Raw genomic sequence first — 55604 nt, 5'->3', positions numbered from 1 at the left:
GACATCATCCACCGGTTGCAGGCGACACAGACCCCGGATCTGGCGGTGCGATGGAACTGCAAGGCGGGCAAGTGCGGCTCGTGTTCCGCGGAGATCAACGGCCAGCCCCGGCTGCTCTGCATGACGCGGATGTCGACGTTCGCGGAAGACGAGGTGGTGACGGTGACGCCGCTGCGGGCGTTCCCCGTCATCCGGGACCTCGTCACCGACGTGTCGTTCAACTACGCGAAGGCTCGGGAGATCCCCTCGTTCACCCCGCCGCCGGGGCTCGGGCCGGGTGAGTACCGAATGCAGCAGGTCGATGTCGAACGGTCACAGGAGTTCCGCAAGTGCATCGAGTGCTTCCTGTGCCAGAACACCTGTCACGTCGTCCGTGATCACGACGACAACAAGCCGGCGTTCTCCGGCCCACGCTTCTTTATCCGCGTAGCCGAATTGGAGATGCACCCGCTCGACACCGCGGATCGTCGTGACGCGGCACAGGAGGAGTTCGGTCTCGGACTCTGCAACATCACCAAGTGCTGCACCGAGGTGTGCCCCGAAAACATCAAGATCACCGACAACGCCATCATTCCGATGAAGGAGCGGGTGGTCGACCGCCGGTACGACCCGGTTGTCTGGTTGGGCAACAAGCTCTTTCGTCGCGGTTAGCGCCTCCGGCACCCGTGAGTACTTATTAACCGCCCGACGTTAACATGTACTCACGGGCGCGTCAGCGCACGGCGTGGAGGTTGCGGGCGGTGGGCGACTTCTCGACCGATTCGGGGTCGGGGTCGGTGCCCAGGATCCGGTCGGCGGTTCCCGCGGTGGTGACGGTGAACCAGTAGTGCTCGTTCTTGTAGTGGTGATGGCGGTGGTTGCGCCAGACCGCGCGGTACAGCTGGGAGTTCGGCTTGTAGTCGCTGTGGATGAGGTAGTGCGTCCATTCGTAAAGGACGCCCAGGACACTCAGCACCACCAGGAAGGTCAGTCCGAGTCCGGTGCGCGGGAACGCGAGCAGCGAGACGGCTACGAGAATCGGAATCAGCCACATCAGCGTCTGCCACGGGATGAAGACCAGCGGGACGTCCCGGGGGTCGACGTGGTGCTCGCGGTGCTTCCGGGCGAGCAGCGAATCGACGGTGAGGCCCAGGACCTTTCGGGGTTTCCAGTGCAGGATGCAGACGTGGATGACCCATTCGGCGAACGGGAACACGGCCAGCATCACCAGCGGAAGCACGGCATCGGTCAGCTGCCAGTCGCCGACGATCAGGCGGGCGGCCACCGCGGCGACCAGCATGCCGCCGATCATCCACGGGGACGGGTGGCGGCGGAACTGGTCTGCGGCGTCGCGCAGGGTGATCGACCTGCGTTGGCGGCGATCTGCGGAAGGTTTCGTGGTCATGTGTCCTTCTCCGAATCGTGGTGGTGGAGCGCGTCGATCACGGCCGTGACGGCTGCCGTTCCGAGGTCGAGGAGTGTGGTGGCGGTCTGTGCCGCGGCGACTTCGTCGTGTACGGAGATCGCGTCTGCCAGCTCGTAATACAGGTCGGTGCGTCCGACTTCCGCGACCATGACGGCGGCCATCGCCGTCATGGTCGGTTCGTACGCGTTGCGGAGGCTGTTGAAGATGAGCCGGAATGCGATGGAATCGGCCGTGTCGACGACACGCTCCCAGAAGGCCAGGGCGCCGACCTGCTGCGCGACCGCGTCGCTGTCGGAGGCGAGGTGATCCACGGCTTCGCGGAGAGCGGCACCCGACTCGTCGGTCGCCCGGCCCGCAGCGAGCCGCGCGACCTGCACGCCGATCATCCGCCGGGCCTCGAGAACGCTCCGGACCACCGCCCAATCGGGTACGCCGTCGCGGACCAGCAGCTGGGACAGCAGCTCGGGCCCGCCGTGCTGCCGGAAGTCGCGGACCGAGGTGGCGTCGCCCTGCCGGACCTCGACGAGTCCGGCCTGGGCCAGCTTCTGGATCGCCTCCCGGACCGCGGGCCGGGACACCCCGAAGGCTTCGGCCAGGCGTCGCTCGCTCGGCAGGGCGTCGCCGGCGGCGAGGTCGCCGCCCAGCACACGCGCGGTGATCTGATCGAAGACTTCGGTGGAGGCGGATTTCCGCGCGATCGGCTCGAACATCATGACCACGACATTAGGTCGGCAACAGGTAAGAGGTCAAGTGGTCTTACCAGTGGATACTACTAGCTGAACAGGCTCCGGACGAACGCACTGGTATCGGGCAGGGACGCGGGCATGGTGTAGAGATGCCCCGTCGGATACGTCCGGAACACGAACTGCTGCCCGTTCGCGGCGAGGTCGGCGGTGAGTTTCCAGGTGAGGGGGATGGGGACGACGTCGTCGAACAGTCCCTGTCCGATGAACAGCGGCCGGTCGTAGCCCCGCACGGAAACTCCCAGTGTGGTGCGCAGCGCCGCCAGGACCGCCGGGTCGTCGAGGGGGCGGGACATCAACTGTCCGATCGAGATCCCGCCGAGTTGCGGGGCCGCCTCCTCGTAGCAGAGCGATTCGACGCGATTCAGAACGTCGACGCCGAGCGGTGTGAGGTAGCTGTCGACGTCGAGGTCGGGCCGCGACGCGCGTAGTCCGGCGAGCGCGTACGCCACGAACACCGTGCTTCCGGTGAGGGGGAGCTGCGGGAAACCCGGGCCGACGAGTGGTGCGAGGTTCTCGAGATTGGACGGGGCGCCGGTGGCGACGGTGCCCCGGAAGTCGAGGTCGGGTGCGTACGTCGTGGCCATCGAGGCGGCGACGAGAGCGGCGTGGCCACCCTGCGATTGGCCGATCGCGACCCAACGGTTCGACAGTGACGGCGTGATGGTCCGCGCGGCGCGCACCATGTCGATCACGCTGTGCGCCTCCGTCGGGCCGTCCAGGTACGGGTGCACACCGGGTGTGCCGAGGCCGACGTAGTCCGTTGCGACGACGGCGTAGCCCTGGTCGAGCCAGTGCTGGACGTACGGTCCGACGAGTTTTCCCGTCACCGTCGGTGCGCACTTGTCAGCGATGCCGACCGTTCCGTGGGCCCAGGACACGACGGGCCACCCGCCGGGCGGCGCCTCACCGGGGGGCAGTAGTACCGCGCCGGTGCTGAGCGCCGGTTCGTTCATCGGCCCCGTCGTCCAGTAGGTGACGTACGTGGCGTCGGCGACGCCCGGCGGCTGCGCGTCCGGCGCCACCGGCGTCACGACGACGACGACACCCGGATCGCCGCCAGTCTGTGCTGCCGCCGGGGTGGGCGCGCCGAGGAGCGACAGTGTGAGTGCCGCCGCGAGAACCGTTCCGGTGCGGCGGCCGAGTGAAGACGTCATCGCGTCCGTCCCTTGGCCGTCGGAGGCGCCGCGCGGTCCTCGAGTGGACGACGCGACGTCGACTCAATTGTGCGCGCTCAGGGGCGGTGGGCGGAGTCTTTCAAGCGTGCGCGAATCCCGTCGACGAACAGCGACAGGCCGAAGTCGAACCGGACCGCCGGATCGCCGTCGAGGAGATCCTCGTCGTACGCCGCGATCGGGGACTGCGGCGCGTCGGGTGAGAGGGCCGCCCGGGTGAGGGCGCCTGCCGACTCCATCTGCGCCCGCGACTGCTCGTCGACCGTGTGGCCGAGAACGTAGTACAGCAGCGAGTAGGACGACAGTTCCGCGTGTTCGCGGGACAGTCCGGATCGCAGGCCGACTGCTGCGAAGCTTTCCCGGACCCGGGAGTTGGTCATCCGGGACGCGTAGGTGGCGGAGACCAGTTCGGCGCCGTCGCGGTGGGCGAGCAGCGCGGTGCGGAGCCGGTGGGCCAGTTCGGTGAACTCCGCGTCCCAGCCGGGGGCCGTGACCGGGGCGTCGACGTCTTCGAGGATCTTGTCGGCGAGGGCCCCGAGCAGTGTCTGCTTGTTGGGGAAATGCCAGTACAGGGCGCCCGGCTGCACGCCGAGGGCCGTCGCGAGTCTGCGCATCGTGAGGTCGGCGAGGCCGAACTCGTCGAGGATGGCCATTGCGCCGTCGAGTACGTCGCCGCGTCGCAATTGCACTGTGTGATCTCCCAATCTCGTCGAAAAGCCCGCTTCGGCTTTGACAGTATTCCACCACGGATCTAACGTGAACACCGTTCAACTTGTACGGTGTTCAATTTTTCGGTTCAGTCGATCCACGGCACGTGATCGGCCCATTTTCCAGGAGATACGTGTGACATCGGCCCCGGTACAGACAGACATCCTCGCCCTCGCGCGTGAGCAGGTTCTCGAGCGCGGTGAGGCGCTCGACGAGAGCCAGGTGCTCGAGGTCCTGCAACTTCCCGACGACCGCCTCGAGGAACTCCTCGCCCTCGCACACGACGTGCGCATGAAGTGGTGCGGTCCCGAGGTCGAGGTCGAGGGCATCATCAGCCTCAAGACCGGCGGCTGCCCCGAGGACTGCCACTTCTGCTCGCAGTCCGGCCTGTTCCAGTCGCCGGTGCGCGCGGCGTGGCTCGACATCCCGTCGCTCGTGGAGGCCGCCAAGCAGACCGCCAAATCCGGCGCCAGCGAATTCTGCATCGTCGCCGCCGTCCGCGGCCCCGACGAGCGGTTGCTCGCCCAGGTCGCTGCCGGCATCGAGGCGATCCGCAACGAGGTCGACATCCAGATCGCCTGCTCACTGGGCATGCTCACCCAGGAGCAGGTCGACCAGCTCGCCGCGATGGGTGTGCACCGCTACAACCACAACCTGGAGACGTCGAAGTCCCACTTCCCGAACGTCGTCACCACCCACACGTGGGATGAGCGGTGGAACACCCTCCGCATGGTGCGCGAGGCGGGCATGGAGGTGTGCTGCGGCGGCATCCTCGGCATGGGCGAGAGCCTCGAGCAGCGCGCCGAGTTCGCGGCCAACCTTGCCGAACTCGAACCCGACGAGGTGCCGCTGAACTTCCTCAATCCGCGCCCCGGAACCCCGTTCGGCGACCTCGAGGTCCTGCCGGCGAGCGAGGCCCTCAAGTCGGTGGCCGCGTTCCGCCTCGCGCTGCCCCGCACCATCCTCCGGTTCGCGGGCGGCCGCGAGATCACGCTCGGCGACCTCGGGGCCAGGCAGGGCATCCTCGGCGGCATCAACGCCGTCATCGTCGGCAATTACCTCACGACCCTCGGCCGGCCGGCCGAACAGGATCTCGACCTGCTCGTCGATTTGCAGATGCCGATCAAGGCACTGAACGACACCCTGTGACGATCATGGTAGAGGCGATCATGGGCGACCGCCCCGAGGATCGGGTCGACCGCCCCGAGGAGCGGGTCGACCGCCCCGAGGAGCGCTACAACCCGTACACCGGCCGGCGCGTGGTGCCCGGTGTGGACGACGCCGTCCCCACCGCCGCGCAGCTGGGGCTCGAACCGCCCCGCTTCTGCGAGGCGTGCGGCCGCCGGATGGTGGTGCAGATCAGCCCGGACGGCTGGTGGGCGAAATGTTCCCGCCACGGTGTGTTCGACTCGATCTGCGGCGGACGGCGGTAGCGTCGGACGGGTGACCACGCTCCCGCGCTTCAGGCTTCGCTCTGCCGCCGGAATCTTCTGCGGGACGGTGGTGGCGAGTGCGCTCGCCGGTGTGCTGTGGGGAGTCCTCGCACCGCCCGAGCACCTGCTGGTGGTCGCCCCCGACCGCGGGGTGTCGCTGACGGGGGAGAGTGTGCACCGGTTCGACGCGATCGGGATGTTCGCGTGTGCGGGCCTGGTGGTCGGCATCCTCACCGCGGTCGCGGCGTGGACGGCGCGGAGAAGTCGCGGCCCGGTCGCGCTGGGCGCCGTCCTCGCGGGCAGTGTGGTCGGGGCCGGTGTGATGGCGCTCGGTGGAATCGGTGTGGCCGCGCTGCGGTTCCCCGACCCCGACACCTCGACCGCCGGCACGGTCGTGGCGGTCGCGCCGGGGATCGGGACCCTCCTGGTGCTGATCTTCCAGCCGCTCGTCGCCTGCGTCGTGACGTTGGTGCTCGCCGCGCTCAACCCGTACGACGATCTCGGCGTCGGCGATCCTCCGGTCGAACTCGACGAGCCGGAAGAGCGCGACGCGACCCTTACTTCGTGATCGAGGTCCGCATCCGCACGTCCCCGAGGAGGCGCCCGCTGGCGAGAGCGCCGATGCGGCGAGTCGCGAATCGGGTGCTGATCGACGACACCCAGTTCATCAGCCCGGAGACGACGCTCGGCGGGGTGCTGCGCCGGTCCAGGGCGCGCAACGCTGTCGTCACCACCTGATCCGCGGTCTGCATGCGACCGACGGCGGCGTCCTCGGAGCCGACGACGTCGAAGAACTCGGTGCGCGTGGGGCCCGGGCAGACGGCGAGCACGGTGAGGCCCGTCCCTCGCGCCTCGGCCCACAACGCCTCCGTGAAGCTGAGGACGAACGCCTTCGTCGCCCCGTACACGGCCATGCCGGGAGTCGGCTGGAACGCGGCGGTGCTCGCCACATTCACGAGTGCGCCGCGTCCCCGGAGCAGGTCGGGCAGGAACGTGTGCGACAGCTCGACGAGGGTGGTGACGTTGAGCTGGATCTCGGAGGTGAGGCGCTCCAGGTCGGCGGACGCGAAATCTCCGTGCGTCCCGAATCCCGCGTTGTTGATCAGTGAGTCGACGCGGATGTCGCGGGCGGTCAGTTCGCTGCGCAATCGCTCCCCGGCGCCTTGTGTCGCGAGGTCGAACGGGAGCACGGTGACCGACACGTGGTGCGCGGCGCGGAGTTCGGTGGCGAGTTGCTCGAGCCGGTCGGCGCGGCGGGCGACGAGGACGAGATCTGCACCCCGGCCGGCGAACCGGCGGGCGAATTCGACTCCGAGGCCCGCGCTCGCGCCGGTGATGAGGACGGTGGTTCCGGATGCGTCGAAGGACATGTCTGCTCCTAGCGGTGGGGTGTCCTCGAATGTAGTCAGTGCCATCTATGTAGTCAATGACAACATCTTGTTAGGCTAGCGGTATGTCCGTCGCCGAACAGCCCTACCACCATGGGAGTCTTCGCCAGGTGCTGCTCGCGCGCGCCGAGAGCACGCTCGAGAAGGACGGCGTCGACGGACTCTCCCTGCGGCAGCTCGCCCGCGAGGCCGGGGTCAGCCACGCCGCACCCAGCAAGCACTTCCGGGACCGTCAGGCGCTGCTCGACGCACTCGCGGAGTCCGGTTTCCTGCGCCTCACCGCCGCCCTCGAACGCGCCGTCGAGCAGGCGGAACCCCACGCCCGGGCCCGCTTCGCCGCGCTCGCCGGCGCCTACGTGAGCTTCGCGCTCGCACACCGGGAGTTGCTGGCCCTCATGTACGGCAACAAGCACGCGCCCGGAGCCGCCTCCCAGGTCGTGGAGGCCGGCCACGCCTCGATGGACCTGACGGTCCGGATCGTGACCGAAGCCCAGGCCGCGGGCGACATCGGACCCGGGGACGCATCGCGCATCGCCCTCGTCGCGTTCGCGACGTTCCACGGGATCGCGACCCTCGCCGCAGGCGGAATGCTCGACGGCGCGCCGGTGGACGAAGTCGTCACCGCCGCATCGGACACGTTCTGGCGGGGGCTCGCCCAGGCGTGAGACCGGCTCCCGGCGAACTCACAGCGTGCCCTCATCGCGCACTCGAGTACCCGCGCTTTCCTGGAATCGGAAGTGTCGATCCCTCAGGAGGCGAAGATGATGCGTACGAACGAAGCCCGCCCGATCCGCGGAGTCGTGCTGGTGACCGCTGCGGGTAGTGAGCAGGGCACGCGCACCGCGCAGGAGTTGCTCGAGTCCGGCTGGTGCGTCGCGGTGACCGCCCGCACCGTCGCGGAACTGGTCCGGATCATGCCGGGCATGTCCAGTCACCGGCTGCTCGCCGTCGCCGCCGATCCGGCCGACCCCCGGCAGGTCGAGCGGCTCCTCGACCGCGTCGTCGGCCGCTTCGGCCGCATCGATTCGGTGCTCGGCGCGGAGCCGGCGATCGCATCGGCGTGGCGGCGCCGAACTCCGTCGCCCGGACGTGTGGAGGCGGCCTGACGTGCGCGGTCAGCTCGGCGGTCGAAGTGCCGCGAACTCGTCGGTCACCCGCAGGGTGGAGTCGGTGAACCGGTAGAGCGCGGCCGGGCGCCCGCCGGTGCGGCCCGACGGCGCTGTGTTCCCGGTGGGAGTCAGCACCCCACGTCGTCCGAGGACGCGCTGGAGGTTGGTCGCATCCACCTGGTACCCGAGTGCGGCGCAGTAGATCTCACGCAGTGTCGACATGGAGAACTCGTCGGGGGCCAAACCGAACGCGATGTTGGTGTAGGAGAGCTTGGCCGCGAGGCGGGTCCGCGCGTGCCGCACGACGGTGCCGTGGTCGAACGCCGTCTCGGGGAGCGCGGACACCGGATGCCACGCGGTGTCCGGAGGCAGCTGCGGGTCGGCGGGGAGGGGGACGAGCCCGAGGAAGGTCGACGCGATGGTGCGCGGGCCGGGCACTCGATGCGGATCGCTGAACACCGACAGCTGCTCGAGGTGGGAGACCTCCTGCACGTCCACCTTCTCGGCCAGCTGGCGTCGCGCGGAGGTCGTGAGGTCCTCGTCCGCGTGGAGCAGTCCGCCGGGCAGGGACCAGGCGCCTGCCTGGGGATCGAGGGCCCGTTGCCACAGCAGCACAGCGAGCTCGCCCGTGCCCGCCGCGTGACGCACATCACCGCTCTGACCTGCGGTGATGTGGTCGGGGAAGTGGCGAACCTGGAACACCGCGGTAAGCACTTCATGCGTGGTGTTACTATTGGGCATGTTTTCGATCCTAAGTCGAAAACCTCGATTGCGGAAATTCGGGCCAGCCCGCCCGAGTTCACGGTGAAGGAGCAAGCCATGACGACCACGACGTTGTGGGCGGGTACCAACCCGCAGATTCAGGACGGTCCCGGCGGTTACGCGGGCGTCGAGGCGAGCGAAGAGTGGGCTGCCGAGATCAAACGGCTGGCGCGTGAGCGGGGAGCGACCCTCCTTGCACACAACTACCAGTTGCCCGCCATCCAGGACGTAGCCGACCACGTCGGCGACTCCCTGGCACTCTCGCGCATCGCGGCCGAAGCCCCCGAGGACACCATCGTGTTCTGCGGTGTGCACTTCATGGCCGAGACCGCGAAGATCCTCAGCCCCGCCAAGACCGTGCTGATCCCCGACGAGCGCGCGGGCTGCTCGCTGGCCGACTCGATCAACGCCGATCAGCTGCGTGAGTGGAAGGCGGAGTTCCCCGACGCCGTCGTCGTGTCGTACGTCAACACCACCGCCGAGGTGAAGGGTCTGACGGACATCTGCTGCACGTCGTCCAACGCCGTCGACGTGGTCGCGTCGATCGACCCCGACCGTGAGGTCTTGTTCCTGCCCGACCAGTTCCTCGGCGCTCACGTCAAGCGTGTTACCGGCCGCAAGAACATGCAGATCTGGGCGGGTGAGTGCCACGTCCACGCCGGCATCAACGGCGACGAGCTCACCGCGCAGGCCAAGGCGCACCCCGGTGCCGAACTGTTCGTGCACCCCGAATGCGGCTGCGCCACCTCGGCTCTCTACCTGGCCGGCGAAGGGTTCGTGCCCGCGGACAAGGTGAAGATCCTGTCGACGGGCGGCATGCTCGACGCCGCCCGCGCGACCGGGGCGAAGCAGGTTCTCGTGGCCACCGAGGTCGGAATGCTGCACCAGCTCCGCAAGGCCGCGCCGGAGGTCGACTTCCAGGCCGTCAACGACCGCGCGTCCTGCCCGTACATGAAGATGATCACCCCCGCGGCCCTGCTCCGCTGCCTGCTCGAGGGCAAGGACGAGGTTCACGTCGATCTCGCGACCGCGGAGCGTGCCCGCAAGTCGGTGCAGCGCATGATCGAGATCGGAAACCCGGGCGGCGGCGAGTGAGCAGCCCGGCCCGGGGGATTTCCTGGGAAGAGCACGCCGACCTCGTGGTCGTGGGCGGTGGTGTGGCCGGACTGACGGCCGCACGCACCGCCTCGCTGCGCGGGCTGACCGTGCTCACCGTCAGCAAGGGTGGGGCGACGGACACCGCCACGCAGTACGCGCAAGGCGGTATCGCGGTGGTGGGTGACGCCGTCACCGATTCGGTCGAGTCGCACGTCGCCGACACGTGCGAGGCCGGGGTGGGCCTGTGCGACGAGGACGGCGTGCGGTCGATCGTGGCGGGCGGCCGTGATGCCGTGGCCGCGCTGACCGATCTGGGCGCGGTGTTCGACCGAGGCCGTGACGGCGCCGTCTCGCGCACCCGCGAGGGCGGGCACAGTACCCGGCGGATCATTCACGCAGGCGGGGACGCCACGGGCGCCGAGGTGCAGCGCGCCCTGGGTGCCGCCGGTCTTCCGGTCCTGTTCGACAGTTGCGCCGTACGCGTGCTCACGGATGCGCGCGGAGTCACCGGCGTGCTCGTGGATTCGCCGCGCGGACTCGGCGTCGTCCACACACCGGCCGTCCTCCTGGCGACCGGCGGGCTCGGGCAGCTGTACGCCTGCAGTACCAACCCGCCCGGAGCCACTGCGGACGGCATCGCTCTCGCGCTGGACGCAGGGGCGGCCGTCGCCGATCTCGAGTTCGTGCAGTTCCACCCGACCGTCCTGTTCACCCCCGGCGGTCTCGGACGGCGTCCGCTGATCAGCGAGGCCGTCCGCGGCGAGGGCGCGATCCTCGTCGACGCGAACGGCGATTCGGTGACCACGGGTGTGCATCCGCGCGGCGACCTCGCCCCCCGCGACGTCGTGTCGCGGGCGATCGCGTCGAGGCTTCGGAAACTGGGTCACGACCACGTCTACCTCGACGCGCGTCACCTGTCCGGGTTCGCGCAGCGGTTCCCGACCGTGACGGCATCCTGCCTGGAAGCCGGGATCGATCCGCGCGAACATCTGATCCCGGTCGCGCCCGCCGCGCACTACTCGTGCGGCGGAGTGGTCACCGACGTCGACGGACGCACCGCCGTCCCCGGCCTCTACGCAGCGGGGGAGGTGGCCCGCACCGGGCTGCACGGAGCGAACCGGCTGGCCTCCAACAGTCTCCTCGAAGGCCTGGTGGTCGGCGAGCGGGTCGGCGCCGCGGCCGTCGAACGCGCCGGCGTCCGCGTCGAGGCAACCGACCCCGAGCAGCGTGCCCTGCCGTCCGCACCGCGGGAACTGGTGCAGCAGTTGATGACCGGCAACGTGTCCGTCGTCCGGGACGGTGCCGGCCTCGAAGCGGTGGCCGCCGCCCTCACCGGCGCGCCGCGCACGGTGCCCGAGGGTGAGACCGCGCTCGAAGACGCAGTGCTGACCCTGACGGCGTCAGCACTGGTACTCGCCGCCGCTGCGCGGACCGAAAGTCGTGGATGCCACACCCGCAGCGACTACCCGCAGACGTCCGACGAGTGGCGCCGCAGCACGCACGTCCGCCTGCGCGACGGCGAACTCGAGCTTCTCGAACCCCAACTGACAGGAGTGCTGTGATGTCCGACCATGCCCTTCCCGACGGTCTGGACGCGGACGAGGTGCGTGCGCTCGTGCGTCTCGCCCTGGACGAGGACTTGCGGTACGGACCGGACGTGACGTCGTCGTCCACGGTCCCCGCCGACGCGGTGGCCAAGGCGTCCGTGGTCTCCCGTGCACACGGCACCGTCGCCGGCCTCGACGTGGGACTGCTGGTGCTCGACGAGGTGATCGGGGCGGGCCGCTACGAGGTTCTCGACCGGGTCGCCGACGGCACCCGGGTCGTGCCCGGTCAGGCCGTGCTGACGGTCAGCGCGCCCACGCAGGGGCTGCTCACCGCGGAGCGGACGATGCTCAACCTGGTGTGCCACCTGTCCGGCATCGCCACCGCGACGTCCGCCTGGGTGGACGCGGTCGAGGGCACCGGGGCGAAGATTCGGGACAGTCGCAAGACGCTGCCGGGACTGCGCGCGCTGCAGAAGTACGCCGTCCGGGTGGGCGGCGGCGTCAATCACCGCATGGGCCTCGGCGACGCGGCACTGATCAAGGACAACCACGTCGCGGCCGCCGGTTCGGTGGTGGCGGCGCTCCGGGCCGTGCGCGCCGCCGCACCGGACATCGAGTGCGAGGTAGAGGTCGACAGCCTCGAGCAACTCGACGAGGTGCTGGCCGAGAACGTCGAACTGGTGCTGCTCGACAATTTCCCGCTGTGGCAGACGCAGATCGCCGTGCAACGCCGCGACGCGAACGCGCCCGGCACCAAGCTGGAGTCGTCGGGCGGTCTCACGCTGGACGTCGCGGCCGAGTACGCCGGCACGGGAGTCGACTACCTCGCGGTCGGTGCGCTCACCCATTCCGTCACCGTGCTGGATCTCGGCCTCGACATGTGACCCCACCCGTGAGTACTTCTTAACCGCCCGCGGTTAAGAAGTACTCACGGATCAGACGGCGCGGCGAATCGTCGCCAGGAACGTGGCCGCGACGAAGAACAATCCGGAGAACGTCCGGTTGGTGGTGCGCTGCTGCCGTGGTGACCGCATCAGCCGCAGGACCTTCGACGCCAGCCCGGTGTAGCCGGTCATGACGACGACGTCGACCGCGACCATGGTGGCGGCGATGATCAGGTACTGGGGGAGCAGCGGCGCCGACGGGGTGATGAACTGCGGGAGCACCGCGAGCATGAAGACGACGGCCTTCGGGTTGCTGGCATTGACCAGGAACCCGCGCAGGGTCATCGCCGGACCGCTGGTCTCGGCGACCTCGCCGTCGACGCCGGACACATCGGTCGCACTCGCCCGCCACTGCCGGATGCCGAGATACACCAGGTATGCGACGCCGAACCACTTGATCACCGTGAACGCGAGTGTCGAGTTCGCGAGCAGCGCCCCGAGTCCGGCGGCGACCACCGCGATCTGCAGCAGCAACCCCAGCTGGAGACCCGCGATGTTCCAGTAGCCGCGACGCAACCCGAACCGCATCCCCGCGGCCATCGACGCGATCGCGCCCGCCCCCGGGGACAAACTGATCACGCACGAGGCCCCGAGCACTGCACACCACATCTGCCACGACACCAGGCGATGGTACGTCGCGCCCCGGCGGCAACCGTTCTACGGGGGATCGATGCAGCTGAGCGGCGGATTCACGAGGGAACAGACACCGGCACGGCGTTCGGGTTCATAGCCGGGCGGGAGCCCGTTCGCAACGAGCTCCCGGTAGGTCGTCACCGCATCGGTCGGTCGCCGGGTGAGGGTGGGATCGGTCAGCGCGTCGACGGTGAACAGACCGAACCGGGGACGGTACGTGCCCCACTCGTAGTTGTCGGTGATCGACCAGTAGCTGTATCCGATCACCGGGGCGCCGTCCGCCCGCGCGCGCTCCAGCCAGTAGACGTGATCGCGGAGATGATCGGACCGCGTGTAGCCGTCCGGTCGCGGTTTCCCGTCGTCGGTGGGCATGCCGTTCTCCACGACGTACAGCGGTAGTCCCGGAAACTTGCGGGTGTACCGCATCAGGGCGTGGTAGATGCCGTCCGGTTGGGGGCTGATGTCGTAGAAGGCGTCGGTGACCGCGTTTACCGCGGTGAGGTTGTCGAGGGACAGTCCGTAGTAATAGTCGACGCCGAGGAAGTCGAGCTTGTCGCGGACCCGGTCGACGAAGGTGGCGTCGACCGCGTCCATGGCGGCCGGGATGTACGCGAGGTTGCTGCTCACCCGGGCGCCCGGGTCGTTCTCGTGGATCAGATCGTAGGCGCGGCGGTGGACCTCGACGAGCCGGTCGAGCATCTGCGGCGCCCGGTCGGGGCCGATGCCGCCGAACATCAGCTCCTTCTGCACGTACACCGTCGGTTCGTTGATCGTGATCCAGAGCGCGCCGACACCGGAATAGCGCTCGATCACTTTCTGCGCGTTCGCGAGCCAGTAGTCGACAGTGTCCGGGTCGGCCCAGCCACCCCGATCGGCGACCCACCCCGGATACACCCAGTGGTCGAGCGTGATCATCGGGGTCATTCCGCGGCTGGTGATCTCGTGAACGACGTCGTCGTAGTACCGCAGTTCGGTCTCGTCCCACACGCCCGGGACCGGCTGCAGGCGGGCCCATTCGACGCCGAACCGGAAGACGTCGACACCCAGGTCCGCGGCTCGGGTGATGTCCTCGGTGTAGCGGTGCCGGAAGTCGACGGAGTTGCCGATCGCGTCGTGGGTCCGCCCGGAGTCGGAATACCGCCGCCAGTTGCTGTCGGGTGAGGAACCCTCCGATTGGAACCCGGACGTCGCCACGCCCCACAGGAAGTCGTCGGGGAGCGGGGCCGCGTGCGCCGCGGTGGCGGGCGCCAGCAAGCAGAGGAGGACCACGCCGGCGCCCAGGAGTCGGGAGGGAGTCCGCATCGGCCGAAGAGTAGCGGAAACGCTGTCCCGAGTGCGCCGATTGGGGGATACTGGTGAGTAGGACTACCCGCCAGTAGGAGGCGCGTCATGGTCGACACCTCAGCTCCCAAGGTCACCGAGGAAGAAGCACGAGCGGTCGCGGAGGAGGCGAGGGAATCCGGCTGGGACAAACCCTCGTTCGCGAAAGAACTGTTTCTGGGACGGTTCCGGCTGGATCTGGTTCATCCCTTCCCGCGGCCGGCGACGGAGGACGCCGCAAAGGCCGAGGAATTCCTCATTCGCCTCCGCGCCTACTGCGAGGAGATGGACGGCAGCGTCATCGAATCCCAGTCGCGCATTCCCGACGAATACGTCCGCGGCCTCGCCGACCTCGGCTGCTTCGGCCTGAAGATCTCGGAGGAGTACGGCGGCCTCGGACTCTCTCAGGTGGCCTACAACCGGGCGTTGATGCTCGTCGCGTCGGTGCATCCGAGCCTGGGCGCGCTGCTGTCCGCGCATCAGTCGATCGGCGTCCCCGAACCGCTCAAGCTGGCCGGCACCCCCGAGCAGAAGCGCGAGTTCCTGCCGCGCTGCGCGCGCGGCGCCATCTCCGCCTTCCTCCTCACCGAACCCGACGTCGGCTCCGACCCCGCGCGGCTGGCGTCCTCCGCGACCCCCATCGAAGGCGGTGAAGCCTACGAACTGGACGGCGTAAAGCTGTGGACGACCAACGGCGTCGTCGCCGAACTGCTCGTCGTCATGGCGCGGGTACCCAAGAGCGAAGGTCACCGCGGCGGCATCTCCGCCTTCGTCGTCGAGGCCGACACCCCGGGCATCACCGTCGAACGGCGCAACGCGTTCATGGGACTGCGGGGGATCGAGAACGGCGTCACCCGCATGTACAAGGTCCGCGTTCCCCGCGAGAACCTGATCGGCCGGGAAGGCGACGGACTCAAGATCGCGCTCACCACCCTCAACGCCGGCAGGCTGGCGATTCCGGCGATGTGCGCCGGGGCCGGGAAGTGGTCGCTGAAGATCGCCCGCGAATGGTCCGGCGTCCGCGTCCAGTGGGGCAAGCCCATCGCCGAGCACACGGCCGTCGCCAACAAGCTGTCGTTCATGGCCGCGACCACCTATGCCCTCGAGGCCGTGGTGGACCTGTCGGCGCAGATGAACGACGAGGGTCGCAACGACATCCGGATCGAGGCGGCGCTCGCCAAGCTGTGGTCGTCCGAGATGGCCTGCGTCATCTCCGACGAGCTGATCCAGGTCCGCGGCGGTCGCGGATACGAGACTGCGGCGTCTTTGGCCGCCCGCGGTGAACGGGCGGTGCCGGTGGAGCAGCTGGACCGCGACCTGCGCATCAACCGGATCTTCGAGGGTTCGAGCGAGATCATGCGGCTGCTGGTCGCGCGCGAGGCCGTGGACGCGCACCTCACAGCGGCGGGCGATCTCGCGGACCCGCACGCCGACACCGGTGCGAAGGCCCGCGCGGCCGCCAAGGCGAGTGGTTTCTACGCGAAGTGGCTGCCGCAACTCGTGGCAGGCAAGGGCCAGGTGCCGACGGCGTACAGCGAATTCGGTGTTCTGGCCAAGCACCTGCGGTTCGTCGAACGGCACTCCCGCAAGCTGGCCCGCTCCACGTTCTACGGGATGGCCCGGTGGCAGGCGGCGCTGGAGAAGCAGCAGGGCTTCCTCGGCCGGGTCGTGGACATCGGCGCCGAACTGTTCGCGATGTCCGCCACCTGCGTCAAGGCGGAGATGCAGCGCGAGGAGAACGAGGCCGAGGGCGCGGCCGCCTACGAACTCGCCGACGTGTTCTGCCGGCAGGCGTCACTGCGGGTCGAGAAGCTGTTCGACGGTCTGTGGCACAACACCGACGACGTGGACAAGCAGGTCGCGCACTCGATCCTCGAGGGACGGTATGCGTGGCTGGAGCGGGGGGTGGTCGATCCCAGCGAAGGCACCGGTCCGTGGATCACCGAGTGGACCCCCGGCGCGTCCACCGAGGAAAACCTGGCGAGGAGGTTCCTGCACTCGACCCGCCTCTAGGCCGTCGGGTTCCCCGCGTCTCCTCGGCGGTACTCTCCGAGGAGACGCGCACACCAGCGTGGCGCTCGCCGGTGTCTCGGACGCGGGCGGGACGAGCCGAGGGAACACCAGTGCGCAGCTTCATGTGTCGTAAATGCGGCCAACGACTTTCGTTCGAGAACAGTCTCTGTCTGAAATGTGACAGCGCTCTGGGATTCCACCTGCCGAGCCGGTCCATCGTCGTCCTCGACGGCGCGGACCGGGCGGAGGTGGACGGCGACACGTGGGTGCGGTGCGGCAATGCCACCACGGCGAAGTGCAACTGGCTCGTCCGGAACGACGACGCCCAGAGCCTGTGCACGTCGTGCCGGTTGACGCGGACGCGTCCCGCGGACGGTGACGACGAGGGCCTGGCCGCGTTCGCGACCGCCGAGACCAACAAGAGGCGGGTCGTTCTCGAACTCGACGAACTCGGTCTCCCGATCGTCCCCAAGTTCGAGGACCCCGGCACCGGGCTGGCCTTCGACCTGTTGTCGAGCGCACGGACCCCGGTGGTGACCGGGCACGCGGGCGGGGTGATCACCCTGGACCTGGCCGAGGGCGACGACGTGCACCGGGAACAGTTGCGCGTCGAGATGGACGAGCCGTATCGCACGCTCGTCGGCCACTTCCGGCACGAGGTCGGGCACTACTACCAGATGATGCTGATCCGGGACCACGCCGAGCGCGCCCGATTCGAGGACCTGTTCGGGGATCCGGACCGCGACTACCAGGCCGCGCTGAAACGTCACTACAGCGAGGGCGCGCCGAAGGGCTGGGGCCGGCTCTACGTGTCGTCCTACGCCACGATGCACCCCGCCGAGGACTGGGCGGAGACCTTTGCGCACTACCTGCACATCCGGGACGCCCTGGATACCGCGGCAGCCTTCGCGATGGCGCCCGCCGGAGCGACGACGAGCAGCGAACTCAGTGGTGACGTGGGGTTCGACCAGATCATCGACTGGTGGCTGCCGCTGTCGTGGGCGCTCAACCAGCTGAACAGGTCGATGGGGCATCACGACCTGTATCCGTTCGTGCTTCCGGCCGCGGTCCTGGAGAAGATGCGGTTCATCCACTCGCTGATCCAGCCCGCCCCGGTGTGGGACGAGCCGGCACCGGCGTCGACGGAAACCCGGTCGGCCGCCGACCGGTGAAAACGGGGTGCGCCTATCCTGGATAATCGGTGTCGAGCCCTGTTCTCCGCAGAACAGTCCGCTCGTCCGACACACCGTGTCCCGACAGCCGCAGAGAGGACCTCTCATGCTCGCCCGCACCGACCTTCGTGGTCGTACCCCTTCCACGGCCGAACTTCGCGCCGCACTTCCTCGAGGTGGAGTGGATGTGGACGCGGTCCTGCATCAGGTTCGCCCCGTCGTCGAGTCGGTCCGTGAGCGCGGCGCCGACGCGGCCCTCGAATTCAGCGAGAAGTTCGACGGAGTCCGCCCCGCGCAGGTGCGGGTGCCGCAGTCCGAGTTGGACCGCGCCCTCGGCGAACTCGATCCGGCCGTCCGCGCCGCCCTCGAGGTCGCGATCGAACGCACCCGCAAGGTCCACGCCGACCAGCGCCGCACCGACACCACCACCGAGGTCGTCCCGGGCGGCACCGTCACCGAACGGTGGGTGCCCGTCGACCGCGTCGGGCTGTACGTCCCCGGCGGCAACGCCGTCTACCCGTCCAGCGTCGTGATGAACGTGGTCCCCGCGCAGGCTGCCGGTGTCCGGTCCCTCGTGGTGGCCTCGCCGCCGCAGTCCGAGTTCGGTGGTCTGCCGCACCCGACCATCCTCGCCGCGGCCGCCTTGCTGGGCGTCGACGAGGTGTGGGCCGTCGGCGGCGGTCAGGCAGTCGCCCTGCTCACCTACGGCGGCACCGACACGAACGGCGCCGAACTCACCCCCGTCGACCTCATCACCGGCCCCGGCAACATCTACGTCACCGCCGCCAAGCGCCTCTGCCGCGGTCTCGTCGGCATCGACGCCGAGGCAGGCCCCACCGAGATCGCGATCCTCGCCGACCACACGGCCGACCCCGTGCACGTCGCGGCGGACATGATCAGCCAGGCCGAGCACGACGTGTTGGCCGCGAGCGTGCTCGTCACGTCCAGCGTCGAACTCGCCGACGCCGTCGACACGGCGCTGGCCGCGCAACTCGAGATCACCAAGCACAAGGAGCGCGTCACCGCCGCGTTGTCCGGCACGCAGTCGGGCACCGTCCTGGTCTCCGACGTCGAGGCCGGGCTGCGGGTGGTCAACGCGTACGCCGCCGAGCACCTCGAGATCCAGACCGAGAACGCCACCGCCGTGGCCACGAAGGTGACCAGTGCGGGCGCGGTGTTCGTCGGCGCGTGGGCGCCGGTCAGCCTCGGCGACTACTGCGCCGGGTCCAACCACGTCCTGCCCACCGCGGGCTGCGCCCGGCACTCGTCGGGCCTGAGCGTCCAGACGTTCCTGCGCGGCATCCACGTGGTCGACTACTCCGAATCCGCGCTGAAGGAGGTCTCCGGCCACGTCATCACCCTCGCGAACGCCGAGGACCTGCCCGCGCACGGCGAGGCCGTGCGGCTGCGGTTCGAGGCGCTGCGGTGACCGCGGCGAACGTGCCGGGTTCGTCGATCGGGGTGGACGCCCTGCCGATCCGGGAGAATCTGCGCGGCAAGTCGGCGTACGGGGCGCCGCAGCTGACCGTCCCGGTTCAGCTGAACACCAACGAGAACCCGCACCCGCCCACGAAGGCACTCGTCGACGACGTCGCGGAGTCCGTGCGGGAGGCAGCGCGGGAACTGCACCGCTACCCCGATCGCGACGCGGTGGCCCTGCGCACCGACCTCGCTGCATACCTCGTCCGCCAGACGGGGGTGCCGGTGACGGTCGACAACGTGTGGGCGGCCAACGGCTCCAACGAGATCCTGCAGCAGCTGCTGCAGGCGTTCGGCGGTCCCGGTCGCAGCGCGATGGGCTTCGTGCCGTCGTACTCGATGCACCCGATCATCGCGGACGGCACCGAAACCGAGTGGCTGCCGATCTTCCGGCGCGCCGACTTCGCGCTCGACGTGGACGCCGCGACCGCGGCGATCGCCGAGCGCAGTCCCGACGTCGTGTTCGTCACCAGCCCCAACAATCCGACCGGGCACAGCGTCGGCATCGCGGAACTGCGCCGGGTCCTCGACACGGCGCCGGGCATCGTGATCGTCGACGAGGCGTACGCGGAATTCTCCGACGCGCCGAGTGCCCTGACGTTGATCGACGAGTACCCGTCGAAGCTCGTCGTGTCGCGGACGATGAGCAAGGCGTTCGCCTTCGCCGGCGGCCGGCTCGGATACCTCGCGGCCGCACCGGCATTCATCGAGGCACTGCTCCTGGTCCGGTTGCCGTATCACCTGTCGGTGGTCACGCAGGCCGCTGCCCGCGCGGCGCTGCGGCACGCGAACGAGACGCTCGGCAGCGTGCACGCACTCGCCACGGAGCGGGTTCGGGTGTCGAAGGCGTTGGAGGACACGGGGTTCCGTGTCATCCCCAGTGACGCGAACTTCATCCTGTTCGGTGAGTTCACCGACAGTGCCCACGCCTGGCAGGCCTACCTCGACCGCGGAGTGCTCATCCGGGACGTCGGCATCCCCGGATATCTGCGCACCACCGTCGGGCTGGCCTCCGAGAACGACGCCTTCATCGTGGCGAGCGACGAGATCGCCGCCACCGAACTCACCAGCTCAGGAGACCGAGGATGACCGACCGCATCGCCCGCGTGGAGCGCACCACCAAGGAATCCAGCATCACCGTCGAACTGAACCTCGACGGTACCGGCATCGTCGACGTCTCCACCGGGGTCCCGTTCTTCGATCACATGCTGACCGCGCTCGGCTCCCACGCGAGTTTCGACCTCACCGTCCACGCGAAGGGCGACATCGAGATCGAGGCGCACCACACGGTGGAGGACACGTCGATCGTGCTCGGACAGGCGCTCGGTCAGGCGCTCGGCGACAAGAAGGGCATCCGACGGTTCGGTGACGCGTTCATCCCCATGGACGAGACGCTCGCGCACGCGTCGGTCGACGTGTCCGGGCGTCCGTACTGCGTCCACACGGGCGAACCGGAACACCTGCTGCACGCCGTCATCGGCGGGTACCCGGGCGTGCCGTACGCGACGGTGATCAACCGGCACGTGTTCGAGTCGATCGCGCTCAACGCGCGCATCGCCCTGCACGTGCGTGTGCTCTATGGGCGCGATCAGCACCACATCACCGAGGCCGAGTTCAAGGCCGTCGCCCGCGCACTGCGCGAGGCGGTCGAACCGGATCCCCGCGTCACGGGTGTGCCGTCCACCAAGGGCAGCCTGTGATCCGGACGCATTCGTGAGTGTCGTCCTCGTCTACGTCCTGTTCATCGCCGCGGGTATCGCGGCGGGCGGTGCGTACTCCATGTGGAAGTTCAACAAACTGGCCTCGGGCGTGCTGCTGGCACTGGCGGTGCTGGCAGCCGTGGCGGGCGTTCTCAGGTTGACGTAGTGCCCGTCGCAGTGGAGCCGCGCCGCGGCCTGCTCCGCACCCGCGGCATGCCCGCCGCGATGGTGATGGGCGCGGCGGCGTTCGGTGGCTGGGCGGTGCTCCTGCCCGTGGTGCCGCTGATCGTCTCGCTGTCCGGTGGCTCGGACACGCTCGCCGGCAGCGTGACGGCCGTGTTCATGGCCGCGACCGTCGTCACGCAACTCGGTGTGCCCCGGCTCCTGCGCAGGTGGGGGCATCGCTGGGTGCTCGCCGTCGGCTGCATGCTGCTCGGGCCGCCGTCGCTGCTCCTCCTGCTGTCCACCGAGGCGATCCCGGTGCTGGCCGTGTCGGCCGTCCGCGGATCGGGCTTCGGCATGCTCACCGTCGCCAGTAGTGCGCTGGTCGCCGAACTCGTTCCCCGCCAGATGCTCGGCCGGGCGACGGGTGCGCAGGGAATCGCGGTGGCCGCCGCGCAGATGGTCGGGCTGCCCGCGGGGCTCGCGATCATGCAGCACTGGTCCGCGACCCCCGTCTTCGTGATCGGTGCTCTCATTCCCGCTCTCGCGGTCGTCGCGATCACGCGGCTCCCCGCGATTCACGCCCCCGCGGATCGCGCGTCGCAGGACCGCATCCCGCTCGCCGTCCTGCTCACGCCGTGGCTCGCGATCGCGATCTCGGCGGCCGCATTCGGCGGTCTGTCCAGCCTGCTGCCGATCGCGATCTCGGAGCGGGCCTCGCTCGCCGGGGTGATCCTCGCCGTCTCGAGCGGTGCGACGCTGATCGGGCGGTACGCCGCAGGATCGTTCTCCGACCGGCTGGGGGTGGGCCGCGCCCTGGTTCCCGCCCTGGCGTTCGTGTGCCTCGGCCTGGTGTTGTTCGCCCTCGCCGCGGCGACGAGTGCGCCGGTGCCGCTGCTGGTGTGCGCGGCCCTGGCCTTCGGATTCGGATTCGGTGCGGTGCAGAACGAATCCCTCGTCATGATCTTCACCGCCGCGGGACCGGCCCGATTCGGCTCGGCGAGCGCCGGATGGAACATCGGGTTCGACGCCGGAACCGGTTTCGGTTCCCTCGCGCTCGGAGCCGTCGCGTCGGCGGCCGGGTACTCCTGGGTGTTCGCGGTCGCGGCGACGGCGGTCGCGGTGGTCCCGGCCGTCGGGACGGTCGTCGGCCGCACTCTCGGGCGTCGTGCAGCCGCCGGATAAGGTTGTGTCATGACCGTCTCCACCATTGCCGTCCTCGACTACGGCTCCGGCAACCTGCATTCGGCCACCCGCGCTCTGGCCCGGACCGGCGCGCGCGTCGAGGTCACATCCGATCACAAGGTCGCACTCGAAGCCGACGGTCTGGTCGTTCCCGGCGTCGGCGCCTTCGCCGCGTGCATGGAGGGACTGCGCGCGGTCCGCGGGGAGCGGATCATCGGTCAGCGTCTGGCCGGCGGACGGCCGGTCCTCGGGATCTGCGTCGGCATGCAGATCCTCTTCGAACGCGGAGTCGAGTTCGGCGTCGAGGCGGAGGGCTGCGGCGAATGGCCCGGCACCGTCGAACGGCTCCAGGCCGACGTGTTGCCGCACATGGGGTGGAACACGGTCGAGGCGCCGGACAACAGCACGCTGTTCGCCGGTATCGATCCCGACACCCGGTTCTACTTCGTCCACTCGTATGCCGCCCAGACCTGGGAGCTGCCGACGCCGGAGCGGCTGGCGCCCCCCGCCCTGACGTGGGCCGACCATGGGGGCAAGTTCCTCGCCGCCGTCGAGAACGGCGCGCTGTCCGCCACACAATTCCACCCCGAGAAGTCCGGCGACGCCGGCGCGGAGCTGCTCCGGAACTGGGTTCGCAGTCTGTGACCGAACCCGGGGACGGGCGCGGTGACCTGTCGATCGGCAGGCTCGCGGTGTACGCGATGGGCGCCGCCACCGCGGTGCTGGTCCTCGCCACCGCGATCATTCTGGTGGTGAAGCCGGGCCCCGTCCTCGGGCTGATCGTCGGGCTGCTCGGCGTCGCAGGCGCGATCGCGGCCATGGGCTACGTGTCGAAACGCATGACCCGCAACGCCTACGGTCCCGATCCCGAGGACCCGGAGCCGGGTTCCGACCGCTGAGCGACTAGGGTTGTCGCACGTGAGCCTGGTCCTTTTGCCTGCTGTAGATGTCGTCAACGGTGAAGCTGTTCGCCTCGTCCAGGGGGAGGCAGGAAGCGAGACCGGATACGGCTCGCCTCGTGATGCCGCCCTCGCATGGCAGAACGACGGTGCCGAGTGGGTCCACATCGTCGACCTCGACGCCGCGTTCGGTCGCGGCTCGAACCGTGAACTCCTCGCCGACGTGGTGGGGGAGCTCGACGTCCAGGTGGAACTGTCCGGTGGGATCCGCGACGACGCGTCCCTCGAAGCCGCACTGGCCACGGGCTGCGGACGCGTCAATCTCGGTACCGCCGCCATCGAGAACCCCGAGTGGTGTGCCCGCGCCATCGCCACGTACGGCGAGAAGATCGCGGTCGGTCTCGACGTGCGCCTCGTCGACGGTGAGTACCAGCTTCGCGGCCGCGGCTGGGTCACCGAGGGCGGAAACCTGTGGGAGACGCTCGCCCGGCTCGACAAGGACGGCTGCTCCCGGTACGTCGTCACCGACGTCAGCAAGGACGGCACCCTGACCGGCCCCAATCTCGAACTCCTCGCGCAGGTCTGCGCGGCCACCGATGCTCCCGTCGTCGCCTCGGGCGGCGTGTCCACCATCGACGACCTCCGGGCGATCGCCGGACTCGTCGATCAGGGGGTCGAGGGGTCCATCGTCGGCAAGGCGCTGTACGCGGGGCGGTTCACCCTCCCCGAGGCGCTCGCCGCGGTCTCGGGCTGAGTTCCCGCCATGACCCTGTCCCGTGATCCCCGGGAGCTCCTCGCCGTCGCCAGTGAGCTGCTCGACGGAGTGCACGACCGGTTCGTCTCGGGTGTGGGTGCGCCCAGCGCCGTGCACAAGGGTCCCGACGACTTCGCGACCGCCGTCGACCTCGAACTCGAGAAGCGGCTGACCGGCGAACTGCGCGACCGGACCGGCATCGATGTCCACGGCGAGGAGTTCGGCGGCCCCGACGTGGGCAGCGGACCCGTCTGGGTGCTCGACCCCATCGACGGCACGTTCAACTATTCGGCCGGTCTGCCCACGGCGGGCACGCTGCTCGCGCTGCTCGACGACGGGGTTCCCGTTCTCGGTCTCACGTGGCTGCCGCTCGTCGGGCGGCGGTATGCGGCTGTCGCGGACGGTCCGCTGCTCGAAGGTGGCAAGCCCCTGCCTGCGCTCGGTGGCACGTCGCTGGCGTCGTCGATCGTGGGCCTGGGCGCACTGAACATCGACAGTCGCGGGCGCATTCCCGGCGCGTACCGGCTGCAGGTCCTCGCGCAGCTCAGCCGGGTGTCCTCGCGGATCCGGATTCACGGATCCACCGGCGTCGACCTCGCGTTCACCGCGGCCGGAATACTCGGCGGCGCGGTGGTGTTCGGCCACAATGCGTGGGACAACGCCGCCGGTGTCGCGCTGGTGCGCGCCGCGGGTGGTGTGGTGACGGATCTGGGCGGCAAGCCCTGGACCGTGACATCCGACTCGGTGCTGGCCGGAGCGCCCGGAGTGCACGGCGAAATTCTCGATATCCTCGGATCACTGGGTGATCCTCGTTCCGAGCCTGCAGGAGGGCGTACACAATGACTCTGGCGGTTCGAGTGATCCCGTGCCTGGACGTCGATGCCGGACGCGTCGTCAAGGGCGTCAACTTCGAGAACCTGCGGGACGCGGGTGACCCCGTCGAGCTGGCCGCCGCGTACGACGCCCAGGGAGCCGACGAACTCACGTTCCTCGACGTCACCGCGTCCACCGCGGACCGGGGCACCATGCTCGACGTGGTGAGCCGGACGGCGGAGCAGGTCTTCATCCCGCTCACGGTCGGCGGCGGTGTCCGCACCGTCGAGGACGTCGACCGGTTGCTGCGCGCGGGCGCCGACAAGGTGAGCGTCAACACCGCGGCGATCGCCCGGCCCGAGTTGCTCCGCGAACTCAGCGAACGTTTCGGCTCCCAGTGCATCGTGCTGTCGGTCGATGCGCGCACCGTGCCGCAGGGTCAGCCCGACACCCCGTCGGGGTGGGAGGTCACGACTCACGGCGGCAAGCGCGGCACCGGTATCGACGCGGTCGAGTGGGCGGTCCGCGGCGCCGAACTGGGTGTCGGGGAGATTCTGCTCAACTCGATGGACGCCGACGGCACGAAGGCCGGTTTCGACCTGCCGATGATCCGGGCGGTGCGCGCCGCCGTGCACGTGCCGGTGATCGCCAGCGGGGGAGCGGGCGCCGTCGAGCACTTCGCGCCCGCGGTCGGCGCCGGCGCGGACGCCGTCCTGGCCGCCAGTGTCTTCCACTTCGGCGACATGACGATCGGCGACGTGAAGAAGTCCATGCGTGAAGAAGGGATCACCGTCCGATGAGCCTCGACCCCGCCATCGCGTCCAGGCTCAAGCGCAACGAGGCAGGACTGTTCAGTGCCGTCGCGCAGGAACGGTCGACGGGCGACGTCCTGATGGTGGCGTGGATGGACGACGAGGCACTCGCGCGCACCCTCGACACTCGCAAGGGCACGTACTACTCCCGGTCCCGTCAGCAGTACTGGGTGAAGGGCGAGACGTCCGGTCACACGCAGTACGTCCACGAGGTGCGGCTCGACTGCGACGGCGACACCGTGCTGCTCGTCGTCGATCAGGAGGGGGCGGCGTGCCACACGGGCACGCACACCTGCTTCGACACCGACGTGCTTCTCGCCGCCGAGTAGCTACCTCGACGCTCGGGCAGAATGTCCGCATGCCCTCGGGCAGAATGTCCGCCATGCCTTTGATTCAGATCAGTCAGACACCCGGGCTCACCGCGGAGCAGAAGCGCGCCACGATCGAGGCGGTCACCCGGGCGTACGCGGATGCGACGGGCAAGGATCCCGCGACGGTGTGGGTGACGATCACCGAGGTCCCGCGCGACAGCTGGGGTGTCGGCGGGACGCCGCTGGGGTGAGCTGTCGGGACGCCGCTGGGGTGAGCTGGCGGGACGCCGCTGCGCTGAGCTGTCAGGCTTTGCCGGTGCCCGACGCGATGCTCTTGTCGAGTTGGGTGAGCATGGCGCCGGACAGTTCGGACAGCTGACGGACCTGTTCCGCGGACAGTCCGTCGAAGATCAGGGACCGGACGGATTCGACGTGCGGGGGTGCGGCCTCGACGACCTTGGCCATGCCTTCGTCCGTGAGGACGGCGTCGGAGCCGCGGCTGCCACGGATGCTCTCGCGGCGCACCCAGCCGGCCTTCTCCATCTTGGTGACGACGTGGGACAGCCGGGACAGTGACGCGTTGGCGCGCTGGGCGAGCAGAGACAGCTGCAGGCGCCGGTTCGCTTCTCCGGACAGCGAGGCGAGGACGAAGTACTCGAAGTGGGTGAGTGCCGAGTCGCGTTGGAGCTGGGTGTCCAGTGCAGCGGGCAGCCGGGTGACCAGGGCGATGAGGGTGAGCCAGGCCTCCTGTTGCTCTGCGTCGAGCCATCGGGTGCCGGCCTCTGCCGACTTGCCCTCGTCGTTACCACTCATCAGTGGTGTCCTCCATCCGTACGTCGATCCACGCGTGCAGCGTGTCCAACATAGTTAGCACGTCGCGGGCCGGATCGTGCCCGGGGAATAGTTGCCGCGCCCAGGGGTTGACTCCTATAGTAACTTGAAGGTTCAACATTGAGTGGCGCCCGTGATCCGGCCGGCGTCTTCGATGAGGGATCTCGATCCGAAGGAGTCGCGATGACCGCCACCATGCCCGCACTGTTCCTCAGCCATGGTGCGCCTCCGCTGGTGGACAGCGAACTGTGGGTGTCGCAGCTGGCGAAGTGGGCAGGCGACCTGCCGCGGCCGAAGGCCGTCCTCATGGTGTCGGCGCACTGGGAATCGGCGCCGCTCACGATCGGATCCACCACCACCGGGACGCCACTCGTCTACGACTTCGGTGGCTTCCCCGAACGCTTCTACCGGACGACGTACGAGTCGCCCGGCGCCCCCGAACTCGCGGCGCAGGTCGTGGCCCTGATGCCGGACGACGAGACCGTGTCGCACCAGCCGCACCGCGGCCTCGACCACGGCGCCTACGTGCCGTTGACGGTCATGTACCCCGACGCCGACATCCCGGTCCTCCAGATCTCGCTGCCCACGCTCGATCCGCAACGACTGCTGCACCTCGGCGAGCGGCTGCGTCCCCTGCGCGAACAGGGTGTGCTGATCGTCGGTTCCGGATTCACCACCCACGGGCTGCCGTTCCTGCGCGACCCGTCACCCGAGGCGAAGGCACCCGGCTGGTCGTCGGAGTTCGACGCCTGGGCGGACGAGCGTCTCGCCGCGGGCGACGTCGATTCGCTCATCGACTTCCGCTCGCTCGCGCCGGGCATGCCGTACGCCCATCCGACGATCGAGCACTTCGCGCCGCTGTTCGTCACGCTGGGCGCGTCGAGCGATCCCGAGCAGATTCCCCGGCAGGTGATCGACGGTTTCTGGATGGGGCTGGCCAAACGGTCGATTCAGGTGGATTGACGCGTCCGGAGGAAGGCGAGTGCCTGATCGCCGTGCGTGTTGGCGCGGAACTCGCTCGAGATGACCTCGAGCACGGTGCGGTCGGTGTCGATGACGAAGGTCGACCGCTTGACCGGCGCAAGCTTGCCGAGCAGTCCGCGCCGGACACCGAACTTCTCCGCGACCGCTCCGTCGGTGTCCGACAGCAGCGGGTAGTCGAACGACTGTGCCTGCGCGAACGACGCCTGCTTCTCCACCGCGTCGGTGCTGATCCCGGCGCGGGACGCGCCCACCGCGGAGAACTCGATTCCGAGGTCACGGAAATGGCAGGCCTCGGCGGTGCAGACCGGTGTCGACGCCGCAGGGTAGAAGAACAGCACCAGAGGGCCGTCCTCGAGGAGGCTCGACAGCGATCGCGCGATGCCGTCCTGATCGGGCAGGGTGAATTCCGGTGCAAGCTGACCTGGCTTCATGAGAGCCGAGGCTACCCGCGCACGCAGACACGACGAGTGCGCCTGGGATGATGGTCGGCATGCACGGCGAGCCCACCACGATTCCCGCACCCGAGTCCGCCGCCACCCCGGCCGACGGCGGGTCCGACTCGACCACCACGCGCGAGCAGTTCCACGCTCTCGCCGCCGAACACCGGGTGGTCCCGGTGACGCGCAAGGTGTTGGCAGACGCGGAAACTCCGCTGTCGGCGTACACCAAGCTGGCGGCGAACCGGCCGGGGACCTTCCTGCTCGAGTCGGCGGAGAACGGCCGATCGTGGTCGCGATGGTCGTTCATCGGCGCGGGCAGTCCCGCCGCGCTCACCGTCGTCGACGGTGAAGCCGCCTGGTATGGCAACGTCCCGGCGGGCGCACCGTCCGGCGGCGATCCGATCGCGGCCCTCGGCCAGACGCTCGAACTGCTGCGCAGCGAACGACTGCCCGACCTGCCGCCGCTGACCGGCGGCATGGTGGGCTTCCTCGGATACGACGCGGTGCGCCGGATCGAGCGCATCGGCGAGCACGCCACCGACGATCTGCAGATCCCCGAGATGGTCATGTTGCTGGCGACGGATCTCGCGGCCGTCGACCACCACGAGGGCGCCATCACCCTGATCGCCAACGCGGTCAACTGGGACGGCACGGACGAACGCGTCGACGAGGCCTACGACTCCGCGGTCGAGCGGCTGGACCGGATGACGCACGCCCTGTCGGCGCCGGCGCCGTCCACCGTGTCCACGTTCGCGAAGCCCGCACCCGACTACCGGCGCCAGCGCACCACCGAAGGTTTCGGCGCCGACGTGCAGAAGCTCGTGGGAGACATCGAGGCGGGCGAGGCGTTCCAGGTGGTGCTGTCGCAGCGCTTCGAGATCGACTGCACGGCGGACCCGATCGATGTCTACCGGATGCTGCGCGCCTCCAACCCCAGCCCGTACATGTACCTGCTCAACGTGCCGAACGGCGACGGCGAGACCGCGTTCTCGATCGTCGGTTCGAGCCCGGAGGCCCTGGTGACCGTGTCGGAAGGCGTCGCCACCACGCACCCGATCGCCGGAACCCGGTGGCGCGGGCACACCGAGGAGGAGGACATCCTGCTCGAGAAGGACCTGCTCGCCGACGAGAAGGAGAACGCGGAGCACCTGATGCTCGTGGACCTGGGCCGCAATGACCTCGGGCGCGTCTGCGAACCGGGCACCGTGAAGGTCCACGACTACCGCCACATAGAGCGGTACAGCCACGTGATGCATCTCGTCTCCACCGTCACGGGTCACCTCGCGGACGGCAAGCAGGCCCTGGACGCCGTCACCGCGTGCTTCCCGGCGGGCACCCTGTCGGGCGCGCCGAAGGTCCGGGCGATGCAGCTGATCGAGGAGCTCGAACCGACCCGCCGGGGCATCTACGGCGGCATCATCGGATACCTGGACTTCGCTGGCGACGCCGACACGGCCATCGCGATCCGGACCGCGCTGATCAAGGACGGCATCGGGTACGTCCAGGCGGGCGCGGGCGTCGTTGCCGACTCGAACCCCGAGTACGAGGACACCGAGGCGCGGAACAAGGCGATGGCGGTGCTCAGCGCGATCGCGGCGGCGCACACGCTCCGGACCCTGGGAGGCGACACGCAGTGACTGACGCGTCGGAGACGGCCCGGGAACCCGGGCAGGCGGGACGTCGCCGGTCGATGATCTCGGTGCTGCTGCTCGCGGTCGCCGCGGTGTGCCTGTGGGGTGCCTCCCGGATGACGTGGGTGGAGGTCACCTCCTCCGACGGACTCGGTGAGGAGCGCACGTCCGCACTCGTCGGCGGCACGTGGGCCGCGGCGCTCACACCGTTGGCTCTGACCCTGGTCGCCGCGATCGCCGCGTCGTTCGCGGTGAAGGGCTGGGCGCTGCGGGTGCTCGGTGTCCTCGTCGCGGTCGTGGCCGTCGCGGCCGCGGTCCCCGCGGTGGGGTTGATCGTCTCCGGCGCCTCCGACGACGAGGCGGGCCGGCTGGCCGAGCTGCCGGGCCGCGCCGAGGTCCAGTCGGTGTCCGTGCACGTCGGCCCCGCCGTTCTCGCGCTGGTGGGCGCCGTGGCGGCGCTCGCCGCCGCGGTGGAACTCGTCCGACGCCCGCGCGTGCGGGCCGGGCTCTCCGGCAAGTACGACAGCCCCGGTGCGCGACGTGACGCGGCGAAGAAGACCGGCGCCGATTCCGCCGAGGGGCCCGTCACCCAGCGCATGCTCTGGGACGCCCTGGACGCGGGGGAGGACCCCACGGTGGAAGACAAGAAAGCCGAACCTGTCGACCAAGTTGACGGACCGGACCAAGACCCGGGGACCCGAACGTAAACAGAATCAGAGTGCCATCTAGGCTGACTTCACCCCTGATGATGTTCCTCACATCGGGTTTCTGCCCAGAAAGGACTCGGGCCACGATGACCGTTCTCGACTCGATTCTCGACGGGGTGCGCGCCGATGTCGCCGCCCGCGAAGCCGTCCTTGACTTCGCCGCAGTCAAGGCTGCCGCCGCCGCCGCACCGCCGGCCCTCGATGCCGCGGCCGCCCTGCTCGAGCCGGGCATCGGAGTCATCGCCGAGGTCAAGCGCGCGAGCCCCTCGAAGGGCGCGCTCGCCGACATCACCGATCCCGCCGAGTTGGCCGCCGCCTACCAGGCCGGTGGCGCCCGCGTGATCAGCGTGCTCACCGAGGAGCGCCGGTTTCAGGGGTCCCTCGCGGACCTCGACGCCGTCCGCCGCGCGGTGAGCATCCCGATCCTCCGCAAGGACTTCATCGTCGGTCCATATCAGATCCACGAGGCCCGCGCGCACGGCGCCGACGTCGTGCTGCTCATCGTCGCCGCCCTCGAGCAGGACGCGCTCGCGTCGCTGATCGACCGCACGGAGTCGCTGGGCATGACGGCCCTCGTCGAGGTCCACACCGAGGAAGAGGCCAACCGGGCGCTCGAAGCGGGTGCCAAGGTCATCGGTGTCAACGCCCGCAATCTCAAGACGCTCGAGGTCGACAAGAACACGTTCGGCGAGATCGCTCCCGGACTGCCCACCGAGATCATCAAGATCGCCGAGTCCGGTGTGCGCGGCACGGCCGACCTGCTGGCCTACGCCGGTGCGGGAGCCGACGCGGTGCTGGTCGGCGAAGGCCTCGTCACCAGCGGGGATCCGCGCAAGGCGGTGGCCGATCTGGTCAACGCCGGCGCGCACCCGTCCTGCCCCAAGCCCTCACGCTGACGCTGCGTCGTCGGAACTGACCCGGACGGCGGCGGAACCCAGCGTTGGGGCAGACTGGACCTGTGACTTCACGTAATCAGGAAACCGTCTTCAAGGGTGGCAATCTGCCGACTGCCAGCGCCGGAATCGCCGAGCGCACGACGCACGACCCCGACGCCGGAGGACACTTCGGCGTGTACGGCGGACGGCACGTGCCCGAGGCCCTGATGGCAGTGATCGAGGAGGTCACCGCCGAGTACGAGAAGGCCCGCGCCGACGACGCGTTCCTGAACGAACTCGATCGTCTCCAGCGCGACTACACCGGCCGTCCGTCCCCGATCTTCGAGGCGAAACGGATGAGCGAGTTCGCCGGTGGGGCGCGGCTCATCCTCAAGCGCGAAGACCTCAACCACACCGGCTCGCACAAGATCAACAACGTGCTCGGCCAGGTGCTCCTCGCCAAGCGCATGGGCAAGACCCGCATCATCGCGGAGACAGGCGCCGGCCAGCACGGTGTGGCCACCGCGACCGCCTGTGCGCTCCTCGGCCTCGAATGCGTCATCTACATGGGTGCCGTCGACACCGAGCGGCAGGCGCTGAACGTCGCCCGCATGCGGTTGCTGGGCTCCTCGGTGGTGTCGGTCGAGTCGGGGTCGAGGACCCTGAAGGACGCCATCAACGAGGCGCTGCGCGACTGGGTCACCAACGCCGACGACACGTACTACTGCTTCGGCACCGCTGCCGGGCCGCACCCGTTCCCGACCATCGTCCGCGACTTCCAGCGCGTCGTCGGTCTGGAGGCGCGTGCCCAGGTGCAGGCGCTGACCGGCCGGCTGCCCGACGCGGTGACGGCGTGCGTCGGCGGCGGTTCCAACGCCATCGGCATCTTCCACGCGTTCCTCGACGATCCGGCCGTGCGGCTGGTCGGATACGAGGCCGCCGGTGACGGCGTCGAGACCGGGCGGCACGCCGCCACGTTCGCCGCGGGCACCCCGGGTGCGTTCCAGGGCGCGTACTCGTACCTGTTGCAGGACGAGGACGGCCAGACCATCGAGTCGCACTCGATCTCCGCGGGCCTCGACTACCCCGGTGTCGGACCGGAGCACGCACTCCTCAAGGACATCGGCCGCGCCACCTACGAGCCGGTCACCGACACGGAGGCCATGGACGCGCTGCGTCTGCTGTCCGAGCGTGAGGGCATCATCCCGGCCATCGAATCCGCCCACGCCGTCGCCGGGTCGCTGCGACTGGGCCGCGAACTGGGGGAGGGCGCGATCATCGTCGTCAGCCTGTCCGGGCGCGGCGACAAGGACATGGACACGGCCGCCAAGTGGTTCGGACTGTTCGATCCCGACGACTCGACTGAGACCACCACGACTGACAAGGAAGGTTCGGCCAAGTGAGCGAACGACTCTCGCGCCTCGCCCCGACGTTTGCGCAGTGCCGCGAGGAGAAGCGTGCCGCGCTCGTCGGGTACCTCCCGGCCGGTTTCCCCACCGTGCAGGAGTCCATCGACGTGTTCAAGGCGATGGTCGAATCCGGTTGCGACATCGTCGAGGTCGGCATCGCCTACTCCGACCCGGTGATGGACGGGCCCACCATCCAGGCGGCGGCCGAGACGGCGCTGCGGAACGGTGTCCGGGTGCGTGACGTGTTCACCGTCGTCGAGGCGATCGCCTCCGTCGGGGGCAAGGCCGTCGTGATGACCTACTGGAATCCGGTCCTGCAGTACGGCGTCGACAAGTTTTCCCGCGACCTGGCGAGCGCGGGCGGCCTCGGGCTGATCACGCCCAACCTCATCCCCGAGGAGGCCGGCGAGTGGATCGCCGCGTCGAAGGAACACGACCTCGACCGGATCTTCCTCGTGGCGCCGTCGTCGACCGAGGAACGCCTCGCGATGACCCTCGACGCCAGCAGCGGCTTCGTGTACGCCGCGTCCACGATGGGTGTCACCGGCGCACGTGACGCGGTGTCGTCGATGGCACCCGAGCTGACAGCCCGCATCCGCGCCCACTCGGACATCCCGGTGGGTGTCGGACTGGGTGTCCGCTCCGGCGCGCAGGCCGCCGAGATCGCCGCGTACGCCGACGCGGTCATCGTCGGATCCGCACTGGTCACGGCCGCGGAGAGCGGTCTCGACGCGGTGCGCTCGCTCACGAAGGAACTCGCCGAGGGCGTTCGCTCCGCTACCGTGGCGTCGTGACTTCCACTGTGGACGTACTGGCCTACATTCCGAGTCCGCCCCAAGGTGTCTGGTATGTCGGACCGGTGGCCCTACGCGCGTACGCGCTGTTCATCATCGTCGGTATCGTCGTCGCGATCGTGTGGGGTGACCGTCGCTGGGTCGCCCGCGGCGGCGAGAAGGGAACCGTCCTCGACATTGCCATCTGGGCGGTGCCGTTCGGCCTGATCGGCGGCCGTCTCTACCACGTGATGACCGACTGGCCGACGTACTTCGGGGAAGGCGGCGACCCCGTCGACGCCCTGAAGGTGTGGCAGGGCGGCCTCGGCATCTGGGGCGCCGTCGCGCTCGGCGGTGTCGGCGCCTGGATCGGTTGTCGTCGCCGCGGCATCCCGCTGCCTGCGCTCGGCGACGCGGTCGCGCCCGCAATCCTGCTGGCGCAGGCGATCGGCCGGCTCGGAAACTACTTCAACCAGGAACTCTACGGTCGCGAGACCGACGTGCCGTGGGGGCTCGAGATCTTCGAGCGGCGCAACGACGCGGGCCAGGTGTCACCGCAGCTGATCGACGGGGTGTCCACCGGCGAGGTCGCGTTCGTGGTGCATCCGACGTTCCTGTACGAGGCGCTGTGGAACGTGCTGATCGTCCTCCTGCTCGTGTGGGTCGATCGCCGCTTCCGCATCGGTCACGGCCGGCTCTTCGCCCTGTACGTGGCCGGGTACTGCGCCGGCCGCTTCTGGATCGAACTGATGCGCAGCGATCACGCGAGCCTCATCGCCGGTGTCCGCGTGAACTCGTTCACCTCCGCCCTGGTGTTCGTCGCGGCCCTGGTGTACTTCTTCGCCGCCACGAAGGGCCGCGAGGATCCGGCCGAATTGCGGCCTGCCGACGGTGAACCGGTCGAGAGCGCGACCACGGAGACGGAGCCCGAGAAGAACGTCGAGGACGAGGGCAAGGGCGAGGGCGCGTCCTCGTCGGAGCCGGTATCGGACGACAAGGCCGCGAGTACTGCGAGTACCGGCGGCGAGGCGGGCACGAAGACCATCGACAGCAAGAAGGATGACGCGAATGACTGAACCGGGGAAAGCATCCGACGATTCCGGCAAGGGTGCATCCGAGGACGCACACAAGGTCGACCTGGGTAAGAGCAGCGACGGCACCGAGAACAGCACCGAGTCGAGCCTGCCGCCCGAGTTCGGCTCACCCTTCGATTACGACGCCACCGCCGAGGCCTCGCTGTCCCAGTCGCCGGCCACGTCGGACGCGACGCCGTCACCGGGTTCGTCCGGCACCGGACCGGGCTGGGACACCTACTCCGGTGTCGGTAACGGCCCGGGCTGGGGGTCGACGCCCACCTACCCGTCGCCGAGCGGCACCGAGCCGACGGCCCCGTTGCCGAACGTGGGCGAGCCGACTCCGCCGACCGCGCCCTACACCGGGTACGACAAGCCCCAGCAGCAACCGGACGGTCCCACCTACGGCGCACCCGACCCCAACTACGGCGCGCAGTACGGGGCGGCTCCGCAGTCGCCGCAGGACTACCAGCAGCCCGGGTATCAGCAGCCGGGATACGGACAGCAGCCGGGTTACCCCCAGCAGGGGTTCCCGCCGCCCGGGTACGCCCCCGCCGGCTACAACGCGTACGCCGATCCCTCGGCGCCGTTCGGCAGGCATCCGCTGACGGGTGAGCCGTATTCCGACAAGTCCAAGCTGACCGCAGGCCTGCTGCAGATCTTCCTCGGCGGTTTCGGAGTCGGGCGGTTCTACCTGAACCAGCCCGGCATCGCCGTGGCGCAGATCGCCGTCACGTGGCTCACCTGTGGAATCGGCGGGATCTGGCCGCTGGTCGACGGCATCATGATGCTGACCGGGAGCGTGAAGGACAAGTACGGACGACCCCTCCGGGAGCAGTGACGAACCCCGGCCGAACTGTGGCCCGTGTTGCTGATGCGACACGGGCCACAGTGCTGTCCGGGGCCGGAATCGGCATATCTCGCGAGGTATCGGTCCTGGTAAGCTGAGCGCGCCGGGTGTATGTCCGGTAACAACCTTCACGGGCCGATGCTGTCCCGGTAGACCCCCGAAAAGCAGTTAGCGCCCGTCGTGGCGACCCCGCTAGCGGAGGCCGCCGACAGCACGTGCGGAGCGCACACACTGGTGGTCTTCCTGGCCGATGTGGAGGTATATCGGTGCTGTTCTCTCAGTTGCCCGGTCCTCAGGGCTTGTACGACCCGGACCAGGAAGTCGATTCCTGTGGCGTCGCCATGGTGGCGGACGTGCACGGCCGCCGCTCACACTCCATCGTCTCCGACGGACTCCTTGCCCTCGAGAATCTCGAGCACCGCGGTGCGGCAGGATCGGAACCGAACAGCGGAGACGGCGCCGGCATCCTTCTCCAGCTCCCCACCGAATTCTTCGGGGAGGTCGTCGAGTTCGATCTCCCGGCGCCGCTCGACGACGGCAGCAGCACGTACGCGGCGGGCATCTGCTTCCTCCCGCAGGACCCGCAGGCGCGGGCTGCCGCGCAACGACGCGTGTCCGACCTCGCGGCCGAGGAGGGGCTCGAGATCCTCGGCTGGCGTCGGGTGCCCGTCGATCCCGACGGCGCGGACGTCGGTTCCACGGCCCGGGCCTGCGAACCGCACATGAGCCAGTTGTTCGTCACCGCACCCGCCGTCGGCGGGATCCGGCCCGGCGGGCCGGCACTCGAACGCCTGGTCTATCCGCTGCGCAAGCGGGCCGAGCAGGTCACTCCCGAGGTCGAGTCCGAGGGCAGCGGCGTGTACTTCCCGTCCCTCTCGAGCCGGACCGTCGTCTACAAGGGGATGCTGACCACGTCCCAGCTGTCACGGTATTTCCCGGATCTGCGCGACCCGCGGATCGCGAGTGCGATCGCGATCGTACACAGCCGGTTCTCCACCAACACGTTCCCGTCCTGGCCGCTCGCGCATCCGTTCCGGTTCGTCGCGCACAACGGCGAGATCAACACGGTCCGCGGCAACCGGAACCGCATGCGCGCCCGCGAGGCGTTGCTGTCGAGTTCGATGATCCCGGGTGACCTGCGCAGGCTGTATCCGATCTGCACCCCCGACGCGTCGGATTCGGCGTCGTTCGACGAGGTGCTCGAATTGCTGCACCTCGCCGGCCGCAGCGTGGCGCACGCGGTGATGATGATGGTGCCGGAGGCGTGGGAGAACGACACGTCGATGTGCCCCGACCGTCGGGCGTTCTACCAGTTCCACGCATCGCTGATGGAGGCGTGGGACGGACCGGCGTGTGTGACGTTCACCGACGGGACCGTGGTCGGCGCCGTGCTGGACCGCAACGGGCTGCGTCCGGGACGCTGGTGGCAGACCGTCGACGGGCGGGTGGTCCTCGCGAGCGAGAGCGGCGTCCTCGACGTCCCGCAGGCGGAGGTGGTGGCGAAGGGCCGGCTCGAACCGGGCCAGATGTTCCTCGTCGACACGTCGGAGGGCCGGATCGTGCCCGACGAGGAGATCAAGATGCGGCTCGCGGCGGAGCAACCGTACGCCGAGTGGCTGTACGCCGGTTTGCTCGAACTGAAGACGCTGCCGGATCGCCCGCACGCGCAGCACAACCACGAGTCGGTGGTGCGACGGCAGGTGGCGTTCGGGTACACCGAGGAGGATCTGCGCATCCTGCTCGCGCCGATGGCCGCGTCCGGCGGCGAGCCCCTCGGCTCGATGGGGACGGATACGCCGATCGCCGTCATGTCGCAGCGTTCGCGGCTGCTCTACGACTACTTCGTCGAACTGTTCGCGCAGGTCACGAACCCGCCGCTCGACGCGATCCGCGAAGAGATCGTGACATCGCTGTCGCGGGTCATGGGCCCGGAGCAGAACCTGCTGGAGCCGACCGCGGCGTCGTGCAGGCAGATCGTGCTGCCGTGGCCGGTGCTCGACAACGAAGAGCTGAACAAGATCATCAACGTGAACGCGGACGGCAACCATCCGGGCCTGGCCGCGACGGTGCTGCGCGCGCTGTACGACGTGGAGCGCGGCGGTGCGGGGATGGCCGAGGCGATCGAGGAATTGCGGGCTCAGGCGAGCGCCGCGATCGCGGACGGCTACCGGACGCTGGTGATCTCGGACCGAGACTCCGACCACACCCGCGCGCCGATCCCGTCACTGCTCGCGGTCGCCGCGGTGCACCATCACCTGGTGCGGACCAAGGAACGCACCAAGGTGGCGCTGGTCGTCGAATCCGGTGACGCCCGCGAGGTCCACCACCTGGCGCTGCTCATCGGGTACGGCGCCGCGGCTGTCAACCCGTACCTCGCGATGGAGTCGATAGAGGACCTCGTGTCCGAGGGCGAACTCACCGGCGTCGAGCACACGATCGCCGTGCGGAATTACCTCACCGCTCTCGGCAAGGGTGTGCTCAAGGTGATGTCGAAGATGGGCATCTCCACCGTCGGCTCGTACACGGCGGCGCAGGTGTTCGAGGCGATCGGCCTGGATCGCGACCTCGTCCACGAATACTTCAAGGGCACCGTCAGCAAGCTGGGTGGCGCCGGTCTCGACGAGATCGCCCGAGAGGTCACCGTCCGCCACCGCCAGGCGTACCCGGACAACCCGGCCGAGTTCGCCCACCGGCGGCTCGAGGACGGCGGCGAGTACCAGTTCCGCCGTGACGGCGAACTGCACCTGTTCACCCCGGAGACAGTGTTCCTGCTGCAGCACGCCACCCGCACCGGTCAGCACGAGGTGTTCGCGAAGTACAGCGACGAGGTGAACCGGCTGGCCGAGGCCGGTGGGGCACTGCGTGGTCTGTTCACGTTCCGCGACGGCGTGCGCCCGCCGGTGCCGCTGGACGAGGTGGAACCGGTCGAGCGGATCGTCACCCGGTTCAACACCGGCGCGATGAGCTACGGCTCCATCTCCGCCGAGGCCCACGAGACGATGGCCGTCGCGATGAACAATCTCGGCGGACGCTCCAATACGGGCGAGGGCGGCGAGAACGTCGACCGCCTCTACGATCCGTCCCGCCGCAGCGCCGTCAAGCAGGTGGCGAGCGGGCGATTCGGCGTCACCAGCGACTACCTGATCAACGCCAGCGACATCCAGATCAAGATGGCGCAGGGCGCCAAGCCCGGTGAAGGCGGCCAGTTGCCGGCGTACAAGGTGTACCCGTGGGTCGCGGAGACCCGGCACTCGACGCCGGGGGTCGGGCTCATCTCGCCGCCGCCGCACCACGACATCTACTCGATCGAGGATCTCGCGCAGCTGATCCACGACCTGAAGAACGCCAACGATCGGGCCCGGGTCCACGTGAAGCTGGTCAGCTCGGTGGGGGTGGGAACGGTCGCCGCCGGCGTCAGCAAGGCGCACGCCGATGTGGTCCTGATCTCCGGGAACGACGGCGGAACCGGCGCGACGCCGCTGACGTCGATGAAGCATGCCGGGGCGCCGTGGGAGATCGGGCTGGCCGACGCCCAGCAGACGCTGGTACTCAACGGTCTCCGCGACCGCATCACCGTCCAGTGCGACGGCGGGATGCGCACCGCGCGGGACGTCGTGGTCGCGGCGCTGCTGGGTGCGGAGGAATTCGGGTTCTCGACAGCCCCGCTGATCGTGGCGGGTTGCATCATGATGCGGGTCTGCCACCTCGACACCTGCCCGGTCGGTGTCGCCACCCAGAACCCGGAGCTGCGCAAGCGGTACACCGGCAAACCGGAGTTCGTGGAGGAGTTCTTCCGGTTCGTCGCCGCGGACGTGCGCCAGTACCTGGCGAACCTCGGGTTCCGCAGCATCGACGAGGCCGTCGGTCACGCGGATGTCCTCGAGACCGCCCAGGGGATCGCGCATTGGAAGAACCGCGGACTCGACCTCACGCCGATCTTCGCGGTGCCCACCGGGCCGGACGGGGCGCCACTGCCGCAGCGGCGCCGGGACCGCGATCAGGACCACGGACTGGACCGGGCACTGGATCGCACGCTCATCCAGCTGGCCGAGGGTGCCCTCGAGGACGCGCACGCCGTGGAGATCGAGATGCCGGTGCGCAACGTCAACCGGACGGTCGGCACGCTGCTCGGCGCGGAGGTCACCCGCCGGTACGGCGCCGCCGGGCTGCCGGACGACACGATCCGGCTCACGTTCACCGGTTCGGCCGGGCAGTCGCTCGGTGCGTTCCTGCCGCCGGGCATCACCATCGACCTGACCGGGGACGCCAACGACTACGTCGGCAAGGGATTGTCGGGCGGGCGGATCGTGGTCCGTCCCGCCGACGACGTCCTGTTCGTCCCGGAAACCCAGGTGATCGCGGGCAACACCCTGCTCTACGGTGCCACCTCGGGCGAGCTCTATCTCCGGGGACGTGTCGGCGAACGCTTCTCCGTGCGCAACTCCGGTGCGTCGGCCGTCGTGGAGGGCGTCGGCGACCACGCCTGCGAATACATGACGGCCGGACGGGTCGTGATCCTCGGACCGACCGGCCGGAACATGGCGGCCGGCATGTCCGGCGGCATCGCGTACGTCCTCGACCTGGACCCCGAGGACGTGAACCCGGCGATGGTGAAGCTCCTGCAACCCGACCCGGACGACCTCGACTGGTTGTGCGGCGCGGTCACCCGGCACCACCGGTGGACCGGTTCCGCGGTGGCGGCGTCGGTGCTCGCCGACTGGCCCCGCCGCTCCGCGTTGTTCACCAAGGTGATGCCGGTGGACTACCAGCGGGTGCTGGACGCGACCCGGATGGCCAAGGCCGAGGGACTCGACGTCGACACTGCGATCATGGAGGCGGCACGTGGCTGATCCACAGGGCTTTCTGCACATCGTCAAGAAGGAGGCGAGCAAGCGTCCGGTCGCGGAACGGGTGCACGACTGGCACGAGGTGTACACGCCGCAGAGTCCGGCGGAGCGGGCCGCCGAGGTGTCCGAGCAGGCCGCCCGGTGCATGGACTGCGGAATCCCGTTCTGCCACTCGGGAAGTGCGGGCTGCCCACTGGGTAACCTGATTCCGGAGTGGAACGACCTGGTGCGGCGCGGCCGCTGGTCGGCGGCCAGTGAGCGGCTGCACGCGACCAACAACTTCCCGGAGTTCACCGGGCGGGTGTGTCCGGCGCCGTGCGAGTCGGCGTGCGTCCTCTCGCTCGCCGACACACACACGACCGGCAGCGTCACCATCAAGCGGATCGAGCAGGCCATCGCCGACGTCGCGTGGGAGTCCGGCACGGTGGTCCCCAAGCCGCCGATGATCGCCACGGGCCACAAGGTGGCGGTGGTCGGTTCCGGTCCGGCCGGTCTCGCGGCGGCTCAGCAGCTGACCCGGGCGGGGCACGACGTCACCGTCTACGAGCGCGACGACCGGCTCGGGGGACTGCTGCGGTACGGCATCCCGGAATTCAAGATGGAGAAGGCGATCCTCGATCAGCGCCTCATGCAGATGCGTGCCGAGGGAACGCATTTCGTCACCGACTGCGAGGTCGGCGTCGACCTGACCGTGGAGCAGATGCGCGAGAATTTCGCTGCCGTCGTTATCGCGATCGGCGCGCTGCGGGGCCGTGACAACACGACCGTCGAGGGCCGGGAGCTGAACGGGATCCACCTCGCGATGGAACACCTCGTCACCTCGAACAAGGAATGCGAGGGTGACGGTCCCGCGACGATCACCGCCAAGGGCAAGCACGTCGTCATCATCGGCGGCGGCGACACCGGGGCCGACTGCCTCGGCACGGCGCACCGCCAGGGCGCGCTGTCGGTGACCCAGCTGGACTACAACCCGGAGCTGCCGACGGAACGGGACGAGGCCGCGACGCCGTGGCCCGCGTGGCCGATGGTGCTGCGCACGTCGCCCGCGCACGCCGAGGGCGGTGTCCGCCGATACCAGGTCGCGGTGCAGCGTTTCCTCGGTGACGAGAACGGGAACGTCCGATCCATGGTGCTCGCCGAGGTCCGGGTCGCCCGCGAGGACGGCAAGCGCATCATCACGCCGGTCGGCGAGGAGATCGAATTGCCGTGCGAACTGGCACTTTTCGCGATCGGATTCGAGGGGGTCGATCTCGGGCCGCTGCTCGACGACTACGGGCTGTCACCCACCCGGCGCGGATCGCTCTCCTGCGGACCGGACTGGCAGACCACCGCACCCGGGGTCTTCGTCTGCGGGGACGCGCACCGCGGCGCGTCGCTCGTGGTGTGGGCGATCGCGGAGGGCAGGTCCGCGGCGCACGCCGTCGACGTGTATCTGACCGGGGCGTCGGATCTCCCGTCGCCGGTGCATCCGACGGCGCTCCCGCTGGCAGTCGTCTAAATGGAGAAGGGCGCGCGGGACGACTAGGCTCGAGGCCGTGAACCGACGCACGAAGATCGTATGCACACTTGGACCTGCTACCGCCACCGGTGACCGTATTCGCGAGCTCGTCGAAAGCGGTATGGACGTGGCTCGGCTGAACTTCAGCCACGGCGAACACGCCGATCACGAGGAGAACTACAAACGCGTCCGGGCGGCCTCGGACGCGACGGGGAAGGCGGTCGGCGTCCTCGCCGACCTCCAGGGCCCGAAGATCCGGCTCGGCCGGTTCGCGGAGGGTCGCACCACGTGGGCCAACGGTGAGGAAGTGCGGATCACCGTCGACGAGGTCGAGGGCACCCACGACCGGGTGTCGACCACCTACAAGCAGCTCGCCGAGGACGCCAAGGCGGGCGACCGGCTGCTCGTCGACGACGGCAAGGTCGGTCTCGTCGTCTCCGGTGTGGACGGCAACGACGTGATCTGCCGGGTCACCGAGGGCGGCCCGGTCAGCAACAACAAGGGCGTGTCCCTGCCGGGGATGAACGTGTCGGTCCCGGCGCTGTCGGAGAAGGACATCGCGGACCTCGAGTTCGCGCTCGGCCTCGGTGTCGACTTCATCGCCCTGTCGTTCGTGCGGTCGCCGGCCGACATCGAACTGGTTCACGAAGTGATGGATCGGGTCGGTCGCCGGATCCCGGTGATCGCGAAGCTCGAGAAGCCGGAGGCGATCGACAACCTCGAGGCCATCGTGCTGGCGTTCGACGCGGTGATGGTCGCCCGTGGTGACCTCGGTGTGGAGTTGCCGCTCGAGCAGGTGCCGCTGGTGCAGAAGCGGGCGATCCAGATCGCCCGGGAGAACGCGAAGCCGGTCATCGTGGCCACCCAGATGCTCGAGTCGATGATCGAGAACTCGCGGCCCACCCGCGCCGAGGCGTCCGACGTCGCGAACGCGGTCCTCGACGGTGCGGACGCCGTCATGCTGTCCGGTGAGACGTCGGTCGGTAAGTACGTGATGGAGACGGTGCGCACCATGGCGCGGATCGTCGAGGCGGTGGAGAACGAGTCCACCCAGGTGCCGCCGCTGACGCATGTGCCGCGCACCAAGCGGGGTGTCATCTCGTACGCTGCCCGCGACATCGGGGAGCGGTTGGATGCGAAGGCGCTGGTCGCGTTCACGCAGTCCGGTGACACGGTGCGTCGCCTGGCGCGTCTGCACACGCCGTTGCCGTTGCTGGCGTTCACCCCGTTGCCGGAGGTGCGCAGCCAGTTGTCGCTGACGTGGGGCACCGAGACGTTCATCGTCGATCCGGTCGACAGCACCGACGCGATGGTGCGGCAGGTCGACCACGCGCTGCTCGGGTTGGGCCGGTACCAGAAGGGCGAGCTGGTGGTCATCGTGGCCGGGTCGCCGCCCGGCACCGTAGGCTCGACCAACCTGATCCACGTCCACAGAATCGGCGAAGAGGACCACTAGGTGAGCGATGTCGCGGCGAAGACCGATCTCCAGACCCTGCTCGAACTTCTCGATCTCGAGAGGACCGGGGAGGACACGTACCGAGGTCGGCATCCCGCGCAGGTGGGTAGCCGGACGTTCGGCGGCCAGTTGATTTCCCAGGCACTGGTCGCCGCCGGCCGCACCGTGAGCGGCGAGCGTGCCGTGCACGCGATCAACGCCCACTTCATCCGCGGCGGCGACGTCAAGGAACCCATCGAATACCGTGTCGCGCGGCACCGTGACGGGCGGGCCTTCGCGAACCGTCAGGTCACTGCGCTGCAGAACGGTGAGGAACTGTTCGTCATGCTGGCGGCGTTCCAGGATTGGGGCAAGGGTCTCGAGCATGCGGTCGAGGTGCCCGACGTCCCGTTCCCGGACACGCTGCCGCCACTGGGCGACCACTTCCTGGGGTACGAGGATCGCCTGAAGATGTTCGTCGACGCCCTCAAGCCGATCGACATGCGTTACGCGAACGACCCGTCGTGGATCATGAAGGGCACGGGGGAGAAGCTCACCCACAACCGGGTCTGGATGAAATCGGACGGCGACCTTCCCGACGATCCGCTGATTCACGTGGCCGTCATGGGCTACTCGTCGGACACCACGGTCCTGGATTCCATCATCACCACCCACGGACTGTCGTGGGGGCTGGATCGGATCGTCGCGGCCACCGTCAACCATTCCATCTGGTTCCACCGGCCGTTCCGGTTCGACGACTGGACGCTCTACGCCACCGAATCGCCGGTGGCGGCGGGGTCCCGCGGCCTCGCGACGGGGCGCTTCTTCTCCCTCGAGGGCGAGTTGCTGGCCACCGTGGTCCAGGAGGGTCTCATCCGCCACTTCCCGCCGCGGAAGTAGCGGCCCCGCCATTCCTTTGCCACCGAACGGTTTTGAACGGTAGTTCAGCTGGTGGGTGCGGCGTATGGTCGGTCTGGAATCTCCGAAACGGAACGGACGTGCACTATGAGCGCAGACGCACCCGAGCAGAAGAACTCCGGCCGGCCGGCCGTGAGCAAAGTTCCCCTTCCCGACGACGAGGCGCTTGCCGAAGCCAAGAAGAAGGTGGCGGAGATCGACGCCCGCTACGAGCCGGGCGCCCGCGAGACGGTAGTCCTCCCCGGCTCCGACGGGACGGTGTCGGGTACCGCCTTCGACGACTACGTCGACGACGAAGGCAATCTGAAAAAGCCTGAGCCCGAGAAGGACTCGTAGATCCCCGTCAACGTCGTCCAGTTCTCCCTGCCCGATGTCCCGTCCGTGCGGCCGAAACCGCCCAAATGGGACATCGGGCGAGGTGTGGGTGCGGATCGACGCGTGTCCTGCGCGTATCTCTCGCCGATGACCGAGGTCCGGGGTTAGACTTCGCCATCTTTTCTGGTGAGTTTCACCTCGTGATCGGGGATATGGGTCGTGGACTGGAACAACGTCGTATGGGACAGCGCGATGTGGCTGCTCAAGGCCTACGTCATGACTGTCGTCGCGTTCGTCGTCGTAGTGATACTGCTCGCGCGGTTCACCAAATGGGGTAGGCAGTTCTGGCGCTTCGCCGCGCCGTACTTCGATCCGCGGCGCAGCCTCAAGCCGTTGACCATCCTGGCGCTGCTGCTGCTGTCGACGGTCTTCGCGGTGCGGATGACGGTGCTGTTCTCATACTGGTACAACGACTTCTACGATTCGATCCAGAATCTGGACGAGCCGGCGTTCTGGCACTTCCTCCGCGTATTCGCCATTCTGGCGACGGTCCACGTGGTGCGGGCCCTGATCGAGTACCTGATCGGGCAGACGCTCGACATCGACTGGCGGACGTGGCTCAACCACCATCTCGTCGACGACTGGCTCGACAGCCGCGCCTACTACCGCGACCGGTTCCTGGACGACGCGATCGACAACCCGGATCAGCGCGTCCAGGCCGACATCACCAACTTCGTGACCACGTCCCGCTCGCTGTCGATGGGCGCGGTGACCGCCGTGCTGTCGATCGTGTCGTTCACGGGAATCCTGTGGGATCTGTCCGGCCCGATGACGGTGTTCGGCGTGGAGATCTCGCGGGCGATGATCTTCCTGGTCTACATCTACGTGCTGGTGACCACGGTGGTGGCGTTCTGGATCGGCAAGCCCCTCATCAAGCTGAACTTCCTCAACGAGAAACTGGGCGCCAACTTCCGCTACGCGCTGATCCGGGTCCGGGAGTACGGGGAGAGCATCGCGTTCTACCGCGGCGAGAACGTCGAGCGCCGCACGCTCGCCGGACGGTTCGCGGACGTCATCCGGAACATGTGGCAGATCGTGTTCCGGACGTTGAAGTTCAGCGGATGGAACCTCACCGTCAACCAGACGGCCGTCATCTTCCCGTTCCTCGTGCAGGGTCCGCGACTGTTCACCGGTCAGGTGTCGCTCGGTGACGTGATGCAGACGTCGCAGGCCTTCGGCCAGGTCCACGACTCCCTGTCCTTCTTCCGCGAGTCGTACGCCGACTTCGCGAGTTTCCGCGCCACCCTCATCCGACTCAACGGTCTGGCCAACGACAACCAGCACGCCGCCGAACTCCCGATCCTGAAGACCGGAAAGTCGGGCGACGACCTCCAGGTCGAGAAGCTGGACGTGCGCATCCCGACCGGACAGACCCTCATCGAGGGCCTCGAGCTCACCGTCACCCCCGGGCAGTCGTTGCTGGTCAAGGGCCCCTCGGGCTCGGGCAAGACCACCCTGCTCCGCACGCTCGCCGATCTGTGGCCGTACGCCGACGGCACGGTGTCGCGGCCCTCGGGGGAGGCCATCTTCCTGTCCCAGCGGCCGTACCTGCCGCTCGGTTCGCTGCGGACCGCCCTGGCGTACCCGAAGGAGCCGACGGCGGCCGACGACGTCGTGCGCGCTGCGCTGTCGAAGGTGTCGCTCGGCAATCTCGGGGATCAGCTCGACGAGACCGCCGACTGGACGCGGATCCTGTCCCCGGGTGAGCAGCAGCGTCTCGCGTTCGCGCGGGTGCTGATCGCACGTCCCGCGGTGATCTTCCTCGACGAGGCCACGTCGGCGATCGACGAGGGCCTCGAGTACACGCTCTACACCCTGCTCAGGACCGAACTCCCGGACAGCATCGTGGTGAGCGTGGGCCACCGCAGCACCCTCAACCAATTCCATTCCCGCGGGGTGGAACTCGAGGGGGAGGGGCGGTGGACGGAGTCGGAACTCGTGGGGTGACCAGCGGGATTCGTCCAGCGAGCTACCCGGCGTCCAGCCGAGTCGTGAACTGCAGGACGCGGTAGGGATCTCCGGTCGTCGTGTTCCATTGCGATACAAACAGATGCAGCTCGTCCAGCGTGGACGCCGGATGGATGAATCCGCCGTAGATCTGCGCCCACGTGCCGTCCATCGCTCCCCAGCCGCCCCCCGCGATCTGCACGGTCGGCTCCGACCACGGTCCGTCGATGCGCGCCGCCGTGCGCGTGACGACCGCGTACGCGGTGGGATCGAAGTAGGCGAGGACCCAGGTGCCGTCGATTCGTCGCAGGCACATCTCCCCGACGGGGCCCGGCAGGATCGGGGTCGCCGGCTGTCCCCACGCCCACCCCGTGCCGCGGTCCCAGCCCCAGTCCTCGTAGGCTCCGGGTTCGAGGATGCGCGATTCGGGGACCCGCCGGAGGATCATCCCGCCCGGATCGGTGCGGTCGAACGCGCTCGAGACGACGTAGACGTAGCCGTTGTGCCGTTCCATGGTCCAGAGCTGATCGAGCGACCCGCCGCGGTTGTCCCAGCGGGCGGGTGAGCGGTGCCAGTTCTCGCCGCCGTCGTCGGACCAGGCGAAATACGTGAAGTTCGTCGGCCATCCATGCGACCTCCACGAGTGCACACTGACGACGGACAGATAGGTCCGATCACCGATCGTGACGGCGTCTGCGGGAACGACGGTGAACTCGCTGCCCGCCGCTTCCCGGTCGGGAAGTTCGCGTACGTCGTGCGCGTTGGGGAGGATCTCCCTCGCCGTCCGACCGCCGGCCGCGGATTCGAACTCGATGCCGCCGCGCAGATCGGTTGTGGTGGAGCGCAACATCACGGGGCTGCGCCACCGCCTGCCGTGTCGGCCGGGTGAGCTGAACGTGTCGCCGAAGAGGAACGCGACCCTGCCGTCGGCCAGGCGCGTGGGACAGCCGAGGTCGGTGCCGTGCACACCCCAGCGCCGCGTCGCCGCTCCGGTGACCTCCTTCACGAAGGTCGCTGCCGGTGTGGTCGTGCTGCCCGGGATACGCACTCCTCCCTGTCGGTGAACCGGTGGTCAGGACGACTTACGGTAGGACGCGGCGAGTTCGTCGGCGCGATCCCACGGGGACCAGTCGACCTCGCGGCCGTCCAGTTGCGCTTCGACCACCTCGAGTCCCGCGTGCCAGCCGGCGGCGTGCGCGTAGGCGGATTCTTCTTCTTCCACGGTGTGGGTGAGCGTCAGCCAGCAGCCTCCGCTGCCGTCGGGGACGAGTTCCCAGTGCAGCGTCTCGGCGTCCCACAGGTACTCGAGGATGTGCGCGGGATGAACCGAGATGACCGTCCCGGTGGTGGTCTGATCTGCGGGCAATCCGAATCGGCGCACCTGCTCCGGCGTCACCCGGAAGACGAGGTCGGCACCCGGAGTGAGGTCGAACTCGACGTCGGCGGGGAACCAGGCCTTCAGGTACTGCGGGTCGGTGAGAACTCGCCACACCTTCTCCGGCGAGTGCGAGAGCGCTTGCTGGAATCGAAGGGCTACGCGCCCGTCGTAGGTGAAAGTGACGGTGCCGAGCTCCATGGGTGACCTCCGTGCTCGAGGGCGTACCTGTCCCACCATGGTACTGGCAGGACGGCGCAGATCCCCAGGATCGGCCACAAAAAACCGCCGCTACCTGCGGGGTCGTCAGTCGCCGACAGTGGAGAGCCCCAGACGCTGCAGGCGGTGCGGGTCGGCGAGGATGTCGATCCGGACGATCTTCCCACCTGCGATGGTGAAGGCCATGACCGACATGGCTTTTCCCTCGGGTGCGGTCACGACCCCGGCGGCGCCGTTCACCAGCGCGAGCCGGGCGAAAGGAGCGAAGCGCGAGAAGGTGAGGGCCTGCTCGCTGACGGCGCGGGCTCCGCGCACGAGTCGTGCAACACGAATGCGAGCCGCTCAGCGGGCGTCAGCGTGTCGAGAACGACCAGCAGCGCGAGTCCGACGGAGTCGCCGAGCACTGCCTCGTGCTCGGGATCTGCCACGTCCAGTTCGCTCACGATCGGATCCGGCACATGGACGTCCAGGGGCTCCTCACGGCGAGTCTTCCGTGAGCGGAGCATGTCGAGGCACACCCGGGCGACCACCGTCGTCAGCCAACCCCGCAGGTTCTCCACCTCCGACGCCTCGGCACGGCTGAGCCGGAGCCAGCCCTCCTGCACGGCGTCCTCCGCTTCGCTGATCGAGCCGAGCAACCGGTAGGCGACCGCCGACAGATGCGTCCGGTTCTCCTCGAAGCGGTGCGCCAGAACTTCGTTGTCGTTCATCTGTCACATTCTGCCGTCGCGGTTCGTCATGTCAGTGAGAACGAAAATCAACCGGTGTGACATCACCTCACCCGAATACCTTTGGAGGCAGACAATCATGAAAGCCCGAATGACCAACCCCGCGATGATCGTTCCCGACGCCATGAAGTCTCTGCTGGCTCTGGGAAAGGCAGCGTCGAAGGCGGACGTGCCGCCGGTGACCCACGCGCTCGTGCATCTGCGGTCGAGTCAGATCAACGGCTGCAGCGTGTGCGTGGACATGCATTCGCGTGAGCTGGAGAAGGAGGGGGAGATCAACGAGCGGATCTTCGCGGTGGCGGCGTGGCGGGAGGCTCCGTACTTCAGCGACGCCGAACGCGCGGCCCTGGCGCTGGCCGAGTCGATGACCCGGTTGAGCGATCGTTCGGACCCGGTGCCCGACGATGTGTGGAACGAGGCCGCCCGGCACTACGACGAGCAGGCGCTCGCGTCGCTGGTCCTGTCGATTGCCACCGTGAACCTGTGGAACCGTCTCAACGCCGCCACCCGGCAGGTCGCGGGCGGGCAGTGGTGACGGCAACACCGTAACGGGCGACGAGATGCGAATCGCAGGTCGGAGAAAGTATCCGACCTGCGATTCGCGGAGAAATCCTGGCAGTGCCCTCGGTGAGACTCGAACTCACACTGGACGGGTTTTGAATCCGTTTCCTCTGCCAATTGGGATACGAGGGCGTGTTGCGCTGTACCACTGTAGAAGATCGCCGTCGGGAGTCAACCACCGGTACCCTTCTAACGTTCGCTCCCCGCGCCGGGGTCGTCCGAGCAGAGGAGAATGGTGGCCGTGAACGCTCCCCAGCAGCAAGGTGTGCCGTCGCAGCCGCGACGGGTCGTGGTGGCCGAGGACGAGGCGCTGATCAGGCTCGATCTGGTCGAGATGCTGCGGGAAGAGGGCTACGACGTGGTCGGTGAGGCGGGGGACGGGCAGGCCGCCGTCGACCTGGCGGTGGAGCTCAAACCGGACCTCGTGATCATGGACGTGAAGATGCCCCGTCGCGACGGTATCGATGCGGCGTCGGAGATCGCCGCGAAACGTATTGCGCCCGTGGTCATTCTCACAGCGTTCAGCCAGCGCGAGCTGGTGGAGCGGGCTCGGGACGCCGGGGCGATGGCGTATCTCGTCAAGCCGTTCTCCTCGGCCGACCTGGTGCCTGCGGTCGAGTTGGCGGCGAGCCGGTTCAAGGAAGTGACGGCGCTCGAGCGGGAGATCTCCGATCTGTCGGAGCGACTGGAAACCCGCAAGATCGTGGAACGCGCCAAGGGCGTGTTGATGGAGAAGCAGTCCCTGACCGAGCCCGAAGCGTTCAAGTGGATCCAGCGGGCCGCTATGGACCGCCGGTCGACCATGAAGGCGGTCGCGCAGGTGGTGCTCGAGACCCTCGGTGGGGAAGCTCCCACCAGCTGACCCGCGAGATCGGCAACAGCCGATGCGTTTTCGAAGCGTCAGGCGCCGGCGGGGAAGTCCGCGGAGCGGCTGACGCCGGCCCACCGCCGGGCCTCGGCGGCGCGTTCGCGGGACGACTTCTCGGCCATCTCGACGGCGCCGGCCCCGAATAGCAGGCGCAGCGGGGCGTCCTCGGCGGCAACCACATCCAGGATGATCCGAGCGGCCCGGGCCGGGTCTCCGGGCTGGGCGCCGTCGGTGGTCTCCCGGTAGCGGTTCATCACGCCGACCGTCGCCTCGTAGTCGGGGCCGACCGAGCTGCGTTTCATCGACGAACCCTGCCAGTCGGTCCGAAATGCCCCGGGTTCCACGATGAGCACCTTCACGCCGAACGGTTTCGCCTCGGCCGCCAGGACTTCGGAGAATCCCTCGACGGCGAACTTTGCTGCCTGATACGCGCTCAGCCCCGGCGTGCCACCGACGCGACCTCCGACGGAGGAGAACTGCACGAAGCAGCCGCTGCGTTGCTCGCGCAGGATCGGCAGTGCCGCGCGGGTGACGTTGACGACGCCGAAGAAGTTGGCTTCGATCTGCTGCCGGAAGTCCTCGTCGTCCATTTCCTCGATCGGGACGCTGTTGGCGTAGCCGGCGTTGTTCACCACCACCACGTCGAGGCCCCCGAACTCGTCGACGGCGACAGCGTACGCGGAACGGGCGGCCGCGGCGTCCGTGACGTCCAGGGCGACCGTCCGAACCCGGTCGCCGTACGTGCCGACCACGTCGGTCAGCTGTTCGGGCTGCCGGGCGGTGGCGACCAGATTATCGCCGGCGTCGAGGATCGCTGTCGCGAGTTCCCTGCCGAAACCGCGTGAGCTTCCGGTGACGAGCCACGTCTTCGCCATGGTGTCTTCCCTCACGTCAGCTTGCAACTGACTGGTTGGTGCTGACGAAATCCATGGAACACCTGCCGAGGGAAACTGTCATTCGGCATCGCCGGGGCGCGGGTCGACCGCATCGCCCTGGCCGCCAAGGCGAACAAATCGATGATCTACGCGTACTTCGGCGACAAGGGGCAGCTGTTCGACGCGGTCTTCGCCGCCCACGTGGTGGCCTTCACCGAGCGGGTGCGGTTCGACGCCACCGATCTCCCGGGTTACGCGGGGCGCTCGTTCGACCTGTACGAGAACAACCCGGCGACGCTCCGGCTCGCCACCTGGTACCAGCTCGAGCGGCCCGACGGTGAACCACTGCAGGTGGTGGCCGCGTCCAACCGGTCGAAGCTCGCCGACATCGAGCGAGCGCAGAGAAGTGGTGTGCTGCCAACCCGATTCGAGCCCGTGGAACTGCTCGCCGTCGTCCGGTCCGTCGCGATGTCCTGGCACACGCAGACTCCGGAACTCGGCGCCTCGGCCCCCGCGGACCGAGCCCGCCGACGCCAGGTGGTCGTCGACTCCGTGCGCCTTCTCGTCGGCGCCTGAGGCTCGCCACGCTACGGCCGCGTAAACACTCGTCGTATTCAGATCACAGTAAGGTCACGAGCCTTTCTGGACGGATCGCGAAAGCCGCCGGACCGCTAGCGTCTGATCCCACAGCGGACGCCAACTCGGGTGGCGCCCGCACTCAGGTGATCTAAGGAGAGTTTGGATGGCTAAACGGACCCTCGTGCGGGCGGCCGCGGTTCTCGGCGCGGCATCACTCGCACTGGCAGGTTGTAGTTCGGACAGTGGCGACGACTCCGCGAGTGGGAGTGACAGCTCTGCCTCGGCCACCACTGTTTCCACCGACTGCACGCCCGAAGAGGCGGCGGCAGCGGGTGCCCCGTCGACGGCGCCGCTGAAGATCGGCACCCTGCTTCCCGACACGGGAAGCCTCTCCTTCCTCGGACCGCCGATGGTGGCGGGCACCCAGCTCGGCGTCAATGACGTCAATGCGGCCGGTGGGGTTCTCGGCCAGCCCGTCCAACTGATTCCCGGCGACTCGGGCGACACCACCACCGACACGGCGAACACCACCGTGGACCGGGAACTGGCCGCGGGCACCCAGGTGATCATCGGTGCGGCGTCGTCCTCGGTGTCGCTGAAGGTCATCGACAAGGTGTCCAGCGCCGGCGTCGTGATGTTCTCCCCGGCCAACACGTCCGACCAGTTCGTCTGCTACCCGGACAAGGGCCAGTACTTCCGCACCGCTCCCACCGACGTGTTGCAGGCTCAGGCTGTGTCGCAACTCATCTCGGACGACGGCGGCCAGCGCGTGTCCATCCTGGCCCTCAACGACCCGTACGGAACCGGGCTCGCCGACAACATCCAGAAGAACCTCGTCGACGCGGGCATCCCCGAGGATCAGATCCAGAAGATCATCTACGACCCCAACGCGCAGTCGTTCAACTCGGAGGTCGACCAGGTCAAGGACTTCGCCCCCGACGCCGTCGCGGTGGTCGGATTCGAGGAGTCGGCGAAGATCATCACCCGTATGCACGAGGTCGGCATCGGCCCGTCCGACGGCATGAAGGTCTACGGCGTGGACGGCAACATGGGTAACGCGCTCGGCGAGTCGGTGGCCCCACCGCTGCTCGACGGAATGCAGGGCACCACGCCCCTCACCGACGTCGGTCCGGCCTTCCAGGATCGCCTCAAAGGCATCAACCCGGGGTTGATCGACTTCAACTACGCCGGTGAATCCTACGACGCCGTGGTCGTTGCCTCGCTCGCCGCGGAAGCCGCGAAGTCGACGGCCGGTCGCGACATCGCCGCGAACATCAACGCCGTCACCGAGGGTGGCACTCCGTGCACGTCGTACCAGGAGTGCCTGCCGCTCGTGCAGGCCGGCACGGACGTCGACTACAACGGCATCACCGGCAAGCTCGACTTCACCGCCGCAGGCGAGCCGTCCATCGGTTCGTACGGCAAGCTGAAGTTCGGTGCCGACAACAAGCTGACGACGGACGGATACATCGTCGTCGGCGGGTGATCGCACTCACCTGAAACGGACTGTGGGCCAGGGAAACCTGGCCCACAGTCGTGTCCGGAACTACCGGACCTACTTCTTCTCCTGACGTCCCGCGAGGGTCCCGAGGTACAGCTCGATCACCTTCGGGTCGTGCATCAGGTTGGGGCCCGAGTCGGTGTAGGCGTTGCGGCCCTGGTCCAGGACGTACCCGCGGTCGCAGATCTGCAGGCACCGGCGGGCGTTCTGCTCGACCATGATCACCGAGACGCCCGCCGCGTTGATCCTCTTGCAGCGGATGAACACCTCGTCCTGGAACATCGGGGAGAGTCCCGCGGACGGTTCGTCGAGCAGCAGCACGGACGGATCCATCATCAGTGCCCGGCCCATGGCGACCATCTGCCGTTCACCGCCGGACAGGGCGCCCGCCTTCACCTTCTTCCGCTCGACGAGCAGCGGGAAGAGGTCGCCGACGAACGCGAATCGCTCCGCGAAGAGCTTGGGGCGCAGATACATCCCCATCTCGAGATTCTCCTCGATGGTGAGCGACGGAAAGACGTTCTGCGTCTGCGGGACGTACCCGACGCCCTTCTGCACGAGAACGTGGGCCGGCTTCGACGTGATGTCCTCACCGCGCAGGGTCACCGATCCTTCACGCACCGGTATCAGCCCGAACAGTGACTTGAGGAGCGTGGACTTCCCGGCGCCGTTGGGGCCGATGATGCCGACGATCTCACCCTCGCGCAGGAAGAAGTTGCATTCGCGGAGGATGTTGACGCCGGGGATGTAGCCGGCCACCACGCCGTCCGCGCGGACGAGGGCACCCTCGGCGAGCCGGGCATGCTCCTCGGGTGTGGCCGCGAATTCCGCTGGGGTCGGTTCGGTCATGGGTTCTCACGCCTCAGCTCGGTGATGTCGGGTTCGGAGAGGTCGCCGCCGGTCTCGAGGGTTTCGGCCTCGGCGTTCTCGAGTGCCTCGGCCAGAACGGCCGTCGCGCCCACCGGATTTCCCTCGTCGTCGAACTCGAGTGCCTGATCGTGGTGGCTGCCCAGGTAGGCGTCGACCACCGCGTTGTTGGACGAGAGCTGCTCCGGTGTGGACTCGGCGATCACACTGCCTTGCGCCATCACCACCACCCAGTCGCTGATGTCGCGGATGACGTCCATGTCGTGTTCGACGAACACGACGGTCATGCCTTCGTCCCGAAGCGATTTGATGTGGCCGAGCAGGCTCTGGGTGAGTGCCGGGTTCACGCCGGCCATCGGCTCGTCGAGCATCACCACTGTCGGCTCGGTCATCAGCGCCCGCGCCATCTCGAGCAGCTTGCGCTGACCGCCGGACAGCGAGCCCGCGAGGTCGTCGGACTTGGTGTCGAGTTTGAACCGCGCGAGCAGCTCGTTGGCTCGTTCGGTGACGGCCCGTTCCTGCGCCTTCCACGTCCACGGCAGAAGCGTGTTGAAGATCCGCTCGCCTCGTTGCCCGGTGGCGCCGAGCCGCACGTTGTCGAGCACCGTGAGCTTCGACAGCGCCTTGGTGAGCTGGAACGTGCGGACGACGCCGCGGCGAGCCACCTGGTGCGGATACATCCGGCCCAGGGACTGGCCGTCCATCGCCCACGTGCCGCTGTCCGGCCGGTCGAAACCGGTGAGCAGGTTGAACAGGGTGGTCTTGCCTGCGCCGTTCGGACCGATCAGTCCGGTGATGCAGCCGCGCTGAATCTCCAGATGTGCCACGTCGACGGCCTTGAGCCCGCCGAACGTCCGGGACACGTTGTCGACCACGAGGATCGGGTCGGGTTTCGGTGCGCCGGGGGAGTGCGGGACGTCGGTGAAGATGGAGGCCCGTTCCTCGGCGGTGAGCACGGTGTCGGTCTGCAGTTGATCCGGCAGTCTGTGGTCAGGCATTGAGCTGCACCTCCCGCTTGTTGCCCAGTATGCCCTGTGGCCGGAAGACCATCAGCACCGCGATCATGATGCCGAGCAGGACGAACCGCATGGCCCCGACCTGCTGTTCCGTCAGCGGCAGCAGCGGCTCCGGCCCGGAGATGGCCTGCCGCAACAGGGCGTCCGGGATGGCCAGCAGGAACCAGAACAGCATCGCCCCGACCACCGGTCCGAAGACCGTCGCCGCGCCGCCGAGGATGAGGGCGCCGAACGCGAAGAACGTCTGCGCGGTGGAGTAGAAGTCGGGGTTGATCGACTTGGTCTGCAGTGCGTTGAACACGCCGCCGAGTCCGCCGATCATGCCGCCGAGGACCAGCGCCTGCATCTTGTAGACGAAGACGTTCTTGCCGAGCGCGCGTGCGGCGTCCTCGTCTTCGCGGACGGCCTTGAGGACGCGGCCCCACGGACTGTGCGTCAGGAGGTACACGAACCCGCACAGCACCAGGACGAGCGTCCATCCGACGACCATCGACCAGAGGTCGTCGCCGTAGAACTTCACGCCGAGGAAGTTGTACTGCTTACCCGAGTCGAACGGGCTGAGCGTCGTGAACGGGTCCGCGAAGCCGAACAGGCCGTTGGTGGATCCGGTGATCGAATCCGAAGCGGTGGAGCGGAATATCAGCCGCAGGATTTCGGACGCGGCGATCGTGACGATGGCGAGGTAGTCGGCCCGCAACCGCAGCGTCGGGATACCGAGGACGACGGCCAAGAGGCCGGCCGCGGCGAGACCGACGAGGATGCCGACCCACAGTGGCTGCTCGTAGGTGACGGTCATGATCCCGACGCCGTAGCCGCCGAGGAGTGCGAAACCGATCTGACCGAAGTTCAGCAGTCCG

General features: G+C 68.5%; 57 protein-coding genes, 1 tRNA gene and 1 pseudogene (2 of these 59 cut by a window edge). 41 read left to right on the top strand and 18 right to left on the bottom strand.

Features of this window, described 5'->3' with window-relative positions; genetic code table 11:
- Positions 1 to 651: the 3' portion of a succinate dehydrogenase/fumarate reductase iron-sulfur subunit gene (locus tag ACFVJ3_RS13650; protein WP_378452527.1), read on the top strand. 99 nt of this gene lie to the left of the window's left edge; 651 of the gene's 750 nt are visible here — the last part of the coding sequence; its start codon lies off the left edge, out of view; its stop codon occupies positions 649 to 651.
- Between the two features lie 61 nt (positions 652 to 712).
- On the opposite strand, the gene ACFVJ3_RS13645 is transcribed toward ACFVJ3_RS13650, so the two are convergent.
- From ACFVJ3_RS13645 to ACFVJ3_RS13630, 4 genes are all read right to left on the bottom strand, one after another.
- Complete coding sequence (locus tag ACFVJ3_RS13645) at positions 713 to 1384, bottom strand: sterol desaturase family protein (RefSeq protein WP_378452526.1); 672 nt, start codon at positions 1382 to 1384, stop codon at positions 713 to 715.
- Positions 1381 to 2118, bottom strand: a complete 738-nt coding sequence (locus tag ACFVJ3_RS13640; protein WP_378452525.1) for a FadR/GntR family transcriptional regulator — start codon at positions 2116 to 2118, stop codon at positions 1381 to 1383. Before ACFVJ3_RS13640 ends, ACFVJ3_RS13645 begins: the two co-directional genes overlap by 4 nt.
- A 59-nt stretch (positions 2119 to 2177) precedes the next feature.
- Complete coding sequence (locus tag ACFVJ3_RS13635; protein ID WP_378452524.1) at positions 2178 to 3305, bottom strand: lipase family protein; 1128 nt, start codon at positions 3303 to 3305, stop codon at positions 2178 to 2180.
- 77 nt (positions 3306 to 3382) lie between these two features.
- A complete protein-coding gene (locus ACFVJ3_RS13630; RefSeq protein WP_005260290.1) occupies positions 3383 to 4012 on the bottom strand; it encodes a TetR/AcrR family transcriptional regulator C-terminal domain-containing protein in 630 nt (209 codons plus the stop codon).
- 154 nt (positions 4013 to 4166) lie between these two features.
- Between ACFVJ3_RS13630 and bioB the strand changes: the two genes are divergently transcribed.
- From bioB to ACFVJ3_RS13615, 3 genes are read left to right on the top strand one after another with little or no spacing between them, the layout of a single operon-like run.
- Complete coding sequence (gene bioB / locus ACFVJ3_RS13625; RefSeq protein WP_378452523.1) at positions 4167 to 5180, top strand: biotin synthase BioB; 1014 nt, start codon at positions 4167 to 4169, stop codon at positions 5178 to 5180.
- The gene (locus ACFVJ3_RS13620) at positions 5177 to 5464 is read left to right on the top strand and encodes a hypothetical protein (RefSeq protein ID WP_378452522.1); all 288 of its coding nucleotides are present in this window, start codon (positions 5177 to 5179) and stop codon (positions 5462 to 5464) included. The genes bioB and ACFVJ3_RS13620 overlap by 4 nt, the downstream gene beginning before the upstream one ends.
- A gap of 10 nt (positions 5465 to 5474) precedes the next feature.
- Positions 5475 to 6032 carry a DUF2567 domain-containing protein gene (locus tag ACFVJ3_RS13615; protein ID WP_378452521.1) on the top strand — a complete coding sequence of 186 codons (558 nt, stop codon included), beginning with the start codon at positions 5475 to 5477 and terminating at the stop codon, positions 6030 to 6032.
- On the opposite strand, the gene ACFVJ3_RS13610 is transcribed toward ACFVJ3_RS13615, so the two are convergent.
- Positions 6022 to 6834, bottom strand: a complete 813-nt coding sequence (locus tag ACFVJ3_RS13610; protein ID WP_378452520.1) for an SDR family NAD(P)-dependent oxidoreductase — start codon at positions 6832 to 6834, stop codon at positions 6022 to 6024. The two genes, ACFVJ3_RS13615 and ACFVJ3_RS13610, sit on opposite strands and share 11 nt — an antisense overlap.
- An 83-nt stretch (positions 6835 to 6917) precedes the next feature.
- Here ACFVJ3_RS13610 and ACFVJ3_RS13605 point away from each other — a divergent pair, with 83 nt between their 5' ends.
- Positions 6918 to 7517, top strand: a complete 600-nt coding sequence (locus ACFVJ3_RS13605; protein WP_378452519.1) for a TetR/AcrR family transcriptional regulator — start codon at positions 6918 to 6920, stop codon at positions 7515 to 7517.
- Between the two features lie 96 nt (positions 7518 to 7613).
- Positions 7614 to 7958: an SDR family NAD(P)-dependent oxidoreductase gene (locus tag ACFVJ3_RS13600; protein ID WP_378452518.1), complete on the top strand. Its 345-nt coding sequence runs from the start codon at positions 7614 to 7616 to the stop codon at positions 7956 to 7958.
- A gap of 9 nt (positions 7959 to 7967) precedes the next feature.
- On the opposite strand, the gene ACFVJ3_RS13595 is transcribed toward ACFVJ3_RS13600, so the two are convergent.
- A complete protein-coding gene (locus tag ACFVJ3_RS13595; RefSeq protein WP_378452517.1) occupies positions 7968 to 8702 on the bottom strand; it encodes an NUDIX domain-containing protein in 735 nt (244 codons plus the stop codon).
- 78 nt (positions 8703 to 8780) lie between these two features.
- On the opposite strand from ACFVJ3_RS13595, the gene nadA reads away from it, so the two are divergent.
- Genes nadA through nadC form a run of 3 tightly spaced genes read left to right on the top strand, consistent with a single transcriptional unit; the run spans position 8781 to position 12252 of the window.
- Complete coding sequence (nadA, locus tag ACFVJ3_RS13590; protein WP_378452516.1) at positions 8781 to 9818, top strand: quinolinate synthase NadA; 1038 nt, start codon at positions 8781 to 8783, stop codon at positions 9816 to 9818.
- Positions 9815 to 11383, top strand: a complete 1569-nt coding sequence (locus tag ACFVJ3_RS13585; protein WP_378452515.1) for an L-aspartate oxidase — start codon at positions 9815 to 9817, stop codon at positions 11381 to 11383. The genes nadA and ACFVJ3_RS13585 overlap by 4 nt, the downstream gene beginning before the upstream one ends.
- Positions 11383 to 12252 (top strand): carboxylating nicotinate-nucleotide diphosphorylase, encoded by an 870-nt coding sequence (gene nadC, locus ACFVJ3_RS13580; RefSeq protein ID WP_378452514.1) that lies wholly within the window; start codon positions 11383 to 11385, stop codon positions 12250 to 12252. Before ACFVJ3_RS13585 ends, nadC begins: the two co-directional genes overlap by 1 nt.
- 51 nt (positions 12253 to 12303) lie before the next feature.
- Here nadC and ACFVJ3_RS13575 read toward each other — a convergent pair whose 3' ends face one another.
- Entirely contained in the window at positions 12304 to 12933 is a 630-nt protein-coding gene (locus ACFVJ3_RS13575) for a LysE family transporter (protein WP_378452513.1), read from the bottom strand.
- Positions 12934 to 12969: 36 nt separating this feature from the next.
- Positions 12970 to 14247: a glycoside hydrolase family 1 protein gene (locus ACFVJ3_RS13570; RefSeq protein ID WP_378452512.1), complete on the bottom strand. Its 1278-nt coding sequence runs from the start codon at positions 14245 to 14247 to the stop codon at positions 12970 to 12972.
- Between the two features lie 87 nt (positions 14248 to 14334).
- On the opposite strand from ACFVJ3_RS13570, the gene ACFVJ3_RS13565 reads away from it, so the two are divergent.
- The 14 genes from ACFVJ3_RS13565 to ACFVJ3_RS13500 all read left to right on the top strand — a co-directional run bounded on the left by ACFVJ3_RS13565 (position 14335) and on the right by ACFVJ3_RS13500 (position 25816).
- Positions 14335 to 16278 (top strand): acyl-CoA dehydrogenase family protein, encoded by a 1944-nt coding sequence (locus ACFVJ3_RS13565; RefSeq protein WP_378452511.1) that lies wholly within the window; start codon positions 14335 to 14337, stop codon positions 16276 to 16278.
- A gap of 110 nt (positions 16279 to 16388) precedes the next feature.
- Positions 16389 to 17450 carry a putative zinc-binding metallopeptidase gene (locus tag ACFVJ3_RS13560; RefSeq protein ID WP_378452510.1) on the top strand — a complete coding sequence of 354 codons (1062 nt, stop codon included), beginning with the start codon at positions 16389 to 16391 and terminating at the stop codon, positions 17448 to 17450.
- 106 nt (positions 17451 to 17556) lie between these two features.
- On the top strand, positions 17557 to 18879 hold the full coding sequence (gene hisD / locus ACFVJ3_RS13555) for a histidinol dehydrogenase (RefSeq protein ID WP_378452509.1): 1323 nt from the start codon (positions 17557 to 17559) through the stop codon (positions 18877 to 18879).
- Positions 18876 to 20018, top strand: a complete 1143-nt coding sequence (locus ACFVJ3_RS13550; protein ID WP_378452508.1) for a histidinol-phosphate transaminase — start codon at positions 18876 to 18878, stop codon at positions 20016 to 20018. Before hisD ends, ACFVJ3_RS13550 begins: the two co-directional genes overlap by 4 nt.
- The gene (gene hisB / locus ACFVJ3_RS13545; protein ID WP_005247522.1) at positions 20015 to 20629 is read left to right on the top strand and encodes an imidazoleglycerol-phosphate dehydratase HisB; all 615 of its coding nucleotides are present in this window, start codon (positions 20015 to 20017) and stop codon (positions 20627 to 20629) included. Before ACFVJ3_RS13550 ends, hisB begins: the two co-directional genes overlap by 4 nt.
- A 13-nt stretch (positions 20630 to 20642) precedes the next feature.
- Positions 20643 to 20795: a hypothetical protein gene (locus tag ACFVJ3_RS13540; RefSeq protein ID WP_378452507.1), complete on the top strand. Its 153-nt coding sequence runs from the start codon at positions 20643 to 20645 to the stop codon at positions 20793 to 20795.
- Complete coding sequence (locus ACFVJ3_RS13535; protein ID WP_378452506.1) at positions 20795 to 21976, top strand: MFS transporter; 1182 nt, start codon at positions 20795 to 20797, stop codon at positions 21974 to 21976. Before ACFVJ3_RS13540 ends, ACFVJ3_RS13535 begins: the two co-directional genes overlap by 1 nt.
- A gap of 9 nt (positions 21977 to 21985) precedes the next feature.
- Complete coding sequence (gene hisH / locus ACFVJ3_RS13530) at positions 21986 to 22621, top strand: imidazole glycerol phosphate synthase subunit HisH (RefSeq protein ID WP_378452505.1); 636 nt, start codon at positions 21986 to 21988, stop codon at positions 22619 to 22621.
- A complete protein-coding gene (locus ACFVJ3_RS13525; RefSeq protein ID WP_005247513.1) occupies positions 22618 to 22875 on the top strand; it encodes a membrane protein in 258 nt (85 codons plus the stop codon). The genes hisH and ACFVJ3_RS13525 overlap by 4 nt, the downstream gene beginning before the upstream one ends.
- 19 nt (positions 22876 to 22894) lie before the next feature.
- Complete coding sequence (priA, locus tag ACFVJ3_RS13520) at positions 22895 to 23629, top strand: bifunctional 1-(5-phosphoribosyl)-5-((5-phosphoribosylamino)methylideneamino)imidazole-4-carboxamide isomerase/phosphoribosylanthranilate isomerase PriA (RefSeq protein WP_105413760.1); 735 nt, start codon at positions 22895 to 22897, stop codon at positions 23627 to 23629.
- 9 nt (positions 23630 to 23638) lie between these two features.
- Positions 23639 to 24472: an inositol monophosphatase family protein gene (locus ACFVJ3_RS13515; RefSeq protein ID WP_378452504.1), complete on the top strand. Its 834-nt coding sequence runs from the start codon at positions 23639 to 23641 to the stop codon at positions 24470 to 24472.
- A complete protein-coding gene (gene hisF, locus ACFVJ3_RS13510; RefSeq protein WP_005247506.1) occupies positions 24469 to 25242 on the top strand; it encodes an imidazole glycerol phosphate synthase subunit HisF in 774 nt (257 codons plus the stop codon). The genes ACFVJ3_RS13515 and hisF overlap by 4 nt, the downstream gene beginning before the upstream one ends.
- On the top strand, positions 25239 to 25583 hold the full coding sequence (hisI, locus tag ACFVJ3_RS13505) for a phosphoribosyl-AMP cyclohydrolase (protein ID WP_105413692.1): 345 nt from the start codon (positions 25239 to 25241) through the stop codon (positions 25581 to 25583). Before hisF ends, hisI begins: the two co-directional genes overlap by 4 nt.
- A 44-nt stretch (positions 25584 to 25627) precedes the next feature.
- Positions 25628 to 25816, top strand: coding sequence for a 4-oxalocrotonate tautomerase family protein (locus ACFVJ3_RS13500; RefSeq protein ID WP_378452596.1), 189 nt, complete (start codon positions 25628 to 25630; stop codon positions 25814 to 25816).
- A 52-nt stretch (positions 25817 to 25868) separates the two neighbouring features.
- Here the strand turns inward: ACFVJ3_RS13500 and ACFVJ3_RS13495 are convergent, their stop codons facing one another.
- Positions 25869 to 26378, bottom strand: a complete 510-nt coding sequence (locus ACFVJ3_RS13495; RefSeq protein WP_378452503.1) for a MarR family winged helix-turn-helix transcriptional regulator — start codon at positions 26376 to 26378, stop codon at positions 25869 to 25871.
- A gap of 201 nt (positions 26379 to 26579) precedes the next feature.
- Here ACFVJ3_RS13495 and ACFVJ3_RS13490 point away from each other — a divergent pair, with 201 nt between their 5' ends.
- Positions 26580 to 27359, top strand: a complete 780-nt coding sequence (locus tag ACFVJ3_RS13490) for a dioxygenase (RefSeq protein ID WP_378452502.1) — start codon at positions 26580 to 26582, stop codon at positions 27357 to 27359.
- On the opposite strand, the gene ACFVJ3_RS13485 is transcribed toward ACFVJ3_RS13490, so the two are convergent.
- Entirely contained in the window at positions 27347 to 27811 is a 465-nt protein-coding gene (locus ACFVJ3_RS13485) for a peroxiredoxin (protein WP_037237464.1), read from the bottom strand. The two genes, ACFVJ3_RS13490 and ACFVJ3_RS13485, sit on opposite strands and share 13 nt — an antisense overlap.
- Positions 27812 to 27870: 59 nt before the next feature.
- Here ACFVJ3_RS13485 and ACFVJ3_RS13480 point away from each other — a divergent pair, with 59 nt between their 5' ends.
- The 13 genes from ACFVJ3_RS13480 (at position 27871) to ACFVJ3_RS13420 (ending at position 46158) form a co-directional block, all read left to right on the top strand.
- The gene (locus ACFVJ3_RS13480) at positions 27871 to 29457 is read left to right on the top strand and encodes an anthranilate synthase component I (protein WP_378452501.1); all 1587 of its coding nucleotides are present in this window, start codon (positions 27871 to 27873) and stop codon (positions 29455 to 29457) included.
- Entirely contained in the window at positions 29454 to 30158 is a 705-nt protein-coding gene (locus ACFVJ3_RS13475; RefSeq protein WP_378452500.1) for a TIGR02234 family membrane protein, read from the top strand. The genes ACFVJ3_RS13480 and ACFVJ3_RS13475 overlap by 4 nt, the downstream gene beginning before the upstream one ends.
- 86 nt (positions 30159 to 30244) lie before the next feature.
- A complete protein-coding gene (gene trpC / locus ACFVJ3_RS13470) occupies positions 30245 to 31054 on the top strand; it encodes an indole-3-glycerol phosphate synthase TrpC (RefSeq protein ID WP_005247490.1) in 810 nt (269 codons plus the stop codon).
- Between the two features lie 62 nt (positions 31055 to 31116).
- A complete protein-coding gene (gene trpB / locus ACFVJ3_RS13465; protein WP_378452499.1) occupies positions 31117 to 32436 on the top strand; it encodes a tryptophan synthase subunit beta in 1320 nt (439 codons plus the stop codon).
- The gene (trpA, locus tag ACFVJ3_RS13460) at positions 32433 to 33236 is read left to right on the top strand and encodes a tryptophan synthase subunit alpha (protein WP_005247486.1); all 804 of its coding nucleotides are present in this window, start codon (positions 32433 to 32435) and stop codon (positions 33234 to 33236) included. Before trpB ends, trpA begins: the two co-directional genes overlap by 4 nt.
- Positions 33233 to 34291 carry a prolipoprotein diacylglyceryl transferase gene (lgt, locus tag ACFVJ3_RS13455; RefSeq protein WP_378452498.1) on the top strand — a complete coding sequence of 353 codons (1059 nt, stop codon included), beginning with the start codon at positions 33233 to 33235 and terminating at the stop codon, positions 34289 to 34291. The genes trpA and lgt overlap by 4 nt, the downstream gene beginning before the upstream one ends.
- Positions 34284 to 35129, top strand: coding sequence for an NINE protein (locus ACFVJ3_RS13450; protein ID WP_378452497.1), 846 nt, complete (start codon positions 34284 to 34286; stop codon positions 35127 to 35129). Before lgt ends, ACFVJ3_RS13450 begins: the two co-directional genes overlap by 8 nt.
- 275 nt (positions 35130 to 35404) lie before the next feature.
- On the top strand, positions 35405 to 39988 hold the full coding sequence (gene gltB, locus ACFVJ3_RS13445; RefSeq protein WP_378452496.1) for a glutamate synthase large subunit: 4584 nt from the start codon (positions 35405 to 35407) through the stop codon (positions 39986 to 39988).
- Positions 39981 to 41483, top strand: a complete 1503-nt coding sequence (locus ACFVJ3_RS13440) for a glutamate synthase subunit beta (RefSeq protein ID WP_378452495.1) — start codon at positions 39981 to 39983, stop codon at positions 41481 to 41483. Before gltB ends, ACFVJ3_RS13440 begins: the two co-directional genes overlap by 8 nt.
- 37 nt (positions 41484 to 41520) lie before the next feature.
- A complete protein-coding gene (gene pyk, locus ACFVJ3_RS13435) occupies positions 41521 to 42939 on the top strand; it encodes a pyruvate kinase (RefSeq protein ID WP_378452494.1) in 1419 nt (472 codons plus the stop codon).
- A complete protein-coding gene (locus tag ACFVJ3_RS13430; RefSeq protein WP_378452493.1) occupies positions 42940 to 43818 on the top strand; it encodes an acyl-CoA thioesterase in 879 nt (292 codons plus the stop codon).
- A 105-nt stretch (positions 43819 to 43923) separates the two neighbouring features.
- Positions 43924 to 44172 (top strand): hypothetical protein, encoded by a 249-nt coding sequence (locus ACFVJ3_RS13425; protein WP_378452492.1) that lies wholly within the window; start codon positions 43924 to 43926, stop codon positions 44170 to 44172.
- Between the two features lie 198 nt (positions 44173 to 44370).
- Complete coding sequence (locus ACFVJ3_RS13420; RefSeq protein ID WP_378452491.1) at positions 44371 to 46158, top strand: ABC transporter ATP-binding protein/permease; 1788 nt, start codon at positions 44371 to 44373, stop codon at positions 46156 to 46158.
- A 22-nt stretch (positions 46159 to 46180) separates the two neighbouring features.
- On the opposite strand, the gene ACFVJ3_RS13415 is transcribed toward ACFVJ3_RS13420, so the two are convergent.
- The 3 genes and pseudogenes from ACFVJ3_RS13415 to ACFVJ3_RS13405 form a co-directional block, all read right to left on the bottom strand.
- A complete protein-coding gene (locus ACFVJ3_RS13415; protein WP_378452490.1) occupies positions 46181 to 47206 on the bottom strand; it encodes a DUF4185 domain-containing protein in 1026 nt (341 codons plus the stop codon).
- Positions 47207 to 47230: 24 nt separating this feature from the next.
- Positions 47231 to 47734: an SRPBCC family protein gene (locus ACFVJ3_RS13410; protein ID WP_378452489.1), complete on the bottom strand. Its 504-nt coding sequence runs from the start codon at positions 47732 to 47734 to the stop codon at positions 47231 to 47233.
- A gap of 105 nt (positions 47735 to 47839) precedes the next feature.
- Positions 47840 to 48462 (bottom strand): annotated as a pseudogene (locus ACFVJ3_RS13405) (sigma-70 family RNA polymerase sigma factor).
- A gap of 97 nt (positions 48463 to 48559) precedes the next feature.
- Between ACFVJ3_RS13405 and ACFVJ3_RS13400 the strand changes: the two are divergent.
- Complete coding sequence (locus tag ACFVJ3_RS13400; protein WP_378452488.1) at positions 48560 to 49015, top strand: carboxymuconolactone decarboxylase family protein; 456 nt, start codon at positions 48560 to 48562, stop codon at positions 49013 to 49015.
- Positions 49016 to 49099: 84 nt separating this feature from the next.
- On the opposite strand, the gene ACFVJ3_RS13395 is transcribed toward ACFVJ3_RS13400, so the two are convergent.
- Positions 49100 to 49173 (bottom strand) — tRNA-Leu (locus ACFVJ3_RS13395).
- A 100-nt stretch (positions 49174 to 49273) separates the two neighbouring features.
- Here ACFVJ3_RS13395 and ACFVJ3_RS13390 point away from each other — a divergent pair.
- Positions 49274 to 49903: an ANTAR domain-containing response regulator gene (locus tag ACFVJ3_RS13390; RefSeq protein WP_378452487.1), complete on the top strand. Its 630-nt coding sequence runs from the start codon at positions 49274 to 49276 to the stop codon at positions 49901 to 49903.
- Positions 49904 to 49941: 38 nt separating this feature from the next.
- Here ACFVJ3_RS13390 and ACFVJ3_RS13385 read toward each other — a convergent pair whose 3' ends face one another.
- Entirely contained in the window at positions 49942 to 50784 is an 843-nt protein-coding gene (locus ACFVJ3_RS13385) for an SDR family NAD(P)-dependent oxidoreductase (protein ID WP_378452486.1), read from the bottom strand.
- Positions 50785 to 50859: 75 nt separating this feature from the next.
- Here ACFVJ3_RS13385 and ACFVJ3_RS13380 point away from each other — a divergent pair, with 75 nt between their 5' ends.
- Both ACFVJ3_RS13380 and ACFVJ3_RS13375 read left to right on the top strand, forming a co-directional pair.
- Positions 50860 to 51360 (top strand): TetR family transcriptional regulator, encoded by a 501-nt coding sequence (locus tag ACFVJ3_RS13380; protein WP_378452595.1) that lies wholly within the window; start codon positions 50860 to 50862, stop codon positions 51358 to 51360.
- Positions 51361 to 51526: 166 nt separating this feature from the next.
- On the top strand, positions 51527 to 52849 hold the full coding sequence (locus ACFVJ3_RS13375; RefSeq protein WP_378452485.1) for an ABC transporter substrate-binding protein: 1323 nt from the start codon (positions 51527 to 51529) through the stop codon (positions 52847 to 52849).
- Between the two features lie 69 nt (positions 52850 to 52918).
- On the opposite strand, the gene ACFVJ3_RS13370 is transcribed toward ACFVJ3_RS13375, so the two are convergent.
- The 3 genes in view from ACFVJ3_RS13370 to ACFVJ3_RS13360 are tightly spaced (each overlapping or abutting the next) and all read right to left on the bottom strand, a layout consistent with a single transcriptional unit that may run on beyond the window.
- Positions 52919 to 53713 (bottom strand): ABC transporter ATP-binding protein, encoded by a 795-nt coding sequence (locus ACFVJ3_RS13370; RefSeq protein ID WP_378452484.1) that lies wholly within the window; start codon positions 53711 to 53713, stop codon positions 52919 to 52921.
- Positions 53710 to 54729 (bottom strand): ABC transporter ATP-binding protein, encoded by a 1020-nt coding sequence (locus tag ACFVJ3_RS13365; RefSeq protein WP_378452483.1) that lies wholly within the window; start codon positions 54727 to 54729, stop codon positions 53710 to 53712. Before ACFVJ3_RS13365 ends, ACFVJ3_RS13370 begins: the two co-directional genes overlap by 4 nt.
- Positions 54722 to 55604, bottom strand: partial view of a branched-chain amino acid ABC transporter permease gene (locus ACFVJ3_RS13360; RefSeq protein ID WP_378452482.1) — the 3' portion only. It continues 107 nt past the right edge of the window; 883 of the gene's 990 nt are visible here — the last part of the coding sequence; its start codon lies off the right edge, out of view; its stop codon occupies positions 54722 to 54724. Before ACFVJ3_RS13360 ends, ACFVJ3_RS13365 begins: the two co-directional genes overlap by 8 nt.

Origin of the sequence: Rhodococcus sp. NPDC127593 (assembly GCF_042671975.1) — a bacterium.
Lineage (GTDB): Bacteria > Actinomycetota > Actinomycetes > Mycobacteriales > Mycobacteriaceae > Rhodococcus_F.
This window is presented reverse-complemented; position numbering and strand designations above follow the sequence as displayed.

Excerpts from the sequence above, each read along its gene's own strand:
- ACFVJ3_RS13610 (WP_378452520.1), bottom strand. The coding sequence starts at position 6,834 with ATGTCCTTCGACGCATCCGGAACCACCGTCCTCATCACCGGCGCGAGC.
- ACFVJ3_RS13390 (WP_378452487.1), top strand. The coding sequence starts at position 49,274 with ATGGTGGCCGTGAACGCTCCCCAGCAGCAAGGTGTGCCGTCGCAGCCG.
- ACFVJ3_RS13480 (WP_378452501.1), top strand. The coding sequence starts at position 27,871 with ATGCACGGCGAGCCCACCACGATTCCCGCACCCGAGTCCGCCGCCACC.
- ACFVJ3_RS13600 (WP_378452518.1), top strand. The coding sequence starts at position 7,614 with ATGATGCGTACGAACGAAGCCCGCCCGATCCGCGGAGTCGTGCTGGTG.
- hisB (WP_005247522.1), top strand. The coding sequence starts at position 20,015 with ATGACCGACCGCATCGCCCGCGTGGAGCGCACCACCAAGGAATCCAGC.
- ACFVJ3_RS13565 (WP_378452511.1), top strand. The coding sequence starts at position 14,335 with ATGGTCGACACCTCAGCTCCCAAGGTCACCGAGGAAGAAGCACGAGCG.
- ACFVJ3_RS13370 (WP_378452484.1), bottom strand. The coding sequence starts at position 53,713 with ATGACCGAACCGACCCCAGCGGAATTCGCGGCCACACCCGAGGAGCAT.
- ACFVJ3_RS13500 (WP_378452596.1), top strand. The coding sequence starts at position 25,628 with ATGTCCGCCATGCCTTTGATTCAGATCAGTCAGACACCCGGGCTCACC.
- hisD (WP_378452509.1), top strand. The coding sequence starts at position 17,557 with ATGCTCGCCCGCACCGACCTTCGTGGTCGTACCCCTTCCACGGCCGAA.
- ACFVJ3_RS13450 (WP_378452497.1), top strand. The coding sequence starts at position 34,284 with ATGACTGAACCGGGGAAAGCATCCGACGATTCCGGCAAGGGTGCATCC.
- ACFVJ3_RS13645 (WP_378452526.1), bottom strand. The coding sequence starts at position 1,384 with ATGACCACGAAACCTTCCGCAGATCGCCGCCAACGCAGGTCGATCACC.
- ACFVJ3_RS13425 (WP_378452492.1), top strand. The coding sequence starts at position 43,924 with ATGAGCGCAGACGCACCCGAGCAGAAGAACTCCGGCCGGCCGGCCGTG.
- ACFVJ3_RS13365 (WP_378452483.1), bottom strand. The coding sequence starts at position 54,729 with ATGCCTGACCACAGACTGCCGGATCAACTGCAGACCGACACCGTGCTC.
- ACFVJ3_RS13595 (WP_378452517.1), bottom strand. The coding sequence starts at position 8,702 with ATGCCCAATAGTAACACCACGCATGAAGTGCTTACCGCGGTGTTCCAG.
- ACFVJ3_RS13400 (WP_378452488.1), top strand. The coding sequence starts at position 48,560 with ATGAAAGCCCGAATGACCAACCCCGCGATGATCGTTCCCGACGCCATG.
- ACFVJ3_RS13485 (WP_037237464.1), bottom strand. The coding sequence starts at position 27,811 with ATGAAGCCAGGTCAGCTTGCACCGGAATTCACCCTGCCCGATCAGGAC.
- ACFVJ3_RS13490 (WP_378452502.1), top strand. The coding sequence starts at position 26,580 with ATGACCGCCACCATGCCCGCACTGTTCCTCAGCCATGGTGCGCCTCCG.
- ACFVJ3_RS13515 (WP_378452504.1), top strand. The coding sequence starts at position 23,639 with ATGACCCTGTCCCGTGATCCCCGGGAGCTCCTCGCCGTCGCCAGTGAG.
- ACFVJ3_RS13410 (WP_378452489.1), bottom strand. The coding sequence starts at position 47,734 with ATGGAGCTCGGCACCGTCACTTTCACCTACGACGGGCGCGTAGCCCTT.
- ACFVJ3_RS13385 (WP_378452486.1), bottom strand. The coding sequence starts at position 50,784 with ATGGCGAAGACGTGGCTCGTCACCGGAAGCTCACGCGGTTTCGGCAGG.
- nadA (WP_378452516.1), top strand. The coding sequence starts at position 8,781 with ATGACGACCACGACGTTGTGGGCGGGTACCAACCCGCAGATTCAGGAC.
- hisF (WP_005247506.1), top strand. The coding sequence starts at position 24,469 with ATGACTCTGGCGGTTCGAGTGATCCCGTGCCTGGACGTCGATGCCGGA.
- ACFVJ3_RS13635 (WP_378452524.1), bottom strand. The coding sequence starts at position 3,305 with ATGACGTCTTCACTCGGCCGCCGCACCGGAACGGTTCTCGCGGCGGCA.
- nadC (WP_378452514.1), top strand. The coding sequence starts at position 11,383 with ATGTCCGACCATGCCCTTCCCGACGGTCTGGACGCGGACGAGGTGCGT.
- ACFVJ3_RS13570 (WP_378452512.1), bottom strand. The coding sequence starts at position 14,247 with ATGCGGACTCCCTCCCGACTCCTGGGCGCCGGCGTGGTCCTCCTCTGC.
- hisI (WP_105413692.1), top strand. The coding sequence starts at position 25,239 with ATGAGCCTCGACCCCGCCATCGCGTCCAGGCTCAAGCGCAACGAGGCA.
- ACFVJ3_RS13495 (WP_378452503.1), bottom strand. The coding sequence starts at position 26,378 with ATGAGTGGTAACGACGAGGGCAAGTCGGCAGAGGCCGGCACCCGATGG.
- ACFVJ3_RS13375 (WP_378452485.1), top strand. The coding sequence starts at position 51,527 with ATGGCTAAACGGACCCTCGTGCGGGCGGCCGCGGTTCTCGGCGCGGCA.
- ACFVJ3_RS13605 (WP_378452519.1), top strand. The coding sequence starts at position 6,918 with ATGTCCGTCGCCGAACAGCCCTACCACCATGGGAGTCTTCGCCAGGTG.
- hisH (WP_378452505.1), top strand. The coding sequence starts at position 21,986 with ATGACCGTCTCCACCATTGCCGTCCTCGACTACGGCTCCGGCAACCTG.
- trpC (WP_005247490.1), top strand. The coding sequence starts at position 30,245 with ATGACCGTTCTCGACTCGATTCTCGACGGGGTGCGCGCCGATGTCGCC.
- ACFVJ3_RS13640 (WP_378452525.1), bottom strand. The coding sequence starts at position 2,118 with ATGATGTTCGAGCCGATCGCGCGGAAATCCGCCTCCACCGAAGTCTTC.